This is a genomic window from Enterococcus durans, from assembly GCF_002277935.1.
In the GTDB taxonomy this organism is placed as follows: Bacteria; Bacillota; Bacilli; order Lactobacillales; family Enterococcaceae; genus Enterococcus_B; species Enterococcus_B durans.
Window position 1 is genome coordinate 173,015 of the sequence record NZ_CP022930.1, and the last position, 57,671, is coordinate 230,685.

General features: G+C 37.8%; 45 protein-coding genes (2 of these 45 running past the window's edge). 4 read left to right on the forward strand and 41 right to left on the reverse strand.

All coding sequences use genetic code 11. The annotated features are described in order from the left end of the window. The 8 genes from CJZ72_RS00880 to CJZ72_RS00915 all read right to left on the reverse strand — a co-directional run. Positions 1 to 1,520 carry the 5' portion of a beta-glucoside-specific PTS transporter subunit IIABC gene (locus tag CJZ72_RS00880; protein ID WP_095443552.1) on the reverse strand. Its footprint begins 373 nt before the window's first position, so only the first 1,520 of its 1,893 coding nucleotides appear in the window; its start codon is at positions 1,518 to 1,520; its stop codon lies off the left edge, out of view. A 79-nt stretch (positions 1,521 to 1,599) separates the two neighbouring features. Continuing rightward, positions 1,600 to 2,454: a BglG family transcription antiterminator LicT gene (gene licT, locus CJZ72_RS00885; RefSeq protein ID WP_095443553.1), complete on the reverse strand. Its 855-nt coding sequence runs from the start codon at positions 2,452 to 2,454 to the stop codon at positions 1,600 to 1,602. A gap of 258 nt (positions 2,455 to 2,712) precedes the next feature. Then, positions 2,713 to 3,195, reverse strand: a complete 483-nt coding sequence (locus tag CJZ72_RS00890) for a hypothetical protein (protein ID WP_232509771.1) — start codon at positions 3,193 to 3,195, stop codon at positions 2,713 to 2,715. Between the two features lie 26 nt (positions 3,196 to 3,221). Continuing rightward, a complete protein-coding gene (locus CJZ72_RS00895) occupies positions 3,222 to 3,860 on the reverse strand; it encodes an ATP-binding cassette domain-containing protein (RefSeq protein WP_095443554.1) in 639 nt (212 codons plus the stop codon). Positions 3,861 to 3,864: 4 nt separating this feature from the next. Next, complete coding sequence (locus CJZ72_RS00900) at positions 3,865 to 5,898, reverse strand: DUF1430 domain-containing protein (RefSeq protein WP_095443555.1); 2,034 nt, start codon at positions 5,896 to 5,898, stop codon at positions 3,865 to 3,867. 748 nt (positions 5,899 to 6,646) lie between these two features. Continuing rightward, the gene (locus CJZ72_RS00905) at positions 6,647 to 8,425 is read right to left on the reverse strand and encodes an ABC transporter ATP-binding protein (protein ID WP_005880372.1); all 1,779 of its coding nucleotides are present in this window, start codon (positions 8,423 to 8,425) and stop codon (positions 6,647 to 6,649) included. Next, the gene (locus CJZ72_RS00910; protein WP_095443556.1) at positions 8,415 to 10,175 is read right to left on the reverse strand and encodes an ABC transporter ATP-binding protein; all 1,761 of its coding nucleotides are present in this window, start codon (positions 10,173 to 10,175) and stop codon (positions 8,415 to 8,417) included. The genes CJZ72_RS00905 and CJZ72_RS00910 overlap by 11 nt, the downstream gene beginning before the upstream one ends. 177 nt (positions 10,176 to 10,352) lie before the next feature. After that, positions 10,353 to 10,577: a YneF family protein gene (locus CJZ72_RS00915; RefSeq protein WP_005880376.1), complete on the reverse strand. Its 225-nt coding sequence runs from the start codon at positions 10,575 to 10,577 to the stop codon at positions 10,353 to 10,355. Positions 10,578 to 10,820: 243 nt separating this feature from the next. On the opposite strand from CJZ72_RS00915, the gene CJZ72_RS00920 reads away from it, so the two are divergent. Beyond that, on the forward strand, positions 10,821 to 12,395 hold the full coding sequence (locus CJZ72_RS00920; RefSeq protein ID WP_005880377.1) for an Nramp family divalent metal transporter: 1,575 nt from the start codon (positions 10,821 to 10,823) through the stop codon (positions 12,393 to 12,395). Between the two features lie 229 nt (positions 12,396 to 12,624). Here CJZ72_RS00920 and CJZ72_RS00925 read toward each other — a convergent pair whose 3' ends face one another. Continuing rightward, entirely contained in the window at positions 12,625 to 13,524 is a 900-nt protein-coding gene (locus tag CJZ72_RS00925) for a deoxyribonuclease IV (RefSeq protein ID WP_005880379.1), read from the reverse strand. A gap of 306 nt (positions 13,525 to 13,830) precedes the next feature. Here CJZ72_RS00925 and CJZ72_RS00930 point away from each other — a divergent pair, with 306 nt between their 5' ends. Next, positions 13,831 to 16,176: a transglycosylase domain-containing protein gene (locus CJZ72_RS00930; RefSeq protein WP_095443557.1), complete on the forward strand. Its 2,346-nt coding sequence runs from the start codon at positions 13,831 to 13,833 to the stop codon at positions 16,174 to 16,176. Positions 16,177 to 16,236: 60 nt separating this feature from the next. Here CJZ72_RS00930 and CJZ72_RS00935 read toward each other — a convergent pair whose 3' ends face one another. The 3 genes from CJZ72_RS00935 to ccpA form a co-directional block, all read right to left on the reverse strand. Beyond that, positions 16,237 to 17,532, reverse strand: a complete 1,296-nt coding sequence (locus CJZ72_RS00935) for an ISL3 family transposase (protein ID WP_081135856.1) — start codon at positions 17,530 to 17,532, stop codon at positions 16,237 to 16,239. 458 nt (positions 17,533 to 17,990) lie between these two features. Then, on the reverse strand, positions 17,991 to 19,535 hold the full coding sequence (locus CJZ72_RS00940; protein WP_095443558.1) for a hypothetical protein: 1,545 nt from the start codon (positions 19,533 to 19,535) through the stop codon (positions 17,991 to 17,993). Between the two features lie 710 nt (positions 19,536 to 20,245). Beyond that, complete coding sequence (ccpA, locus tag CJZ72_RS00945; RefSeq protein ID WP_005880387.1) at positions 20,246 to 21,247, reverse strand: catabolite control protein A; 1,002 nt, start codon at positions 21,245 to 21,247, stop codon at positions 20,246 to 20,248. Between the two features lie 209 nt (positions 21,248 to 21,456). Between ccpA and CJZ72_RS00950 the strand changes: the two genes are divergently transcribed. Beyond that, a complete protein-coding gene (locus CJZ72_RS00950; RefSeq protein WP_005880389.1) occupies positions 21,457 to 22,560 on the forward strand; it encodes an aminopeptidase P family protein in 1,104 nt (367 codons plus the stop codon). Between the two features lie 114 nt (positions 22,561 to 22,674). On the opposite strand, the gene CJZ72_RS00955 is transcribed toward CJZ72_RS00950, so the two are convergent. The 27 genes from CJZ72_RS00955 to CJZ72_RS01085 form a co-directional block, all read right to left on the reverse strand. Further along, a complete protein-coding gene (locus CJZ72_RS00955) occupies positions 22,675 to 27,915 on the reverse strand; it encodes a S8 family serine peptidase (protein ID WP_232509772.1) in 5,241 nt (1,746 codons plus the stop codon). 403 nt (positions 27,916 to 28,318) lie between these two features. Next, positions 28,319 to 28,912: a YtxH domain-containing protein gene (locus tag CJZ72_RS00960; RefSeq protein WP_081134254.1), complete on the reverse strand. Its 594-nt coding sequence runs from the start codon at positions 28,910 to 28,912 to the stop codon at positions 28,319 to 28,321. A gap of 2 nt (positions 28,913 to 28,914) precedes the next feature. After that, positions 28,915 to 29,355 (reverse strand): DUF948 domain-containing protein, encoded by a 441-nt coding sequence (locus CJZ72_RS00965; RefSeq protein ID WP_005880392.1) that lies wholly within the window; start codon positions 29,353 to 29,355, stop codon positions 28,915 to 28,917. Positions 29,356 to 29,734: 379 nt separating this feature from the next. Next, a complete protein-coding gene (gene galU / locus CJZ72_RS00970; protein ID WP_005880394.1) occupies positions 29,735 to 30,670 on the reverse strand; it encodes a UTP--glucose-1-phosphate uridylyltransferase GalU in 936 nt (311 codons plus the stop codon). A gap of 14 nt (positions 30,671 to 30,684) precedes the next feature. Next, on the reverse strand, positions 30,685 to 31,710 hold the full coding sequence (locus CJZ72_RS00975; protein WP_053109184.1) for an NAD(P)H-dependent glycerol-3-phosphate dehydrogenase: 1,026 nt from the start codon (positions 31,708 to 31,710) through the stop codon (positions 30,685 to 30,687). A gap of 42 nt (positions 31,711 to 31,752) precedes the next feature. Beyond that, positions 31,753 to 32,583 (reverse strand): prolipoprotein diacylglyceryl transferase, encoded by an 831-nt coding sequence (gene lgt / locus CJZ72_RS00980; RefSeq protein ID WP_005880398.1) that lies wholly within the window; start codon positions 32,581 to 32,583, stop codon positions 31,753 to 31,755. A 14-nt stretch (positions 32,584 to 32,597) separates the two neighbouring features. Next, complete coding sequence (hprK, locus tag CJZ72_RS00985) at positions 32,598 to 33,536, reverse strand: HPr(Ser) kinase/phosphatase (RefSeq protein ID WP_005880400.1); 939 nt, start codon at positions 33,534 to 33,536, stop codon at positions 32,598 to 32,600. 192 nt (positions 33,537 to 33,728) lie between these two features. Further along, entirely contained in the window at positions 33,729 to 34,079 is a 351-nt protein-coding gene (locus CJZ72_RS00990; RefSeq protein ID WP_005880401.1) for a phage holin family protein, read from the reverse strand. Continuing rightward, positions 34,079 to 34,384 (reverse strand): PspC domain-containing protein, encoded by a 306-nt coding sequence (locus CJZ72_RS00995; RefSeq protein WP_016177419.1) that lies wholly within the window; start codon positions 34,382 to 34,384, stop codon positions 34,079 to 34,081. The genes CJZ72_RS00990 and CJZ72_RS00995 overlap by 1 nt, the downstream gene beginning before the upstream one ends. A 129-nt stretch (positions 34,385 to 34,513) precedes the next feature. Beyond that, entirely contained in the window at positions 34,514 to 36,073 is a 1,560-nt protein-coding gene (gene liaX, locus CJZ72_RS01000) for a daptomycin-sensing surface protein LiaX (protein ID WP_095443559.1), read from the reverse strand. 289 nt (positions 36,074 to 36,362) lie between these two features. Continuing rightward, the gene (gene phoU / locus CJZ72_RS01005) at positions 36,363 to 37,040 is read right to left on the reverse strand and encodes a phosphate signaling complex protein PhoU (RefSeq protein WP_005880407.1); all 678 of its coding nucleotides are present in this window, start codon (positions 37,038 to 37,040) and stop codon (positions 36,363 to 36,365) included. Positions 37,041 to 37,052: 12 nt separating this feature from the next. Next, positions 37,053 to 37,811, reverse strand: coding sequence for a phosphate ABC transporter ATP-binding protein PstB (gene pstB, locus CJZ72_RS01010; RefSeq protein WP_005880409.1), 759 nt, complete (start codon positions 37,809 to 37,811; stop codon positions 37,053 to 37,055). Positions 37,812 to 37,826: 15 nt separating this feature from the next. Beyond that, positions 37,827 to 38,633, reverse strand: a complete 807-nt coding sequence (gene pstB / locus CJZ72_RS01015; protein WP_005880411.1) for a phosphate ABC transporter ATP-binding protein PstB — start codon at positions 38,631 to 38,633, stop codon at positions 37,827 to 37,829. A 14-nt stretch (positions 38,634 to 38,647) separates the two neighbouring features. Then, on the reverse strand, positions 38,648 to 39,532 hold the full coding sequence (gene pstA / locus CJZ72_RS01020; RefSeq protein WP_005880413.1) for a phosphate ABC transporter permease PstA: 885 nt from the start codon (positions 39,530 to 39,532) through the stop codon (positions 38,648 to 38,650). After that, the gene (gene pstC / locus CJZ72_RS01025; RefSeq protein WP_005880415.1) at positions 39,532 to 40,452 is read right to left on the reverse strand and encodes a phosphate ABC transporter permease subunit PstC; all 921 of its coding nucleotides are present in this window, start codon (positions 40,450 to 40,452) and stop codon (positions 39,532 to 39,534) included. The genes pstA and pstC overlap by 1 nt, the downstream gene beginning before the upstream one ends. A gap of 117 nt (positions 40,453 to 40,569) precedes the next feature. After that, on the reverse strand, positions 40,570 to 41,424 hold the full coding sequence (locus CJZ72_RS01030) for a phosphate ABC transporter substrate-binding protein PstS (RefSeq protein WP_005880417.1): 855 nt from the start codon (positions 41,422 to 41,424) through the stop codon (positions 40,570 to 40,572). Between the two features lie 342 nt (positions 41,425 to 41,766). Continuing rightward, positions 41,767 to 43,215, reverse strand: a complete 1,449-nt coding sequence (gene cls, locus CJZ72_RS01035) for a cardiolipin synthase (RefSeq protein WP_081134253.1) — start codon at positions 43,213 to 43,215, stop codon at positions 41,767 to 41,769. A gap of 142 nt (positions 43,216 to 43,357) precedes the next feature. Further along, positions 43,358 to 44,383, reverse strand: a complete 1,026-nt coding sequence (locus tag CJZ72_RS01040) for a UDP-N-acetylglucosamine--N-acetylmuramyl-(pentapeptide) pyrophosphoryl-undecaprenol N-acetylglucosamine transferase (protein ID WP_081134252.1) — start codon at positions 44,381 to 44,383, stop codon at positions 43,358 to 43,360. A gap of 409 nt (positions 44,384 to 44,792) precedes the next feature. Continuing rightward, positions 44,793 to 45,677, reverse strand: coding sequence for a permease-like cell division protein FtsX (gene ftsX, locus CJZ72_RS01045; protein WP_279263087.1), 885 nt, complete (start codon positions 45,675 to 45,677; stop codon positions 44,793 to 44,795). Continuing rightward, on the reverse strand, positions 45,670 to 46,356 hold the full coding sequence (gene ftsE, locus CJZ72_RS01050) for a cell division ATP-binding protein FtsE (RefSeq protein ID WP_005880425.1): 687 nt from the start codon (positions 46,354 to 46,356) through the stop codon (positions 45,670 to 45,672). The genes ftsX and ftsE overlap by 8 nt, the downstream gene beginning before the upstream one ends. 110 nt (positions 46,357 to 46,466) lie before the next feature. Further along, a protein-coding gene (gene prfB, locus CJZ72_RS01055) for a peptide chain release factor 2 (RefSeq protein WP_179135138.1) occupies positions 46,467 to 47,565 on the reverse strand; the annotation gives its coding sequence in 2 pieces (ribosomal slippage) (positions 46,467 to 47,492 and positions 47,494 to 47,565; 1,098 coding nt in all). A gap of 132 nt (positions 47,566 to 47,697) precedes the next feature. Then, entirely contained in the window at positions 47,698 to 50,232 is a 2,535-nt protein-coding gene (secA, locus tag CJZ72_RS01060) for a preprotein translocase subunit SecA (protein ID WP_095443560.1), read from the reverse strand. Between the two features lie 220 nt (positions 50,233 to 50,452). Further along, on the reverse strand, positions 50,453 to 51,007 hold the full coding sequence (gene hpf, locus CJZ72_RS01065) for a ribosome hibernation-promoting factor, HPF/YfiA family (protein ID WP_005880431.1): 555 nt from the start codon (positions 51,005 to 51,007) through the stop codon (positions 50,453 to 50,455). Positions 51,008 to 51,142: 135 nt separating this feature from the next. Beyond that, on the reverse strand, positions 51,143 to 51,829 hold the full coding sequence (locus tag CJZ72_RS01070; RefSeq protein ID WP_081134250.1) for a ComF family protein: 687 nt from the start codon (positions 51,827 to 51,829) through the stop codon (positions 51,143 to 51,145). Beyond that, positions 51,826 to 53,100 (reverse strand): helicase-related protein, encoded by a 1,275-nt coding sequence (locus CJZ72_RS01075; RefSeq protein ID WP_095443561.1) that lies wholly within the window; start codon positions 53,098 to 53,100, stop codon positions 51,826 to 51,828. The genes CJZ72_RS01070 and CJZ72_RS01075 overlap by 4 nt, the downstream gene beginning before the upstream one ends. Before the next feature lie 194 nt (positions 53,101 to 53,294). Further along, the gene (locus CJZ72_RS01080) at positions 53,295 to 53,618 is read right to left on the reverse strand and encodes a PTS sugar transporter subunit IIB (protein WP_005880436.1); all 324 of its coding nucleotides are present in this window, start codon (positions 53,616 to 53,618) and stop codon (positions 53,295 to 53,297) included. A gap of 98 nt (positions 53,619 to 53,716) precedes the next feature. After that, positions 53,717 to 54,004: a DUF7662 domain-containing protein gene (locus CJZ72_RS01085; protein ID WP_025479974.1), complete on the reverse strand. Its 288-nt coding sequence runs from the start codon at positions 54,002 to 54,004 to the stop codon at positions 53,717 to 53,719. A 128-nt stretch (positions 54,005 to 54,132) separates the two neighbouring features. Here CJZ72_RS01085 and CJZ72_RS01090 point away from each other — a divergent pair, with 128 nt between their 5' ends. Then, positions 54,133 to 54,771, forward strand: a complete 639-nt coding sequence (locus CJZ72_RS01090) for a YigZ family protein (protein ID WP_005880440.1) — start codon at positions 54,133 to 54,135, stop codon at positions 54,769 to 54,771. Positions 54,772 to 54,997: 226 nt separating this feature from the next. Here CJZ72_RS01090 and CJZ72_RS01095 read toward each other — a convergent pair whose 3' ends face one another. Both CJZ72_RS01095 and CJZ72_RS01105 read right to left on the reverse strand, forming a co-directional pair. Next, positions 54,998 to 55,705: a GntR family transcriptional regulator gene (locus CJZ72_RS01095; RefSeq protein ID WP_005880442.1), complete on the reverse strand. Its 708-nt coding sequence runs from the start codon at positions 55,703 to 55,705 to the stop codon at positions 54,998 to 55,000. 392 nt (positions 55,706 to 56,097) lie between these two features. Beyond that, a protein-coding gene (locus CJZ72_RS01105) for a 2-hydroxyacyl-CoA dehydratase (protein ID WP_095443563.1) crosses the window boundary here: on the reverse strand, positions 56,098 to 57,671 show its final stretch. 2,665 nt of this gene lie beyond the right edge of the window; the window shows 1,574 of its 4,239 coding nt (coding positions 2,666–4,239); its start codon lies beyond the right edge, outside the window; it ends in the stop codon at positions 56,098 to 56,100.

Sequence of the window (57,671 nt, forward strand, 5' to 3'; positions counted from 1 at the left end):
CCTATTACTCCCTTAGCAAATGCTTGATCAATTGCTTGGTCTAACGGTGTGACACGCCCTTCAATCGGTGTCAGCACAATTTCTTTTCTTTTATCCTCAATAGTACTCGTTGTTTCTGGTGTTTGATCTCTCCATAAAAAGAATGTGAGGAAAAAGCCAATGACAGAAGCGATCGCTATACCGATAAATGCGTGATACATCCCACTTGCATCCGTTCCCGTTAGATAGTTTACTACGCCGAAGATACCTAATCCGCCCATCGTATACCCAGTTGCCCCTGAAACCATCAGATAAATCCCTGAGATACTGCCACCGATCATTGAAAAAATAAATGGCTTTTTATTCGGAAGTGTAATCCCATAGATCGCTGGTTCAGTTACACCAAAAATACCGGATATGACTGCCGGCATACACAGTGCCTTCATCTTTTTATCCTTAAACTTGAAATACATCGCAAGCACTACTGCTGTTTGTGCAAAACTAGCACCGAAAACTGCCGTCAATATTTGACTAGATCCATTTTGTGCCATCTGCATGATTGCAAGAGGGATGACACTCCAATGCAATCCGAAAATAACCAAAACTTGCCAAAAGAAACCAAGAACCGCACCATACACAGCAGGAGAAAAAGCCATCAAAGACTGAAAGCTGGTACTTAGTAGTTCCGTCAATAAGCTAACGATCGGTCCAATGACTAAAAATCCGATCGGTAAGGCAATCAGCAGAACCGAAAAAGGAACAACAAAGGTTTGGACAACAACTGGAATCATTTTTTTAGCGATTTTTTGGATATGTCCGGCAAATGCAATGATAAAAATTACCGGTACCACACTACTCGTGTAACTAGCTCCTACCCATGGAATCCCCAAAAAAGTTTCATAAGCGGGCAATCCTAGTAAATGATACGGTGCCCCTACTCCAGGTGTAGCTGCTTCAAATCCACTTTGCAAAGCGGGACCTTGAACAGTCGGGTAACAAAGCGCTGCGCCAATCACGATCCCTACCATTGGGTTCAAATGGAATTTCTTGGCAGCTGTATACCCTAAGATTACTGGCATAAAGTAAAAAATTGCATCGCCGATTCCATTAAGCATCGTATACGTCCCGGAATTATCTGCATAAAACCCTAAAAATAGGAACAAGGCATTTAACCCTTTCACCATCCCTGCAGCAGCCATCGCTCCAAGAAACGGTTGAAAACAGCCACTTAAAATATCGATCAGGCGATTAAATAGATTTCCCTCTTGCGTCAGCTCGCCGCCCTCTTCTCCTATACCTGCCACGGTCACTACTTCGCTATACACATCTGGGACATGATTCCCTATCACCACTTGGTACTGTCCCCCGCTTTTCATGACTGTCACTACACCTGACATCTTTTTCAGCTTTTTATCTAGTGCTTTATTTTCATCTTTCAATTTAAAACGTAACCGTGTAATACAATGAGTCAAACCATGAATATTTTCTTTTCCTCCAATTGCTTGAACAATTTCTTCTGCTAATGCTTGATATTTCCTCATTTTTTTCCCTCCATTGATTTGAAGGTTTAGCCAACTAAATGTCACCATCCTTTTTATATTTGTCTTGCCTGCTCCTTTCTTAATTTTTCAAACGATGCTCATGCCTCAATCGTGCGACATGAATCGTTAAATATACGATTTCATCTTGAGAAACTTGGTAATCCAAACTCTCATCTAAAAAAAATGCAATTTTTTTCACGCATTGAAGCGCAACTGGGTATTTTCGTTGGATCACTTGCAGTAACTCTTCTTCTACATCGCTATCCACTGGTTTAGACGTGTTCATGATACGTGTCAGAAAAAAGCGTAAATGTGTGACAAATCGAAAAAAAGCAACTGATTCTTCATCGAACGTCATTTGATAATAGTAACGAACAATGTTCAAAATATCTTGAAGTGTTTTTGTAAAAAGATACATATTCTCCAATTGGTTGCGATCTGTCTGAGCATTGACCAAATGTAAGGCAATAAAACCTGCTTCATTTTCAGATAACTCAATCCCATGATCATCCAACATTTTTTCGAGCATCCGTTTGCCGATTTGAAACTCTTTTGGAAATAATTGCTTGATGTCATAAAGTAAAACATTCGGGAGCTCGATTCCCTTTTGTTTCCGTTTGATTGCTGTATAAAGATGGTCTGTCAAAGAAATATAAATCGATTCATTTAAGGGTACGCGCAACATTTTTTTCGTATCTTCGATGATTTCATACGACCATTCGATGTACTTCAACGGAATTTCTTGTACTAATTTTTGGAAATATTTCGCTACCCGATCATCTGCCAGCTGAAATTTCTTATCAATACATTTTTCTGCAATTTTGTCCCCCGTCTTTTTCTTATAAGCTAATCCCTTCCCCATCACGATCATTTCCTGATTCAACTCATTTCTTGTGATCACGACATTGTTATTCAATATTTTCTCGATCCGCATGGCTTCTCCTTTCTATGAGACATACTCAATACTGGTTCAGAGCAAAAAGAAAAACCTAAAAAGTCTCCCCTCAAGATACAAGGTGACTCATTAGGTTTAGCTTGCGTGATGCAATCACTATCCAAGTTATTTTGTTTTCTCTATCTTAGCGAAAGCAGAAATAAATGTCAACGCTTTCTTTTGTACGTGCTATAAAATTTCACTGAAAACCAAATAGCTGCCTGAAACGATTTTGCATCAACTCTAGGGCGAAAAATATTAGGCAAAGAAGCGATATCTTTTTATGTAATAACGCATGCAACAAGTTAACTCAAATACTTTGTACCATCTAGTAGGATTGTACCAACAAGAAAAAGTATCGTTTTTTCCACCAGTCGCTTTCGCATAAGCCCACTTTTTATTCGTAGCATTTGCTGACTTCACTACACTTCCTACTTTTGCTTTTGCACCATGACGATTGTACATATGGCTGTAGTGATTCGAATTACCTATTTTTTTATTCCCTGATTTTTCCGAATAATAGACCCATCTTCCAGAACTATGATTAATTGTAGCGCGTGAGTGAATCGTTTTTGGTAGAGATGAATCAATGATATTGCCTGCAGCATCAAAATGAATGTAGCCTGGTTGTGTGGAAGAATAATCCAATTCACCTACTTCATTTGCGGCACTATTTTCAGATACAGTCAAACATCCTATAGTTGCTGAAACGACGACAACGATCTGCATTACTATTTTCATTTTAATCTTCCCTTCTCTCTTTAAAATCAAAGCATCATACACTTTGTTCCCAAAGTTGCTAACTCGGTATCATGTGTTACTACTATAACTAAACGTTCCTCAGCAACTAACTCTTGCAGAATACTGAAAATGATTTTCTTGTTCGAATCATCTAACGAACCTGTGGGCTCATCTGCAAGAATGATCCTTCCGTTCTTCAAAAATGTCCTAGCCAAGGCAATTCGCTGTTTTTCTCCTCCAGATAGTAAATATACAGGTGTTTTCAACCTCTTCTCTAACCCAACTTTCTTCAAGATTTCTATCTTTGCTGTTTTTCTTTCTTTCATAGACATTTTTTTAAATCTCAATCCAATATCTAGGTTAAAATCAATTGTTTCATACTCGATCAAACCAAAATCTTGAAACAAAAAAGAGATTTCCTTTCTTTTAATCTCCATCTTTTCTTTGTTCGTCAGCTTATTTACGGACTTTCCAAATATATGAAATTCTCCAGAAGTAAATTCCTGGTTTAAACCTAATATATTTAACAATGTGCTTTTTCCGGCGCCACTCTTGCCCAAAATAGTAATCAATTCTCCTGTGTTTGCGGAAAAATCATCCAAATGGAAAAGTCGCTGTTTATTGACTATCTTCGTACAATTTTTTATAGAAAAAATTTCTGTCATCCCATCACCATCCTGAAAGTATAACTAAGTTACTTTTCTTTTCGATATAGAGCAAAAAGACAATGGTCGTACCTAAGTCGATCATTAGAAGCGTGAACATATTTATAACGATCCTTAAATCACTCTCCCAAAAGACAAACATCGCGATAGTTGTTAAAATCCATTTAAAGAAGGTTAGTATAAGCAATGTTCGATAGGTAGAAAACATGGAGTATCCACTTAATCTTAGTAATGCAATTGTTCTTTTGTTATAAATGAATAAAATACTTAATACGAAGAAATTCAAAGAAAAAAACGAACTAGCGGTTACAAGGAAAATACTCACAACCTGCCCCAAAGACCTGCTTGTCATCTTCACTACGACTTCTTCTGCTCTAGTATATGGATGCAATAGCTGTAAATTGTCACTCAGCTGATTTGCTTCAACTAAGTTTAAAATTTTCTCTCTATTTTTTTGATTCGTTTTTACCTTCAAAGGTGGTGCACTGTCCCCATCAATGATGTTCCTTTCCCAAAAGGTACTATTCATGAGTGTTAAAACTTCTATAAAGGGATAATCCTTAATCCACCGATCATGTAGAGTGAACGTATATATCGACTGATCCTCCTCAATAAAATAAACTTTTATGTCTCGATTATAAAGTTCCTCATAATAACTGAGTACTTCGTCTAAGACATTCCTTGTTTTCTTTTCTTTGTAACGTTTAGGAATCAGGAGAATCGTTCTCTGCTCTTGTTCATCAATATAAATTCGCTCTCCTCTTTCATCGAGAAGCTGAAATTTTTTGAGATAATTAGGATTAATCTTGATTCCCCTACCAAAGACTTCATTTTCCTTTATACGATAATCAGATAAATTTACAAGTATACTTCCTTGTTCATTTAAAGCTTCATACAAAGAGTCGTCTACATGCTTTTGAAGTTGATCTGAATAGATGAATTCTACATGATTTTTTCCAATTGTCATTGGGTAGAATACCTCATAATTTTCAGAAGCAATTTCGTTAGGTGCTTCATACTTAGGCAACAAATTTGTTGCAGCTAAAATAATCTCTGCCAAATCCATAGTCGTTGTACTGAGAATAAAAGAAAAGACTAGACTGATACCAAATGTTACAAATTGAAGATATTTGAGTCTTTTTTTCATTGTAGGTAACTTGATAATCAGATAAACAAAAACAAGCGAAGCAAAGTATGAACTTACTATTAATACTGTAAGTAAAAAAGTGAACAGTATAAATTGTTCCCGTAATATAATCCACATCATAACCAACTCACATACTACTACACCTAACAAAAATAGGAGCATCTTGTTACCAAGCAACCTATGCACGATATGTTTGACAGAAAAACCATAATTAGATAATAGACCAATTTCTCTGATTGCTATCAAGTAATAGGAACCTAATACAGCGATAAAGAAGAGTAGACCAACTTGAATATAAAAAGAAGACTGATACAGATCAGTATTTCCTATTGGAGAATAGTTCCGTTCATTGTTAAAATCATCAAAACGCTCTATTCCATGAGTGGATTGAAAGATTTCGTTATACTTTTTGCTAAATTCTTTTATGTACCCTTCATACTCTTCTTTATCAGAGGTCAGTATAAAAAATTCTCCTTCGAAGTCCTTTTTCCGGATTGATTGCTGTATATTTTCGATACGAAAATTGGTATTTGAGAATGGCAACTTGAAGTTTGATGGTTCTTTTTGATCTTGATAATAGAAAATAATTTCAAGCTTAGGGCTGATTTTAAAGTTGAAACTTTCATTTATCTCATACGATTCATTTGTCACTTTCTTCATATATGGGATATTCGTTTTTAAAGAAATATCCTCAAACAAAGAAAGGAGTTGACGGTATTCTGATTCCTGAACAAAAATTTTCGGTATACGTAATGGCGAATAACTACTCGTATGATTGAAAATATCTATTGTTTTATTCAGATTTTGGTTATTGATCGTTGAAAAAGCAATACCGATAGTTAACAAACTAAAAAGAAAACATAAAAATACCTTCACTATTTTTTTTGTCATTTTCCTTCAATCCTTTAAGAAACTCAAGATAAAGCTACAGCCTAAAACATTTTCTCTATTCGGATAACTTCTCCTTTCTATTGTTTATGGTCAAAACTGTTTCGAAAACAATGAAAGACTAAAAAGTCCGTCATCAAAATAGTTGCCTTTTCAGTGAAACGATTTGCACCAATCTACCAGAACAGCAATCGTACAAAGCAAATCTGGCAACATAAAAATCAGATCTATGATACATGTAGTATGTATGTGAGACCCTACCCCCTGTTCTCTGATCGTATCTACTGCCAACCTGCACGACGATTGTTTTGTCGCTGATTTAACTTGTTGCCCCTGCTTTCTCGACTACTCTTTCATTTTTTTATGTATTGACTTTGAGCTTCAACCACCTCTACTAAAAACAGAAAATAGAATAAACTGGTGACGAACTTATTATCACATCACTACTTTTATGTATTAAAGCTCTCTATAGACAGTTCTTTTGATATTCATAGAAAAGAGCTATATTTTTTTAAACTGTATTTTATTTGATTATAAATCAATAACAAAAGTAATAATTTTTTTTGCAAAAAATTTTTTCAAAAGAAAAATATAAACATACTTTTTTCGATTTTTACACATTCGCTAGGTCGATGAAAAAACATGAGACCATGAATATTCGCAGGTATCAAAAAAGAAAGAAAAAATGATTTTTGAAAAATCACTTCTTCTTTCTCTGAGTTAAAATACTTCTGTTGTAGTCTCTCGTGAGTTATTCGCTCTGCAGTTTGTACATATCTGCATACAGACCTTCTTGTGCAAGTAGTTCTGCGTGGGTACCTCGTTCAACGATATTCCCCTTATCAAGCACAAGAATCAACTCAGCATCCCGAATCGTTGATAGACGGTGGGCAATAGCAATGGTGGTTCTTCCTTGGCGCATCTTTGCCAAGCCCTCTTGGATCAATCCTTCTGTTTCCGTATCAATATTCGCAGTTGCTTCATCTAACACTAAAATTTTAGGATCGGTAACGATGGTTCTAGCAAAAGTGATCAATTGCCGTTGTCCGCTAGAATAACTTGCGCCCCGTTCAATTACTTTTGCGTGGTAGCCTTTAGGTAGTTCATTGATGAATCGATCTGCTTGAACGAATTCAGCTGCTTCGCGTATTTGTTCATCCGTAATAGTTGGGTCCATCATTCGAATATTGCCAGCGATGTCCCCATAGAATAGAAAGGCATCCTGTAATACCAAGCCCATTTTTTTACGCAGTTCTTCGATCGGATATTCACGGATATCATGATCATCGATCAAGATCTGTCCTTCGTAAAATTCATAAAACCGCATCAATACATTGATGATCGAGCTCTTGCCACTTCCTGTATGACCAACTAAAGCAACCGTTTCTCCAGGATTTGCGACAAAGGAAATATTATTTAAGACATTATTTTCTCCATCATAAGAAAAACTAACATTTTTAAATTCGATTTTTCCATCGGTGATCGTTCTTGCTGCATCGGGCGCTTGTTGCGGCGTGTATTCTTCTGTATCCATGATTTTCAATATTCGGCTTCCTGCAACCATCCCATCGGTAAATACACTTAAAAAGTCCATCATTTGCGACATAGGGTTAAAGAATCCTTGGACATACGTTGTGAACGCATAGATCAAGCCGACTTCAACTGGTGATTTCAATGCATCAATCCCGAATAACGTTAATGCTAATGCAATCGCTAACGCATACAAGAAACTGATTACCGGGCTTAAAAGGATCGAATTTGTTTTGATCATTGCATAACGAGTAGCTAAATAGTCATTATTGACTTCCTCAAACTCTTTTGCTAACCGTTTTTCTTGGCGGAATTGTTGAATGATACGCATTCCAGAAATCGATTCATTCAATTTGGTATTCAATTGACTCAATTTTTCACGCATATTACGGTAGATCCGTGAACTAAACTTTTGATAATACCAAATCACTACCCCTAAAATAGGTAAGAAAATCAACATCCATAAAGCAATCTTACTGTTGATCTGGAACATCGCAAGAAAAGAGGAAATGACTGCAAATATACCTGTCAATACCATCAAAAAGACATACCAGAATTCAAAAAGCGTCTCTGTATCATTTGTTACCCTTGAAACAGTTGACCCTGCAGGCGTTTGGTCAAAGTACCTCATGCCCAATGTGTGAAGCTTTTCAAATAATTTCACCCGAATATACTGGTATGTTTTCAGCGAAGCCATTGAGTACAGATACCACTGAAAGAACCAAATGATACTCTTGATGATCACTCCGAATAAATACAACCCAGCAAAAAATAGGATCACTTGAGTTGTTGCAGATTGTTTCGCTAAATGTTCATCCATGAAAGTCTGGATGATACGAGGTAACAAAATATTGACGACAGACAAAGCTAACGCAAATAAGATTGCCACGATAAATGACGACTTAAACGGTTTGGCAAAATGCATCAATCGCTTGATGATCGTCTTTTGTTCCTTCAGAGGAATCGACTTGGTCCACTCTGATTGATACTTATCTTCCATCCTCTTCACCCCCCTCGATTTTTGCTTCTAATTGCTGTTTCTCCCACATTTGCTCGTACCATCCGCCCAAGGCAAGTAATTCCTGATGCGTACCACGCTCAACGATTCTTCCCTTGTCGATGACGACGATCTCATTTGCATGCATGACACTGCTCAAACGATGGGCAGCAATGATCGTTGTTTTGTTTTTTCGTTCTTCTTTTAGATTATGCAAAATTGCTTCTTCTGTTTTCGCATCGACCGCCGATAATGCATCGTCGAGGATCAATAATTCTGGACTTTGGATCAGTGCGCGTGCAATCGAGATACGCTGCTTTTGTCCACCAGATAGTGATACTCCACGTTCGCCGACCAAGGTATCGTACCCTTTAGGCAGTGCTTTGATTTCTTGATTGATAAAAGCAGATGAAGCTGCTTCTTCTACCTTTTCAGCTGACAATTGCGGATCAGAAAAACGAATATTGTCGCGGATCGTCATGGAGAACAAGAAATGATCTTGGGGAACATAACCGATCGATCGTAAAAGTGCATCTAAAGAATATTCTTTAATTGAACGGCCACCAAACTTGATTTGCCCTTTATAGCTATCATATTCGCGCATCAATAATTTGATGATCGTCGTCTTGCCAGCACCTGTTTTGCCGACAATCCCCAGAGTATCGCCTTCTTTGATTGCAAATTTGATTTGTTCAAGTGCAGGTACTTCTTCCTTAGGATAATGAAACTCTTTGATCTCTACATTGAGTTCACCCTTTGCTGGCGTTTGAATTGCACCTAATTGTTCGACGATATGTGTTTTTTCACGCAGCAATTCGCTAACGCGATCGTATGAAGCATTTCCTCTTTCAAGAACATTGAATAAACGACCAATCGCAAACATCGGCCAAACCAACATACCGATATAACTGATAAATGAAACCATTTGTCCAATGGTGATCGTACCTTCTAATACATATTTTCCACCCAAAATAATGGTTACCACATAAGATAAACCAATGATCAACGTGATAAATGGATCAAATAGAGCATCTAAGAAGTTGACACGTTTATTTTTTGCAATAGCATTTTCGATTTTTTCTTCAAAATCCGCAAGATCTTCTTTATCTTGCCCGAATGTTTTGATTACTTTGATCCCAGTGATACTTTCCTGTGTTTTATCATTGATGCTCGAGAAAGCTTCTTGTGATTCACGAAAAGCATCATGTAATTTTGAACCTAAAATCCTTGAAGTCACAGCTAATAATGGCAACGGGATCAGCGCGATCAAAGTCAGACGCCAATCAATAAAAAATACCATCGCAATGATCGTTGTGCCTCCAGTAATCACAGAATCTGCAAACGTTAAAATACCAGCACCGGCAACATTCTGAATCGCATTTAAATCATTTGTCGCATGGGCCATCAGATCACCCGTACGGTATTTTTGATAAAATAAGCTATCCATTGCAGTGAAATGTGCAAATAAGCGTTGGCGTAATTCTTTTTCTAATCTGGCAGCACTTCCCCAAATGTTGGTACGCCAGATAAAACGAAAGAGATATTGCAGAAAAGCCGCAACAACCAATACGGCAATCCAAGTAAAAATGATTTTCATCGAGATATTCTTATCCGCAATCTCATCAATGATGATCCCAATCACTTTAGGAGGTACTAACTGAACTAGAGCGACGGCAAATAATGAAAAAATACCGATTAAATAGTGCTTCTTTTCTTGTTTAAAAAACCAACCTAATTTCCTAAAAATTGACATCCTTTTCCTCCTTCATACGGAACCGTCTTACCTTTTTCTTCTACTTTTTGAAGAGCGAGTCTTTCATCAGTTAGTCGTTTGCTTACTGCATCATCCCAAATAGAAAAAATTACTAGAAAAATATAAAAAAAAGCAGACTGAAATCAATCAGCCCGCTAAAATGCCAGTTGAAAAAACCTATTTTTTCCCTTGGTTTTTCATTTGTTGCATCATCTGACGAATTTTCTTTTCAGATGGTTTTTGCCCCATTGACATCATCATTGATCGTAACATTTCCTCATTGACGGGAGGATTTTTTTCTAAGTAATCTTTCATATATTTACGCGCAAAAAAGAATCCACCGATTGCGCCGATTAATAAAGCAATAATTGCAATAAGTACGACTATTCCTGTTGATACCATGTAAATCTCTCCTTTCTGTTTCCGAATTGCTCTCAGTGATTTATTTTACTAAAGATTGTCCAAAAAAGAAAGGCGTTTTCTTTAGAAACATTTAAAAAATTTCTTTTTAGTCGAATTTATGGTTTTCTAAGCCAAAATGGGAAACTGTAAACTTTTTTTAGGCGCACCGAATTTTTTCCTTTCATTTTTTTGGGGACAGGTGTAGAATAAACTCGATAAGAAAAGAGGAAAGGTGGTTTTTTCTTGGATAAACAATCGCAAAAGCATAAATTAATCGAACATACCAATGGACTTTCTTTATCTGAAATCAATGGTACTGTGAAAGTTCCTAAAAATAAGAGCTTTTTCAAAACTTTACTTGCTTATTCTGGTCCTGGCGCGTTAGTCGCTGTAGGATATATGGACCCAGGAAACTGGTCGACTTCCATCACAGGAGGGCAAAACTTTCAATATTTACTGATGTCAGTTATTTTGATGTCTAGTTTGATCGCCATGTTGCTCCAATACATGGCTGCTAAATTAGGGATCGTCAGTCAAATGGACCTTGCACAGGCTATCAGAGCACGAACAAGCAAATCGCTTGGTATCGTCTTATGGATCCTGACTGAATTAGCGATCATGGCAACAGATATTGCTGAAGTAATCGGTGCAGCAATTGCACTTTATCTCCTATTCAATATTCCCTTAGTGATTGCCGTTTTTATCACCGTCTTAGATGTCTTCATTTTGTTGATGTTGACAAAGATCGGTTTTCGTAAAATCGAAGCAATCGTCGTTTGTTTGATCTTTGTCATTTTATTTGTCTTTGTTTACCAAGTGGCACTATCTAATCCAGACTGGAAAAATTTATTTGCGGGTTTTGTTCCTAATGGAAAGACATTTGCAGATTCGCCAGTTATTGGTGGTGAAACACCATTGACCGGGGCGTTAGGAATCATCGGAGCTACAGTGATGCCTCACAATCTATACTTGCATTCTGCAGTTTCTCAAACACGAGAAATCGACCGAGAAGACTCCTCCGATATTGCTAGAGCAGTTCGTTTTTCGACTTGGGATTCAAACATCCAATTATCGATGGCCTTTTTAGTCAACGCACTCTTGTTGATCATGGGGGTTGCCGTTTTTAAAAACGGTTCTGTTCAAGATCCATCATTCTTCGGACTATATGAAGCATTGTCTGATCCTTCAGCAATGAGTAATGGCGTATTGATTACTGTAGCAAAATCAGGGATCTTATCCACACTCTTTGCAGTTGCTCTTCTTGCTTCTGGACAAAACTCAACGATCACAGGTACCTTGACTGGGCAAGTAATCATGGAAGGATTCATCCACATGCGTATGCCAATCTGGTTGCGACGTCTAGTCACACGTTTGTTATCGGTCATTCCGGTCTTGATTTGTGTACTGTATACAAGTACGAAAGGCCCAATCGAAGAACACATTGCTTTAAATAATCTGATGAATGAGTCACAAGTATTCTTAGCCTTTGCCTTACCATTTTCAATGATTCCATTATTGATGATGACGAATAGCGAAGCAGAGATGGGCAAACAATTCAAAAACAACTTGCTTGTCAAGATACTCGGTTGGTTCTCCGTTCTCAGCCTGACGTATTTGAACCTCCGCGGCTTGCCTGGGCAAATTGAAAGTTTCTTTGGGGATCAAGCCTCTGCTAGTGAATTAGCCCTAGCAGATCAGATTGCCTACGTCCTCATTTTCGTTGTCTTAGCGTTATTATGTTGGACGGTCGTTGACTTATATAAAGGAAATAAAAAACATCAACAGCGATTACAGCAGGTGACAGAAGAACTCGATTAAAAATCAACCACAAAGGAGTGGCATGAGCTAGTCATTTCAGGCTCACACACCCAAGATATTGATTCACTTTACTATCCAAAAAAATACGCCTTCGATCACTAAAAATTTGAAGTTCAAATTTTAGGATTGACGGCGTATTTTTTTACAAATCAGGATGGTAGATTAGGACAACGAGCCAACGAGAGAAGTACTATACTACCTTTCTCACTAGCCATGCCGACTATTTCTTTTATTTGCTTTCTTCAAGCAACAATTCTGGAAATGCTTCTGGATCGAATACTTGCGTCTTGAACATCGTGATTTCTTTTCCATATGGCGCATATGCCGTTTTCTTTTCTTTTCCAACATATGGCGTTTCTAAAATCTTAGGAATAGCAGCAAATCTTGGTTCATGGACAATTTCATTCAATGTTTCAAAACCAATCGTACCAAAACCAATATTGGCATGTCGATCTTTATGGGCTCCTTGCGGATTTTTTGAATCATTGATGTGTAAAACTTTCAATCGATCCAAGCCGATCACTTTATCAAACTCGGTCATCACACCAGAAAAGTCATTGCGAACATCATACCCAGCATCATTGGTATGACAAGTGTCAAACGTAACAGACAGCTTTTCATTCAATACGACTCCATCAATGATCTGTGCTAGTTCTTCAAATGTACGTCCTACTTCTGTTCCTTTCCCCGCCATCGTTTCTAAAGCGATTTGCGCAGTCTGTTCTTTTGTTAATACTTCATTTAGACCTTCAATGATTTTATTGATCCCTGCTTCTGCCCCTGCACCAACATGGGCACCAGGATGCAAAGTGATCTGTTTCGCACCTAGGGCTTCCGCTCGTACGATTTCTTCTCTTAAAAACTGCACGGCAAAAGGAAACATCTCTGGCTTGATCGTATTCCCTAAATTAATGATATATGGCGCATGAACGACAATATCAGATAATCCATGTTCCTCCATATATTGCTTTCCAGCCTCAATATTCATTTCTTCGATAGCTTTACGTCTTGTGTTCTGGGGAGCGCCAGTGTAGATCATGAAAGTGGAAGCCCCATAACTAGCAGCCTCTTCTGCTGCGCCTAAAAGCATTTTTTTCCCACTCATACTTACATGTGAACCTAATAACATAAAAAGATTTCCTCCTCGAACAGCCCTACCTCAACTTTCTAGCGGAAAACCGTTCTATCTATTTAAAATCAGCGATTCGCTTTTTTCATCCTCTCTATCTTAACTGAAACACGGAACAAAGAAAAGTTTGAAAACTCAACGTAAAAGGAAAAATCCCTTTTGGTTCATGCATCACCTACCAGCTAAATCGGTGATGTTCTTTTGATCAGAAATAAATAAATCCTTACAAAAACTCCCCCATCTGTTTTTTTGATTCATTATTTGCTATAATTAGCGAAATAAAACCATTAGTTGAGGTGAACCCTTTTGCCACGTAAAGATACTCGGAAAAAGCGAAATCAAAAGAAAAAGCAAAAATGGTTTGTACCCAAAATTATTTTTGGTGTCTTCCAGTCTCTAACAGCTTTTATTATCGTTCTTCTTTTGCTTCTCGCAGCACTAGGAGTCGGCATTGGTGCTGGCTACTTTGCATATCTAGTTGAAGATACAGAAATGCCGACCAAAGAAATACTACAAACAGAACTTGGCAATATTACAGAAACATCGAAACTTGTCTACGCGGATAATTCAGAGATCTCAAAGATCCAAACTGATTTAATGCGTACGACCGTTCCATCTGATCAAATTTCACCGTTGTTGAAAACAGCGATCATCAGCACAGAGGATGAATATTTTGAAGAACACAAAGGATACGTTCCTAAAGCAGTACTACGTGCCCTATTCTCTGAAGCTACAGGAATCGGTTCTTCTGGTGGATCAACCTTGACGCAGCAATTAGTCAAACAACAGATACTAACAGATGAAACAACCTTCAAACGTAAAGCAAACGAAATTTTACTTGCGGCACAGGTTGAAAAGTATTTCTCAAAAAATGAGATCATATCGACCTACTTGAATGTTTCACCATTTGGTAGAAACAACAAAGGACAAAATATTGCAGGAGTCCAAGAAGCAGCGAAAGGTATTTTTGGTGTCAATGCCAAAGATGTGACCTTACCACAAGCAGCATTTATTGCTGGTTTACCGCAAAGCCCGATCACCTATAGTCCTTACACAAATACAGGCGCCTTGAAAGAAGATCTTTCTGCCGGGCTGAATCGTAAAGATATTGTACTGTTCAGTATGTACCGTGAAAATAAAATCACCAAAGCACAATATGACGAGGCAAAAGCCTATGATCTTACTAAAGATTTTCTACCGCAACAAGTAGCAGAACAAAATGATCGTGAGTATTTGTATTATACAGTCATGAATGAAGCTACAAAGATCGTGACGAAACAACTGGCAGACAAAGATAAAGCTGATCTGACAGATGGTGACACCTATGATGCCTATTACCAAAAGGCACAACAAACGATCCAGAACAAAGGATATACGATCCATTCAACGATCGATAAAAATATTTACGCCGCAATGCAGGCAGGTGTTCAAAATTACGGCTATCTGTTAGATGACGGCACTGCAACTCAAGTCGAGACTGGGAACGTATTGATGGATAATAAAACTGGACGAATCTATGGATTTGTTGGTGGACGTAACTATTTACAAAATCAAAATAATCATGCCTTTGATACCGAAAGACAAGCAGGTTCATCGATCAAGCCAGTCCTTGTTTATGGCCCAGCCATCGATATGGGGTTAGTTGGCTCCGAATCTCGTGTGTCTGACTATGCCACAACTTGGCAAGAAGGCGCAAATGCTGGTGAAAAAATCGTCAATGCAACCAATGAGGGATCAAACACATTCCAAACGATCCGTGAATCTCTGGAATGGTCAAACAACATTCCCGCTTATCATTTATACCAAGATGTCTTGAATAATGGCGGATCGAAACAGTATGCCTATGACAGTTACCTAGCTAAGATGAACTATCCGGCAAATGCCAATTGGGGTGTTGAGTCTGCACCATTAGGAACGATCGATGTGACCACCCTCCAACAAACCAATGGCTTCCAAGCATTGGCGAATGGCGGTGTCTATCAAGAAGGTTATCTGATCGATTCCATTACGGATAATGCTGGCAATGTCATCTACAAGCATGAAGAAAAACCAGTCCGTATCTATTCTGAAGCAGCCGCTTCGATCATGAACGATATGATGCGTAGTGTTCTGACAACCAAAATCACCACTTCTTTCAAAGACGATATCGCTAGTTTGAATAGCGACTTGGGTCAAGCCGATTGGGTGGGGAAAACAGGTACTACCAATGAATATCGTGACTCTTGGTTGATTGTTTCAACTCCAGCAATCACTATCAGTAGTTGGACAGGTCATGATGACAATACAGCAATGAACTCCAGAGCACGAATACGTTCTTCTCAATATTTAGCAAATTTGATCAATCAAGTTTATCAAGCAGATCCAACGATTTTTGGTACACGCGATAAATTTGAACTATCATCCGATGTCATGAAGAAAAAAGTTGCTGCCTTTACCGGTCAAACTGCGGGTAAAGTAACTGTAGATAAGAAAACAATTGAAACACCAAATAAAACAGTTGAATCATTATGGGCAAAAAATGGTCCTGAAAAATCAACCTTTAAGTTCGGTGTTGGTGGTACAGATAAAGACTACGAAGACTATTGGAAAAAAGTGAATGCTTATAACCAAGCAAATCCAGCAAAAAAAGGGCTCTTTGTCAATAAGGACTGATGAGTTTTGTAAAGTGAAATCTGGGATAGAAGGACTGACCTTCTGTCTCAGATTTTTTTGTTATTTCACTTGAATCAATTGATTGATCAAAAAAATCCTGATTTTCATGTTCTCAAATGATTTAAATCCATAAGATAATCGTTTCAGTGTCTTGATATGGGTATTTTTGGCCTCTATTTTGCCATTAGAATACGGGTAAATCATAGCATTGTAAATCCCTTCTTCGTAAGTTAAAAGGTTTTGAAGTTTCGTGCGAAATTGGACATCAAGTGTTTCAGGAAGATTTTTTAATAAGGTAAAAAATAAGTCAGGTTCTTTGTCTCGAAAGGCTTCGGTCAGCTCATGGAAAAAAGTATAGGCTTCCTTTAAAGGCGTTGAAAACGCCAGTAATCGATCGATCATCATTGCTTCAGTGAGTAGCGGGTATTTAGGTGCACGAAAACTGCGCCATGTTTTGTAGTCATAGTAATTGATTTTTTGACGGTTTTTTAGAAGAAAGCGCCAGTTCTTTTTCACTTTCTCGGCTTCTCTTCGTTGCCCTAACTGGTGTAATCTTTTCATTTCTTGTACACGAAAATCATTGAATGCCTGATTCAGATGTTTGGTGATATGAAAACGATCAATGACGACTTTCGCATTCGGTAAGACACGTTTTGTCAATTGGAAGTAGGCGGCATTCATATCTGTCACTAAGTATTCCACCGCTTCAGGATTCGTACAGCGACTAAAATAGTGTGTCAAACGCGATAATTTACGTGTAGGCAAAATATCAATGAGTTTTCCTGTCTCGCCATCCGCACAAATAAAGCTCATTTTATCCTCAATCGAAGCGTGCGAACGAAATTCATCCACCATCAATACTTTTGGCAGGGTCCTTTTTGACGGCTTCGGAAGATAGTTTTTCAACTCTTTCAATGTACGAATCACAGTCGTCAAAGATACCTGACAAAGCTTGGCAATCAATGATAAAGACATCTTTTCGGCGAGTAAAGCAGTGATTTTCCATTTGACATGATTGGCAATCGAATGTCTAGGACGGACAAAGTAGCTTTGGGCTGTCCAATGACGCAAACAGTTTTTACAGGTGTAGCGTTGCTTTTTCAAACGCATGATCAGTGGCATGTGGTTGTATTCTTCAAAGCGGACAATAGTTTTCTTCTTGCCATTCTTCACAATGGTCGTTTGACCGTGAGCATCGATTACAGAGGAACCGCAATGTGCACAAGCACAAGGAGCAGGAGAGAGAACCGCATCGATGACCATCGTTTTTTTGTTTTGAAACAGCTCGTAAGAAACTTCAGTGATTACTAAATTTTGGTCTATTAATCGCAACATTTTTTTGATAGAATCATTCATAGAACATATCGTCCTCTCGTAGTTTATTTTGTGGTGATTTAATCATACTAGAGAACGATATGTTTTTTAATACCTAAAATGAAAAATGGGGCTGAAGAATCAATTTTGATTCATCAGTCCCATAAATTATAGAGCCAAAAAAAGAAGAGAATAAAGAAGAGTAAGAAATAAATAGTAGCCCTTTATCAAATAGACCTGATAGAATATTTAAGAACATCTAAGGTAGAAGAAAAATTCTACTTTAGATGTTTTTTTAATAATCAACAAAATTTCTCAAACCTAAACGACTTTTGTCTCGACCTCGTCCTATAAATTATTTAGAGTTAAAACTATTCTTAGGATTTTCTTGTTTTATTGAGTTATTATTTGTGCTGTCCACTTCTGCTAAAACCTCTGAAAGTCGTGCCCACAAATAGAGTACTATCCCCCATTTCTAATAATTAGTTTGCATTCCAAACCTAATTCCTATTTCTTCTATCTGCTCTTTGAGCGTTACTCGTAACCTTTTTACCAGTTTCATTTTGTTTCTCAGATTGGCTCACCACAATTCCGATTTTCTCTTTCAAGAGATTTTTATTTTGTTCTCTATTCCCACCGTTTTGGTTACTCCCCTTTAGGTTATCCTGTTGTTCATTCTTTTGTGTCTTCGTCACCCTATCTATCGGTGAGGTTGTTTTTTCTTGCTTTATTAATTTTTCCATACTTATCTCAAAACTACGATTTATTTTTTTCACATCACTTATAATATCTGATAGAAAAGAATCAACCTTTTCGGGAGACCAATTCTGTTCTTTCATGGTAGAAAGAAAATCAAATGAGTAGCAATCTGTAGCTAGGCCAATCCGTTTAGCCATTATGTATCCATAAATTTCTGATTTCAAATCATCAACATCTTTTTGAGGAGCATCTGGGGTTGTATTTCTTTTCTCATGTATCACTAAACGAGTAAGTATGCTTAAGATTTTTTTTTGATCTATGCCTTTTTTGATAATTATTTGGGATTTTCTTTTGAAAGGAGTCCGTGTAGCAAAAATGAAATCTTTATTGATATCCTCAAATTTAATTGTAACCATTCCTAATTCACTTAAACTTTTGAAGATTACCTTGTAATGAAAATCATCAACAGTATGCTCTTTTAGATAGTAACTAGGTTTGGGTACTTCTTGGTTCCCGGCTAATTCGCTTACGTCAAAGACTTCAAGTAAACAATAATCTGTTTTTTGCTGATTTTCTTCTTTTTTTAGAAGCAACTCCTTTTTATAATAAAGTGCCTCCGGATTTGCTTTGACTTCTCTTCCCATTTTTTCCCAAGCATCAAGTGAATAAATACATTGAGCAGTTGGTTTTTGTGCCAGAATGAAATTGATATTTTTGAAATATAGCATTGAAAAAGAAGCCAAAAAATTTAAATAATTGAAAAAATTTTCTTTTTCTAAAAAACTTATTGTATGCTTATTACAATAAGCATCGATTCCCTTCATATTTGCACTATTGATTAAATCCTTTATAGATAAATCGGCTTGTGTCACTTTCTGATTTTCATTTCTGATACTCTCTACTCCTTCAGGAAACAAGTCAATCGACCCTAATCTATCCCAATTTTTTTTTAGATAATCATACGCTCTGATAATATAATAAAATTTTTCAACAATTTTCTCCCAATTTTTTTCCATATAAATAATTTGCTTATTCCAGTCTTCTCTACGAATATCTTTTGGACGTGCTTCCACTGTCTTGCTCCGAGGAACATAAAGTGCATGATTAAAATCTAATCCTGTAGAAACAAGATGCGTGTTCTTTAAATTGGCTTCAATTGGGTATACAAAATCTCGGCGTAATTCCTTTATATTGGCCCTCATAGGAATGTACCAATTTTTTTCTTGAGTACCTATCTCTACATAAAAACGTGTATTTTTGTCTAATATTCTTTTTTTATGATCCGATTTTATTCTCAATTCTTCTAAAACATTAGGATCAATAGTTACTATGCGAAGCTTTCCCATCACTCATCACTCCTTCTTATTTAAAATTCTGTTCATTATTTAGTTTATGTGATTCATAAAAAAAAATAGTTCTTTATTTTTTTCTTTTATAAAAAAAGGTTCTATACTACGTTGGTATTGGTAGAAAATAGTCTACAGTTTTCCACTAACACGTTTTCTTATTTTTTAAATCATAAGAGACTCTCATTTGGTAAAATTCAGTCGACTAAAACCTACCCTATCAAAGGAGTCTCCTTATGGATAATCACAGTCTAAAATTGCTAGTTCTATACTTCTTGATGTTGATGAAATTCGTCAACATCTTTTTTATGATTCAAAAGAAAAAACACCCTGAAATCCTTGAGAATTAATTTGACGAACCAATTCATAGGAAAAATTCAAGATGTCTTATACTCAGTTTATCAAAGATACCTAAATATTCTAGAACTAGATATCTATTTAGAGGGAATTTATTTAACTAAAACTACGGATCATGATTCGTCATGGCAAAACATTTTTAACCAAATAAACAGAACAGAAAGAGGGTTTCTTCTTTCTGTTCTGTCCAAATTATTCTAAGATTTCTCTTTACCAACATCATTTGACAATGAATCTTAACTTGGACATTCGTCCAAATCAGAGGTACTACATGCAAAGTTTAACTTTTTTGAGTCCCTACAACTAGCACTCTTTTTTCTCACAGATATTGAAGTATCTGCTGTATAGTGTCTTTATTTTGTTGAGCCTTTTTCTTCGATCCCGTATGGTAAAATGATCGTTTTTTCTTCTACTTCTTCTTTGTTCATCATTTTTGTAAGTAAGCGCATTGATACCGCACCAAGATCATACAAAGGTTGAGTGATACTTGTTAGACGTGGGCGAGCAACTTCTGTTAATAATGAGTTGTTACTTGTGATGATTTCAAATTCTTCTGGTACTTTTACGCCTCTATCTAAAAGTCCATCTAAAATACCGATTGCTAATTCATCATCTGAAACATAGACAGCTGTTGCACCACTGTTGTGGATACGTTCTACTAATGACAATCCATCTTTGAAGTTGTATTCTGCTTCAAAGATCAAGCCTTCACTGTAAGGCAAATTGTTTTCTTTCAATGCTTCTTTGTAGCCCTTCAAGCGGTTTTGACCATTGATTGGATCAATCAATGCACCACTGACAAACGCGATTTTCTTATTGCCGCTTTTAGCTAATTTGTTTACAGCATCTTTTGTAGCAGTTGTATAGTCGATATTGACACTACCAACTTGTTCATCTGGATCGATCGAACCTGCTAAAACAACAGGTGTTTTTGAGCGAGAGAATTCCCCGCGGATCTCATCAGTAATATGATGCCCCATAAAGATCACACCATCTACTTGTTTCGCTAATAGATTGTTTAGCACATTTACTTCTTTTTGGTCATTTCCATCAGAGTTTGCTAAAATGATATTGTATTTGTACATTGTGGCAACATCATCGATTCCGCGTGCTAATGAAGCAAAGAACATATTGCTGACATCAGGAATGATCACACCGACAGTAGTTGTTTTTTTACTTGCCAATCCACGTGCTACAGCATTTGGACGATAATCTAAACGATCAATGACTTCCAGTACTTTTTTTCTTGTGGCAGGTTTTACATTGGGATTGCCATTGACAACACGTGAAACAGTAGCCATCGAAACATTTGCCTCTCTCGCTACATCGTAAATAGTAATTGTTTGCTTTTCCATTGTTGTTCTCCTATTCATTTTTATATGTTTTCTGAAAATACGCTTTACATTTCTTAGATAGAATATCAAATTATACTCGAAATTGCAACCGTTTTACCACTGTTTTCATGAAAATTTTTACTTTTTTCACTTTTTTAGACATTGGTCTTTTAATCAATAAGTGGTACAATTATCTAATAATTCAATAAATTAGAAAGAAGGATGCCAAAATGAATAACGTAAAAATCAACGAATTACGTAAATGGATGGCTCAAAAACAAGTGGATCTGGCTTATATCAGTGATCCTGGACACATTGCTTATTTTTCAGGATATGAAAGTGAACCACATGAACGTGTCTTGGCGCTCTTTATTCCACTTGAACAAGATCCTTTTTTATTCACCCCTGCTTTAGAAGTTGAAGATGCACAAAATAGTAGCTGGACTTTTGATGTACGTGGATATTTGGACAGCGAAAACCCTTGGGAAATTATCGGGAAAGAATTACGTACCCGTTATGGACAACCCGGAAAAATCGGGATCGAAAAAAATGCTTTAACTGTTGATCGCTTTGATGCTATCTCTGATCAACTAGTTGGTACAGATGATTTCATTGACTTGACTTCTATCATCCAACGATTGCAATTGATCAAAACAGTTGAAGAAAAAGATAAATTGATTGCCGCAGGTAAATGGGCAGATGTTGCGTTTGAAGTTGGCTTCAAGGCAGTCAAAGAAGGCATCACTGAACAAGCAATCATCGCAGAAATCGAATATCAATTGAAGAAACAAGGTGTCTCACAAATGTCATTTGACACAATTGTTCTTGCTGGTATGAATGCTGCTAGTCCTCATGGCACACCTGGTAGTACCAAAGTGACACCAAATGAACTTGTCTTATTCGATCTTGGTGTTGTTTGGGATGGTTATTGCAGTGATGCTACACGTACTGTCGCTTACAAGAAACCAACAGAATTCCAAGAAAAAATCTACAATATCACCCTTGAAGCGCAATTAACTGCACAAGCAGCTGTGCGACCTGGTGTTACAGCCGCTGAACTAGATCAGATTGCCCGTAATGTTATCAATAGCTACGGCTATGGAGAATACTTCAATCACCGCTTAGGTCATGGAATTGGTACAACTGTTCATGAATTTCCTTCTCTAGTTGAAGGAAACGATTTGGTCATTGAAGAAGGCATGTGCTTCTCACTTGAACCAGGGATCTATATTCCTGGAAAAGTCGGCGTACGAATCGAAGACTGTGTCTACGTAACAAAAGATGGTTGTGTACCTTTTACTACCACATCAAAAGAGTTACGAATCTTAGATTAATCTCTTGATCCATTTCAATAGTTAAAAGAATCCTCCAAAAGAAGCAGAAACCATTGCTTCTTTTGGAGGATTCGTTCTTGCACAACATTCAGTTTCAGTAGCCTGAAGGATTACCTAGTTTTTCCTTTTTTTAACTCTCATGAAAATAATCCCTACTCCACTAGCACAGATCAAGAGACCGATGATCAACAGTGCTATTTCAGAACGATCATTTGTGGTGGGAAATACCTTGTTCTCTTTTGACAATAGCTGATCTCCTACTTTATTGGCGAGTTGCAGTTGTTTTTTTGGAGAACCAGAGAGATTTTCTGTTAGTAGATCTGCGGCTTCTAAATTGGAAACACGCTCCTGATTCTTTTGTTTTTGCTCAATTGGGCTTGTCTCTACCGTTAGAGGCTGATTTGCTGCCATGGTTTTAACCGCCTCGACTTGAGGCTTACTTTCATTTTCTGGCGTATTTTTAGTAGCTGTCTTAACGACTGTTTCCGCTACTTTATTTTCGGTTAAACTAAGCTGTTCTTTTACGACATCACTTGTATTTCCTGCTTGATCTTCCGTACGCACATAGAGTTCTGTGTCTTTAGTTACCTCAAATGGTTGAGTATATTTTTGCCATGTTTTCCCTTTATCCATACTATAGGATAGTTGGTGCACTGTAGCTTCTTCCTTAGAAAGCTGTTTTTCATAACCTAGTGTCGCTTTGATTGCTTTTTGACCTCTTTCTAATTGTATAGAAGGTCCACTAGCAACCTCTTTTCGAATCGCTTTTACTTCATATTTGGCTACAGCTGATTCATTCCCATATTTATCTTTATACTTATAATAAACAGTTTTATTTTCCGCAATTGCCACGTCATCTTTGACCTTGGACCATGTATTTCCATCAATAGAATAGTATAGTTCTGCATCTGTTCTCTCATCTACATGTAAAGTAACTACTTGATTGGCAACCGTTTGATTACTTTGGATAACAGGAGTTGCTAACATTACATGATGATAATCGACAGTCACGATCGTACTGACATGATTATTTAGGGTATCTACTAAATCAAACTCGACTTGGTTCAACCCATCTTCGATATCAATAGGATAATCGACGGTTGTCGCATGACGTCCGGCATAGTATTTTTCATTATACACACCATGATTTCCATCACTATAGGCATTATTCAAATTGATATATAACCTGTACCCAGCTAAATTATCGTTGACTTCAGCTCTAACCGCATAAGGATTTTGATTCGTATAGGCAAAATAATTTCCCTGACTATCCGCTGTTAGATTTGGTAAGATCAAACTAGGCAAAGTTGAATCGATCACGATAGGATAACTATAATTCATGACTGGTCGCCCATCGTTCAGACGATTGTCTTGCGCATAGATTTTCAATGCATGTTTCCCATTGTCCACATTTTTCATGACGTAGCTGAATGCAAGTGTATCAGGATCGTAATTGATTTTCTCGTCATTCAAGCGGAAATCTGTAACTGGATATTTTAATTTCCCATTGATCTGCAATTCTTTTGTTTGAACATTGTAATAATTACTCATTTTGTTTGCTATAATCGCCCCGCCATCTAGTTGCTCAAATTCAACTAGATTCCCAGTATAACTGGTTGTATCTACAGTCGTTATAACAACGGTTGACTCCGTCACCTCATCATTTGAATTATAAGAAGACACAAGCAATTTATTTTCTCCAAACACTAATGGAATATCCCCTTCAAATTCACCATTACTAGTTAAACTACTTGTCAAATCGACACTTTTTTTAGCGGATTGGTTTTCGACACTCACTTTCACTCCATTTGTTTTTCCTTTCAAATGATAATTTTCTGAATGGGCGATCGCTTTTCCAGATGCATCCACTCCTTCTATCTCAAGAGTTGGTGCTTGATCAACAAAAGTAAAGTGGTAAGTGCCCAGTATATTTTTTCCAGTTGCGTCCTCTGAAAAGACAACCGTATTTTGTGCTACTGCTGGGATAGCCACAGAAAAGGCTCCGGTAGTGCCAGTTACTGTCTTTATACCATTCGCAAATAATTCTGTATTTGGTAAATACGTTCCTTTGATCTTATACGACTTATTCACTTTATCATAACTATAAGAATCCGAAGTAATAACAGAGTTATCTGTAAGGTTGAGCAACTTCAACACTCCAACTGCTCCATTGATTACTTGACCTGTTTGCCCATCATAATACTTTCCTGGATCTATCGTCGTATTCAACGCATTATCCGAAACCTCTATACGTATAAAATTTTTCCCATTTAACAGTAATTGCCCCACCCCTGGCAATACATAAACATTTTGCTGTCCACTTACAGGAGAGAGCGTTCCCCTATACCTTTTTCCATTAATTTCAAAATAGAGCAGATTATTTACACCTGAACCATTATCCTCGAATTCTACTAAGAGGTCCTGCCCGCCAGTAATGCTCACTCCGTGTATTATTGGTGGGAGCGTGTCTACTTTCAGTGGATAATACGTGAGTTGTTCTCCCTGACCACTTGCAGTTTCAGTTGTTATTTTATATCTGTATTGTCCATCTGGTACTGTATTCATCTTTCCTGTTTTAGTGTCATATATTTTCCCATCCCATTCTCCATTTTTTACTTCATGGACACTCCATTTTCCATTATCCAGGTTAAAGAAATCCTTACGCTGATTTCTTTCTTCATAGACTTTTTGGATCACATGGTCATTTGCGTCAACGATTTCGTATTTTGCATAGGCATAGTTTCGATAAAAGTACAAGTATGGAAATGCAGAGTCGTAATGTCCATCCCCATTAGGAGAAATAGCTACACTATCAGGATCGACATCTGAATTTTTAACACCTAATATATTTCGACTATTAACATCCACTAAAAAACCAGCGCGTGTCGGGATATTTTTTCCTCCCGGTTGATTATACGGAGGAGAAGTGATCAGTTCCGCATCATAATCGCCATAATAGCCCATATATGGAAGCACTAAATCAGGCGTGTTATCTCCGCTAAATCCAACATACCCTTCAACGAATTGCTGTCTGTCAAATGTAGCTGGCAACTGCAACGTGACAGTGACTTCGATACTAGCTTTAGCAGGCACTTCGATTTTTTGATTGGCCGTTGTTAGACTTGCTCCATTGATCTTACTATCATAAAGTTCTAAAGATATCTTTTCTATATCTTGTGTGTATACGCCACCGTAATCATTGAATACATAACTTTTTGTGTCATTTCCATAATTTGTTAAAGTCACTTTAAAGTTGGTTTGTTCTGTAATTTCTTTCAAAGCGAATGCGGCATCATGATCACTTGCGTCAGTTGCACTCACTGTGTTTTCCAAAGCAGCGCCGACATTAAGCAACCCTGCCCCCTGTTGACGAGGCGAATAAATCAAATTTACATGGTCGTGGTCAATTAAAGGGGTAGACGTATTCATAAGCGTATTTTTAGCAAATTGCGGCAAATCTTTTCTCGGGATATTCAACTGACTATTTTTAGCCGATTGATAGATCAATGCCTCTGCTCCTGCTACAAATGGTGACGCCATCGAAGTTCCGTTCATTGATTGGTACGAATTGTCATTTGCCAATGAGTAAATATTTCCACCTGGCGCAGTGATTTCTGGTTTGAATTCTAAAGTTGGTGTGGGTCCCCAAGATGAAAAAGTGGACATTTTTCCCGCCTGATTGTTTGGTATGACCTCCTCTCGAAAATCAAAAGTGAATTGTTTCTGCTGTTGCATTGCAGAAATCAATTGGGTCCCTTCTCTAGTAAAAACACATATGGTTGGATAAGAAAGATCCGTCAAATTTGGTGCATATTGAGCATCTTCATAGATCACAGCTGCTACTGCTCCCGCTTTTTTCACATTTGCTACTTTTTCGGAATGATTCGTTGTATCTCCATGAATCAATGCAATCTTGTTTTTAGCATCAAGTCGGGAAATTTCTTCCTTACTAGCGCTTCCCACATCAATTAGCTCATGCTTATTTTTAAGGTCTGAATAATCAGCAGTTGGTGCTATCATATACGGCTGTAAGTCTCCATTATAAGAAGCATAACCATTGAACTGAATCCCCTCTACATGAAAAAGAGGAAGTGTAGTCATTGTATTTTCCGCAGAAGCGACACTCAAGGCAGAAGAAACAACTGCGGGAGAAGAAATCATCGACTGATCATCTGTCCCTAGTATATCCGTTGCAGCTCCAGATATAGTGCCACTAGTTGCTGCATTTCCTGCAGCAATCACACATAAGACCCCTGCATCCGAAGCTGCTTGGATCGCTAATTGTTCTGGGTCGGACGCATCACTATTTCCAGCATCACTTCCTAAACTCATATTGATGACATCGGCTCCTAGAACGACAGAGTCTTCGATAGCTGCGATGATATCATCAGACATACAGCTTTGGCTATCATTATTGGAAAAAACTTTCATCGCTAATAATTGTGCTTCTGGTGCGACACCCTTTACTACGCCGTTAGCTGCCGCAATTCCAGCCACATGATGTCCATGCATCACTGAACTTTGATCAACGACATCTTCCGATTCATCCGCATAATTATGTCCAAAAGGAACTTTAGCTGAAAAGTACTTTCCATAACCTAGATTTTTTATTTTTTGATCCGCTTCTTGCTTTTCAAGTTGCACTCCTGTGTTCTTACTCAATTTGAGATCCTGATGACTAGGGTCCATCCCTGAATCGATAATCGAAATAACTGTATTTTCACCTTTTAAATTATAGTCATTCCAAGCTTTTTCAATATCTGCCATCTTGTTTGCCGATGCGTCTTGAGGAGTATATGCTTTGATAACACTGACTGATTCGACGCCTTCGATCCCTTCTAGTTTCTCGATATCTCCATAGTTAACATCCATGGAAAAACCGTTGATCAATAGGCCAAACTCCCTGATCACCTTCGTTTTAGCAATCTTTTCCACTTTTTCTTGGATTGTCTCTTGTTTTGCGATTACTTTTTCAGAAGCTTCTTGCACTTTTTCGATTGATTCAGGTGTATCGATCGATTTCTTCGATTTTTCGACAGCCGCTTTCTCTTTTAAGCGAATCATCACTCGTACTTTATCAGTTGCTTTGACATCTTTCTCGTTTTCTTCATAATATCCTTGCGCTTTTAGCTGAGCTAGTGCAGCTTTTTTGATCAACTCGGAATCGATCGCTTTTTTCTTAGAAATATAGTCCTTAAGATCCTGTTTATCTTCTACTAAATTTGTCGTTCCCGCGGGAATCTCAGTAGCATCCGCTACGCTAGAATAAACACTTAAAAACAAAGGCGACAATAAAATAGTTGTACCAATCGTTCCTATCCAGTAAGCTTTCCCCCTCCAATTTCTTTTTTTCATTTTTTTCCTCCCATCTTATGTGTACTTTCATTTATTTACAACCAATGTCTGAAGCAAATCAATTGGTTCGTTGAAATTAAAATAACATACAGAAAAAGAACTAGCAATATATTTTTTAAATTTTCTAAAAATTCAGCGAATATTTTAAGAGGTAGACCATTTAATTATTAAAAAAATAAAACAACGCATTATATTTAATTAGCACCGTTAAAAAAGCAATTTAAATCATTATATAAATAAATCCAATTTTATATATTAAATAAAATATGTAATTTTATGAATATAAAAATCCATTTACATAGAGAAAAAATAACAAAATTGATAAATATATAAAAAAAACAGTGAATACCGAACGAATCGCTCAGTATTCACTGCTCTTTTATTTATTCCTTATCATGAAGTCTTATTTTTGTTCTTTAAATGTATCTTTCAAATCTTCTTTTGTTGAATGAACGTCTTCTTTTGCCATATCTTTCAACGTTTTCGCATCTTCTGCCACAGGTTTTGCTTCTTCAATACCCTCTTGGATTGTTTCTCCAGCAGCAGATGCAGTATCTTTTGCTTCGATCAGGATATCTTCTGTTGTATCTTTTGCAACTTCACCCATTTTGTTTACTGGTTTTTTCAAGTCATCTGCTGATTTTTTGAAACGATCAGATAGGTCTGCCGATTGTTCCTTTAGATTCAACAAAATATCTTCTGATTCATCTTCAACTACGTCAGCTGAATCATTGACTTTATTTTTCACATTTCCAGCAAGATCTCCTGCTTGTTGTGATAGATCTTGTGCTTTTTCTTTTGCGATGTCTGTCAATGTACTTGTTTTTTCTTTCACCATATCTGTGTAATCTGAAGCCATGTCTAGAAAATCATCTGCTTGTGCTGCTAATTCATCTCTTAGTTCTTTTCCTGATTTAGGTGCTAACAATAATGCTGCTACCGCTGCGGCTGTTCCACCGATTACTGCACCTAATAAAAATCCACCTTTTTTTGCCATGATTATTTTCCTCCTGTCGTTTCAGTATGTTTTTTATTTTTGAAAAATTTTAAAGCAGTCCCGCCAACTTTTCCAGCCACCGTTGCTTTGGCTGTCGTTTTGCCGATACCACCAACTTTCGTCACAATATTTTTGCTTGATACATTCAATTCTGAGACGCTTTCACTTAAATCTGCTACTGCAGTGAACAATGGATCGATAGTTGCTACCTTACCATTGATATCTAAAAGAAGTTCATTGCTTTTCACTAATAAACCTTCCACTTGTCTTGATAAAACATCGACATCTTTCGTTACAACTTCAATCGTTGTATTTGCTTCCGCGACTGTTTGATCAACTTTTTCTAATGTTTTTGATAATTGTAGTAAAACTTTTACGATGAAAACAACTAGCACTGCAAATGCAATCGCTGCAATCAATCCTGCAATTTCTCCGCCTGTCATAATTAAACTCCCTTCTGATACTCTTTCTATTAGAATAGCATTTTCACGTTTTTTAAACAAATAAAAAATAGTGAATGAGTGTGGGACAAATCTAAAAATCAGTTTTGCTACAGACTTTCGAATAAACGGCGGGAGCAGAAGCAACTCCTTCGGAAATAAGCCGAGATTCACAAAAATTTGAAAAGCAATTTTCGTTCATTTCTTCTTATTTCTCGGAGTTAAACACTTCTGTCCCAACCTCTCTCAAATAAACGGCGTTTAAAAGTCAGATTTTCGGGAATTTAAAAAAAACGAGCAATACAAAAGCGTATTGTTCGTTTTTTTCTCCAATTTCTCAAACCTAAACGACTTTCATCTCAACCTCTTTCTTTAATAAAGATTATTTATCTTCTTTTTTTGATTCAATCGTTTTTTTCATATTTGTAGATACGGAATGATCTTCCGCTTCTAATTCTTTCCCCAATGCTTTGATATATTCTCTCAAAGGTTCACCAACCTCTGGATGTGTCAAACCATATTCAATACTCGTTTTCATAAAACCAAATTTATCTCCGACATCATAACGTTTACCTGTAAATTTACGAGCAAAAACGCGTTGTGTTCGGTTTAAAGTATCAATGGCATCAGTTAATTGTATCTCGTTACCTGCACCTGGTTTTTGTTCTGCTAATACATCAAAAATCTCTGGCGTCAACAAGTAACGCCCAATAATTGCTAAATCACTTGGTGCTTTACTTGGTTCAGGTTTTTCAACGAAATTCTTAACATTGTATAAGCCGTCTTCTAACTCTTCTCCAGGATTGATGATCCCATATTTCGATGTATCTTTTTGTGGTACTTGCATAACCGCGATGGTTGAAGCATGTGTACGTTCATAATCATCGATCAACTGTTGTGTCAACGGCACTTCATCTTCCATGATGTCGTCACCTAACATCACGACAAAAGGTTCATTTCCGATAAATGCACGAGCTTGTAAAACGGCATGACCTAACCCTTTTGGATGAGATTGACGGATGAAATGAAGATTGACATCAGTCGTTTCTTCCACTAATTTCAATAATTCAGTTTTTCCTTTTTCACTAAGGTTTGTTTCTAATTCGATATTTGAATCAAAATGGTCTTCAATCGGTCTTTTAGCTTTTCCTGTGACGATCAAAATATCTTCGATTCCTGATTTCAATGCTTCTTCAACAATAAACTGAATCGTTGGTTTGTCAACAATCGGAAGCATCTCCTTAGCCATTGCTTTTGTGGCAGGTAAAAATCTAGTCCCTAATCCTGCTGCTGGAATTACTGCTTTTTTTACTTTCATGTGTCAACTCTCCTCTAAAATATTTTTAATGAAAACTCATTTTCTTGTTTTCCATCTCGCAACATGATTTCTTTTGCTGCGGTTTTTACGTCTTTATGTTCATAAAGCACTTCGTAAATCGTTTGAGTGATGGGCATCTCTACGCCCATGATTTGAGCAAGCTCTTTTGCGGCTTGTGTGGTATTGACTCCTTCAACGACCATACCCATATCTTCGAGAACCGATGGCAAGTCTTTCCCTTGACCTAACAAATTCCCAGCACGCCAATTTCTCGAATGAACACTAGTGCAAGTAACAATCAAGTCGCCTACACCACTTAGACCAATAAAAGTCAGTGGATTAGCTCCCATCGCTACACCCAGTCGACTGATCTCTGCCAAACCTCTTGTCATGATCGCAGCCTTAGCATCGTCGCCAAACCCTAGCCCATGGATCGCACCAGCACCGATCGCAATGATGTTCTTCAATGCCGCACCCATCTCGACCCCGATGACATCAGGGTTTGTATAGATTCGGAAATAATGATTCATAAAGAGTTCCTGGACGAATTTTGCCGCCTTTTGATCCGTACTAGCAGCGGTGATCGTTGTGATATCATGGTTCGCCACTTCTTCTGCATGACTTGGCCCAGATAAGACTGTCACAGCCTGTCTTTTTTCAACTGGCAATTCTTCCAAAAGAATCTCAGAAATCCGTTTATGGGTGTGTTGTTCTAGTCCCTTACTTGCATGAATGATTATCGGTCTAGTCGTTAATTTATCTGCCAGTTCTTGGGCTACCGAGCGGATTGCTTTGGTTGGAATAACAAATAGGACAGCATCAACATCAGCAACTGCTTTTTCCATGTCTGTGAACGCACGGATCGTCTCCGCCATTTTAAGGTCTGGCAAATAACGGTGATTTGTATGTTGCTGGTTGATTTCATTCGCCTGTTCTTCACGATGTCCCCAAAGACGAACATCGTGTCCATTTTCTGCAAGTACTTGTGCCAAGGCCGTTCCCCAAGAACCAGAACCTAAGACCGCCACTCTATATTTCATTTTACCACTCCTGCTAATTTTTTCATTTTATTCGCTCACAAATCAGATCAAAAACTGGTCTTTTCCTAATGAACGATCATAATCAGGAAGATTTTCTTTCTTTCTCCGCCAAATAAATAGAATGATCGTACCGATGAATAACACGGCAGATAGTAATTGAGAAATACGGATCACTCCAAGGAAGTACAAGCTATCTGTTCGTAATCCTTCGATAAAAAATCGACCAAAGCTATACCACATCAAATAGACGAGCAACACTTCCCCTTTTTTCAGAAGATGTTTTTTGTTTCTTAAAATCAACAACAAAACAAAACCGATCAAGCTCCACATCGATTCATATAAAAAAGTCGGCTGACGGTAAATTCCTTCAATATACATGTTATCAATAATAAATTGTGGAATATGCAAGCTTTCTAAAAAAGCTCTTGTTGTGTTCGGTCCATAAGCCTCGTGGTTCATGAAGTTTCCCCATCGACCAATTGCTTGAGCGAGTAGAACACTTGGTGCTGCAATATCTAAAAATGTCCACATGGAAATAAAATGATATTTTGTAAAAAAGTATAAAGTGATCGCCCCGGCAATCAAGCCACCATAAATCGCTAATCCGCCTGAACGGATATTGAAAATTTGGATCGGATCAGCAAGGTATTGAGGAAGATCAAATAAGATATAGTACAAACGTGCACCAATAATCGATAAGGGTAAGCCCCATAACATAAAATCAGTCACATCATCAGCTTTCAGCCCTACTCGAACTGCTTCACGGCTGCTAAGCCACATGGCAATGATGATCCCTGAAATAATGATCAGTGCATACCAATAGATAGGTATCCCTAGAAAATCAAAAGCCACTCTGTTTATTTGTGCCAACATGTTTCCACTCCTTGCTACTGTCCACTAGAATTTTCTTCGATCAAGCGGCTCAATCTTTCTTCAAACGTCTTCGTTGCGTCAAATCCCATTGTTTTTGCACGGAAATTCATAGCAGCTACTTCAATGATGATCGCTACATTTCGCCCAGTTTTCACAGGGATCTTGATTTGTGGAATCCCCACTTCAGCAATTTCTACTGAAGTATCTTCTGATCCTAAACGATCATATTTTTTATCTTTTGCCCATGCTTCTAAATAAACCGCTAATTGGACTTGCATCGATCCACGTACAGCACTGGCACCAAATAGATTCATGACATCGATGATCCCGATTCCTCGGATCTCAATCAGATGTTCCAAAATTTTTGGTGGTTCTCCGATCACAGTCAATTCATCTTGCTGGTAGACATCCACTCGATCATCTGCTATCAAACGATGTCCCCGTTTGATCAATTCTAACGCTGTTTCACTTTTACCGATTCCGCTATCCCCTTGGATCAATACGCCTAAACCATAAACATCGACTAGTACACCATGGACGCTCGTCCGAGGCGCTAACCTTCCGTCTAAGTAGCTGGATAATTCTCCAAGTAGACGGGATGTCGAGATTGGTGAACGTAATACTGCCATCCCATGTTCATTCGCTGCTTGGATCATTTCTTCGGATGCTGGTAAACCTCTTGAAATAATAAATGCCGGCATATCCTCACTGCACAGCCGTCTCATGATCATCAATCTTTCTTCAGGCATCATTCGTTCAGCAAACGTGATTTCTTTACTGCCGAACAACTGTAGGCGATCATGTGAATAATAATTAAAATAACCGGTTAATTCTAAGCCTGGTCTTGAAATATCGCCAGTTACGATAACACGCTCCAAACTCTTCTCGTCACCAGTTACGATTTCTAATGATAATTTTTCTACCAATTGGCTTACTTTTACAACTTCTGCCATTCGTGTTACCTCATTTCTATTAGAGTGTTCCCCTTCATTTTATCATTGTATAGCAAAAAGTACTACCAAATAAAAAAAACGTTTTATTTTACGATCGTTTCGTACTTTTCGAATGAAAAAAGCAAAAAAAATCGACATGAACGGGGGGAATCAGTTCATGTCGACTCTTTAGCCATAAGGCGTATATTGTCGTTATTTTCTACTATTATGTTCACTAACGATCACATTGACGAGCGCCATCAAGATAGCGACAAACAGTGCCGCTCCGAATGAAGCAAACCCGAAATTACCCTCTCCTATAAAGAAAGAGGTCAATTTCAAAATTGCTGCATTGATGACGAATGTAAACAAGCCAAGAGTTATCAGCGTAAACGGCAATGATAATATCGTTAAGATCGGTTTAACGAACATATTCAATAGTGATAACACAAAACTTGCCAAAACTGCAGTCCAAATACTATTTACATAGACTACATTTGGAAAAAGAACTGCTAATGAGATAAAAGTCAGCGAATTGACGATGATCCGTTGAAGGTAGGACATTAAAAGTCACTCCACTCATCGTCATCGACTTTTTCTGCCTCTTTACGTTTTTTTGTTTGTTCACGATAGTTGTTGTTTTCATAATATTGGTTATCATGTCCATAACTTGTACGATTTTTTCGTGCTGATGGAATGATCAGTGCCAATAGGATATATAAAATAATCGGACTGCCAAAAGCAACCAAACTCAAGATCACATAGATCACTCGAACAACTGTAGGGTCGATTCCAAGATATTCTGCAATCCCAGCTAATGTACCTGTTAAGACGATATTATTATTTGACTTTGTCAACTTTTTTTTCATTTTTGATTCACCTCTGTCCTACCATTGTAATTGAAGAAAAAGGTTGTGACAATAGTACCTTTTTCACTATTTTTTTAAACTACTGTTCACAGCATGACAATTATAAGAATCCTGCTGTGAACAGCTGGCTTACATCTCTGCGTCTTTTAGATAGATGCTGCCTGTTGTTGTTGTTAATTGAACTGTAGCTACACCATCTTCTGATAAACGGCGGAATTGTAGCATTTGGTTTGTCCGTTCTTTTTTCTCGCGGACTACTTCATAATCGGATAACCGACTATTGATACTTCCTAAACTAGTTTTCGCATTTCCTTCTAATCCGATCGTACTTGGTAATGCTACTTTGACATTTCCATTCACAGAGCTTGCCTCGATTTTTTTCAAACGATCCTCTTTGATCGTTAACCGCACATCTCCATTGACTAAAGAAACAGATAGATTTTCAGGTGTAGCTCCAACCGTAACAGTGCCGTTCACTGTTTCAATGATAGAATCTAAAATCGCACCATCACGTATATCGATATTTCCATTTACACCTTCTACTTCAAGCATGGTAGCTGTAAGATGGTTGACTGTGATATTTCCATTTGTTGATTTCGTATAGATATCTTTTCCTTCTAACTCATCAATCGTGATATTTCCATTCAACAATTTGATTGCTGTATGGTCATATACTCTTTTCGGAAGGTAAAAGACTAGATCTGCACGAACACGCTTATTTGGGATCTGGAATGAAAGATGGTCATCATTCACTTCGATCTGGCTACGTTCTAAAAATGCTTCAAATGGTTCTGCATTCATTTTTCCATATAATTTGATTTTCGCTTCAACTTTAACATCTTCGCTATCCCATGTCTTCAATACCACATTCCCATTGGCTGCTTTGATATCGATGATGCTTGCTTCTGGAGCTTCATAATAAAATTCATGTTCAAATTTCGTCGTAGCAATACCTGGTACACGAAGATTGACATCTTTCCATTCCATATTGTCATTGACAGTTTCAGAAACAGATTGGAAAGTCTTACGCAAGAATTTACCTAGATACGTTCCTGCTTCAGACATTTTTTCGCCTACTTGGTTCAGTGTATCATTGGCCTGTTCTTTCCAATCATCAGGAATCTCAAATTTTTCTGAGAATGTTTCTTTCTTTTCTGACCACTGGTTTTTACGGATATCTTTTAGTTCTGCTTCTAATTTTATACGTTCTTCTGTTAAAATATCTCCTGCAGCTTCTAATTCTTTGATTTCATCTTCTAACGTTTTTCGTTGTGTTAATTCTTCCTCAGAAAGCTGATCTAATTCTTCTTTTGTATTCAGCTGCATCAATGTTTCCTGTTTTTCATTACGTACAGCTTTGTTTTCAGCCAATTTCTCATTGACTTCATCCAAATGAGCAGAAGTCTTATTTGCTTCCGTTGCCAGTTCATCTAAGATTTTTTCTAGATTTTCTTGGTCTTCTTTTTCTTTTTGTTTTGGATCGATTTCTGGCTGTTCTTCTGTTACACCATTTTCTAATTCATCGATCACTTGATTTTTTTCTTTATGACTGGCAGTTACTCTATCCGCTTCTTTTGCAATTTGTTTTTCATCTTTTTCTGTTGCCATACTTTCTAATAGGTCCAGTCCTTCTTCAGTTGAAAGGACTCCTTTTTTAACTAGATCTAAAATACGTTCTCTTTCTTTCATGGAAATTGCCTCCTTAAGCAAAAATGGTTTGCAAGCTTTTCCTTACATACATATTATGCACCGAATGCGTTAAAAAGTCATAGGACTTAAGTTGTAACTTTTTCTCCATCTCTAGTTGCTATTGGTTTTATGAAGAATAAGGTGGAAAGTTTATTGCGCATTTCCACTTGATTTGATTCAATCCCATCGGTCCATATCCTTATCCTATATACTGATTATCTAAAAAAAGATGAAAGACCACAAAAATCCGGATTTGGATTTTATGGCTTTCATCTTTTTTGATTCATTTTTAAAAAATCTCATTGTGGTTCGTATTCAATTCCGTGATTTTTCCAGTAGCCAAGTAGACGATCCATTCACAGATATTCGTGACATAATCACCGATACGTTCTAAGTAGCTAGCAACATTTAAATAATCGGTTCCGCTGATGACTGTTTCAGGGTTTGCTTGCATATTTTTTATTGTAGCATTATAAATACGATTGAAGTAATCATTGACGCGCTGATCCATGTTTGCGATCGTACGTGCATCTTTTTCGTCTGTTTTCACGTAAGCGACTAACACATTGTCCACCATTTTTTTTACGTAATCTGACATATCTGAAATTTCTTTCTCAATGTCTGGTATCCGCGTTTGTCCCTTCACACGGATTGTAGACTTAGCAACAGATACAGCGTGATCGGCCATCCGCTCTAAATCAGAACTAGCCTTCATCACAGTAATGATCATCCGCAAGTCCGTAGTAACCGGTTGTTGTAAAGCAATCATCTCAAAACTTTTTTTCTCTAGACGTGTTTCCATATCATTGATTTTGATATCATTTTCAATGACTTCTTGCGCAAGTGCTTTATCGTGTTTGATATAAGAACGAACGGATTTATGCACTGCACTACTTACCATCATCCCCATCTCATAAAATTGATTATGAAGATTCAGTAATTCTTCTTCAAATTGTGTCCGTAACATTTCATTTCCTCCCTATCCAAATCTTCCTGAGATATAGTCTTCTGTTTCTTTTTTTTCTGGATTCATGAAAATCTTTTTCGTGTCATTGAATTCGATCAAATGTCCATCTAAGAAAAAGGCTGTTTTATCCGAAATACGTGAAGCTTGAGACAGATTATGCGTAACTATAATCATAGTATATCTTTCTTTTAATTCCAAGAGCATACTTTCGATTTTCCCAGTCGATACTGGATCTAGCGCACTTGTGGGTTCATCAAGCAAGATGATTTCTGGGTTGACTGCTAATACTCGGGCGATACAAACCCGTTGTTGTTGCCCACCTGATAAAGATAACGCACTTTTATGCAATTTGTCTTTGACATCTTCCCACACTGATGCAGCTTTTAAACTTTCTTCGACTACTTGGTCGAGAACTTTTTTGTCTTTTTCACCTTTTAACTTTAGTCCATAGATCACATTTTCATAGATTGAGAATGGAAACGGATTTGGTTGTTGGAATACCATGCCGATTTCTTTTCGCAATTCAACGATATCTGTCTTTGGTCCATAGATATCTTTTCCTTTATAAAGCACACTACCGGTGATCGTGACACCAGGAATCAGGTCGTTCATCCGATTCAAAGAACGCAGATAAGTTGATTTCCCACAACCGGAAGGACCGATCATTGCTGTGATCTCACCCTGATTGAAACTTAAATCGACCCCCTTCAATGCTTCTTTTTTGCCATAATATAAGTGAAGATCTTTTGATGAAATTATTTCTTTTGCCATAACGAGTCCTCCGTCTTAACCAAAGTGACCGGACACATAATCTTCGGTTGCTTGAATTTTTGGTCTGGTAAATATCTTGTTCGTCTTATCGTATTCGATTGCTTTGCCTAGATAGAAGAAAGCAGTGTAATCACTGATACGTGCAGCTTGTTGCATATTATGCGTCACGATGATGATCGTGTAGTCTTCTTTTAAGTTAACTAATGTTTCTTCGACTGTTCCTGTAGAAATCGGATCTAGAGCACTTGCTGGTTCATCTAACAACAGAATATCTGGTTTCATTGCGATCGCACGGGCGATGCATAATCGTTGTTGCTGTCCTCCAGATAGAGCAAGTGCACTTTTATCCAAGCTATCCTTTACTTGATCCCATAGAGCAGCTTGTTTCAAACTTGTTTCTACAATTTCGTCTAATTTCTTTTTATTTTTTTCACCATGTTGTTTCAGTGCAAACGTGATATTTTCATAAATGGATTTACTAAACGGATTTGGCCGTTGAAAAACCATCCCGATCCGCTTACGCATCTCATATACATCGATTTGTGGCGCATTGATATCTACCTCTTTGTACATGATCTTTCCAGTGACTTTTGTATTCGCGATCCCATCGTTCATCCGATTCAATGAACGTAAGTAAGTTGATTTTCCGCATCCAGAAGGACCGATCAACGCAGTGATTTTATTTTTCTCAAAGGCTAAGTCTACTCCTTTGATTGCTTCGTTATCGCCATACCAGACATGAAGATCATCCGTGTACAAAGCGACTTCTTTTTCTTGTCCCATTGTGATGATATTTGTTTCATTCCAATTATATTCTTTCATCTTACTTCTTCTCCTTAAGCTGAAGTCATTTTACGGTATAAACGTTTACCGATCGCACGTGCAGCAAAGTTGAACAACAGTACAGCGATGATCAAAACCGCTGATGCTCCTGCCGACACAGCAGCGCCATCTGGCATCGTTCCTTCCGTATTGATTTTCCAAATGTGAACAGCTAATGTTTCAGCTTGACGGAAAATGCTGATCGGACTGGAAACACTTAGTGGATTCCAGTTTGAAAAATCAAGTGCAGGTGCACTTTGTCCAGCTGTATAGATCAATGCAGCTGCTTCACCAAAGATTCTTCCTGAACTTAAGATGACACCAGTCAATATCCCAGGTGTTGCTTCTGGTACCACGACCCGGATAACTGTTTCCCAGCGAGATAAGCCTAATGCTAATCCTGCTTCTCTTTGTGTGTAATGAACAGCTTGTAATGATTCTTCGACTGTTCTTGTCAGCAAAGGTAGATTGAATACTGTTAATGCCAGTGCCCCAGAGATGATCGAAAAGCCATATTGGAATTGAATAACAAATACTAAAAATCCAAATAGACCGACAACTACTGATGGTAAAGAACTCAAGATTTCGATTGAAGTGCGGATGATATCTGTTACCCAATTTTTCCCAGCATATTCAGAAAGATAAATACCTGCTCCTAATGAGAGCGGGAAACTGATGATCATTGTAATGATAAGTAAGTAAATCGAGTTGAATAACTGGATGCCGATCCCACCGCCTGCTTGGTAAGCTTTAGATGGTTCAGTCAGAAATGCCCAAGAAATATGAGGTACCCCTCGAACGAGAATATATAAGAGTAAAGCCGCTAAGATCAACACAATGATTCCTGAAATCACGTAGAGGATGCCTGTGGCGATTTTGTCAGAGCGTTTTGCGTTCATTATTTCAGTGCCCCTTTCTTACCGATCATTCGAATCACGATATTAAAGAATAATGACATCAATAGTAAGATCAATGCCAATGACCATAAAACATTGTTCTCAGTCGTTCCCATGATCGTATTACCGATCCCCATTGTTAAAATAGATGTCAACGTTGAAGCTGGTGTCGTCAATCCTGTCGGCATCAACGCAGCGTTACCGATAACCATTTGAATTGCTAATGCTTCACCAAATGCACGAGCCATACCAAAAACGATGGCAGTCAATATCCCTGGTATAGCGGCACGTAAAACTACTTTATAGATTGTTTGCCATCTTGTCGCTCCCAACGCTAAAGATGCTTCACGATAATGTCTTGGTACTGACTTTAGCGCATCGACCGTCATTGTCGTTACTGTTGGTAAGATCATGACGAAAAGGACAAATGTCCCTGCTAGGATACCAAATCCTGTTCCGCCAAAAATACTACGGATGAATGGAACAACGACAGATAAACCGATGAACCCATAAACAACAGATGGAATACCGACCAATAATTCAATGACCGGTTGCAGAATTTTCGTTCCATTCTTTGGAGAGATCTCCGTCATGAATACTGCTGCACCGATGGCAAAAGGAGTAGCGATGATCGCTGATAGGAATGTGACGATGAACGAACCTGCGATCATCGGCAATGCACCTACCATCGGTTTGCCATTTGCCCCTACTTGTCCTGGATTCCAGTTTGTGCCAAACAAGAAATCAAACACATTGATTTTATCGACAAAGAAGGTTGCTAAACCTTTACTGGCAACAAAATAAAAAATTGCTAACACTACGACAACGATCAGCGCGATACAGAGAAAACTGATAAATTTGCCGCGTTGTTCCATTTTTGAACGTTTGGATTTTGTTAATAATGCTTTTTTCACATCTTCCACAGATGATTCCCCCCTAATCAGGTCTAACATACTTATTCAGTGTACAAAGTGAACATCAATTTGAGTTTAATAACATGTAAAATTTATGCTAAGTTTGTAAATTTTTTGTAAAGGCAGTTATTTTACAACGTTTCCTTCCCAATCTCGCTCCACTTCCATCTTTGAAACAGGGATATAACCTAATTCTCCAACAATATTATTTTGTACATCGTCAGAAAGAATGTATTCTAGAAATTCTTTTGTTAACTCTTTAGGCTGGCTCTTTGTATACATATGTTCATACGCCCAAATCGTCCATTTATTCGTTGTGACGTTCTCATCTTTAGGTTCGACACCGTCAATACTCAGTGTTGCTACATCATCTGTTACATACGAGAAAGCGACATAACTGATTGCTCCCGGCGTATCTGCCACGATCTGCCGTACCATCCCGCTTGAGTCTTGTTCCTGTGCGCGGATAGCTGTTTCACCATCTAATACCCATTTCTCAAAGGTACTGCGTGTACCGCTTCCAGAAGCGCGATTTAAAATAACCACTGGTTGGTCTTTTCCACCAACTTCTTTCCAATTCGTGATCTCGCCGGTAAATATCTTTCTTAAATTCTCCATAGAAATGTCTTTGACACCGACACCTTTATTCACAATCGGTGTTATTCCCACGACAGCTACACGATGATCCACTAAAGCAGAAGCATCGATCCCTGATTTTTCTTCTGCAAACAAATCTGAATTTCCAATATCAACTGCGCCTGATTGGACTTGTGACAAGCCTGTACCGCTTCCTCCCCCTTGTACATTGATGAATTTTCCGGGGTTTTCTGTTTGATAACTTTCTGCTACCGTTTCAACTAAAGGTTGTAGTGCAGATGAACCGACAGCGGTGATCGACTCGCCACGATCAATCCATTTGGAACAACCAGATAAAAGAATCGTTAATCCTATTATGGGTAAGAGTAATTTTGATTTTTTCATTAGAAATCTCCTTCAATCCTAAATTAAGTTCATTTTAACATTTTAGCGAATACTTGAAAACGAATCGAATTCATTAAATAACAAAAAATAATTATATAAATAAAAAAAATACTATCTCATTGAGTGTTTCTATGCTATACTGGCTTTGAAATGTGTCTCTTTAAAAAGCATATATTGATTTATTTCTTGCTTTCCCCAAAAAACAAGAGATACCCCAAAGTCAATCCGCTCATGCGAGACGCTTTCTCCATTTCTGACAGACTACAGAAATGGCCCCGACAAAAAAGGACATAAGACGACGTCCCTGACGTGCGTTTTATGTCCTTTTTGAATTGATCCTTATTATAGTAATGGCGAGATCAAGCGTGCTAATCCCTCTTTGAATTTGATGATCGTTCCACGTTGTTCATATTTTTCTTTCGTTAATGGTTGCGAGACTTTTGAATCATCAAAAAAGGCTTTTCGCACTTGTGAAGCCATCCGTTCATCATAGATCAAAGCATTTACTTCGAAGTCGAGCCTAAACGATCGAACATCGATATTCGCTGATCCAACTGAAACGACCCCATTATCAATAATCATTGTTTTCGCATGGATAAATCCATTTTCATATGTTTCGATCACCGCACCGTATTCAAGTAGTTCCGCCGCAAAAGAGTATGTCGCCCAATAAACAAGAAGATGATCTGGTTTATTAGGAATTTGCATATGGACCTTCACACCTGAAAGCAAAGCCAATTTTAAGGCTTCATGAATTGATTCATCCGGTATGTAGTACGGTGTCTGTATCAATATCTCTTTTTTGGCTAAAGAAATCATCTTTAGATAGGTCATCTTGATTTGTTCATGCTCCGTATCTGGGCCGCTCGTTACAATTTGCAGTGCCATATCTCCACTCGTTTTTATTTGTGGAAAGAACTTTGGATCATAACTGACTTCTTTCGTATGTTGTGAATTCCAATCCATCAAAAAGCGGTTTTGTAACGTATATACGGCTTCACCATGAATCCGTAAATGGTTGTCACGCCAATAACCAAACTTCTGCACTTGTCCCAAGTATTCATTCCCTACATTGAATCCACCAGTGTAACCAATCTGCCCATCGATCACAACAATTTTACGATGATTTCGATAGTTGATCCGTGGATTGATATAAGGCACAAACAACGGGAAAAAGAAAGCGACCTCACCGCCAGCTGCTTTCAAGCCATCAAAAAAACTTGCCGTTACTTGCGTTGATCCCCATGCATCTAAAAGGACCCTTACTTTAACGCCTCGCTTTGCCGCATCAATCAATGCGTCTCGAACCTCAACTCCCAGTGTGTCGCTTCGATAGATATAGTATTGTAAATGGATATGATCTGTTGCCTGTTTGATATCTTCCAGCAACGCATCAAACTTCTCTCGTCCATCCGTAAACAAAGTAACTTTATTTCTTGTCGTATACAGCGTACTTTCAAAAACAGTCAACATGTAGATCAACTGCTTTACATCTACCAGTCCTGTTGGCGGGTGAGGATACAATCCCCGCATCAGTGCTTGTTTATCTTCCTCGATCTCAAGGTTTTTCCCGATCTTACCTTGGAGTTTCAAATCGAAAATCTTGTCTTTAGAAATCCCTCTTCCTAAGAAAATATACAGAATGAAGCCAACGATCGGAATAAACATCAACACTAACAACCATGCCCATGTTTGAGCTGTTTCTTTTCTCTCACGAAATACGATAACAAAGGATAATAAAATATTTAGAATCAAGATAAAGGTAAAAAAATTATCAACAATCAATCCCATAGTTTCACCTCTTTACTTTTTCACCTACTTAAGAATAACTAAGTTGTTTTTTAAAGTAAAGCGAAAGTATAAAAATGATAGGAAACAGGAGATGCTTTTTTCAGGTTATTGAATTAGCGCTATATCTTTATTTATTAATTTTTCAAATTTTATTTTTTAATATAGTTGTATAAAAATCTTCAATTTCCATGAATTCGTTGGAAGAATCTATAGGCTCAATTCTTGCGTCCAATTCATCTATTTTTTTATCAAGCTGTTCTTTTGTCAAATCACTCTCTGACAAAGTTACGCTATATCCTTGGTCTTCAAAATATTTAGCATTCTCAATTTGATCGCCTCTACTGCTTTCAGCATTCAAAGGAACTATTATCATTTTCTTACCCTTAGCCAGTAACTCAAATATAGTATTCGATCCCCCTCTAGTTACAACATAATCAGCCAATTCAAATAATTCACCTAAACCTTTTTTTACATAGGGAATGCATATCAAACTATCCTCATAACATTCAGTATTCCCAGGGCCTGAAATAAGTACTACATTGTATTTTATCCTAAGTGAAGATTGATTTTCTAATACAAAACGATTGAAGATAGCTGCTCCCTGACTACCTCCTATGAATAGGACTGTTTTTTTATTTTTATCCAATGTAAGGCGTGTACCTAATTTATCTTTTTTAGAGTCTGAAGAACTAATCAAAGATCCAACTCTAGTCGATTTTTTAAGATTTAATGGAAAAGTTGAAAATGCTTCATCACAACATTGGTAACCAATTTTATTTGCCATCCCTAACGAAAGATCCGATTCGTGAATTAAAACCCTAATTTTTAGCGTTTTTGCTGCTAAAACAACTGGCACACTAACAAATCCACCTTTAGAAAATACTAGATTTGGTCTTAATTCCCTAAGAATTTTTCTTGCTTGAAAAAAACCTTTTACAACTTTAAAAATATCTTTGAAATTTTTTAAAGTAAGATATCTTCTATATTTTCCTGTTTCAATTCCAAAATACTGAACATTGATATTCTCACTAATGATTTCTTTTTCAATCCCATCAATCGAACCAATATAAAAAACTGAATATTTTTCTTTTAGAAAATGAGGGATAAGCAGTGTGTTCAATGTGACATGACCAGCTGTTCCGCCTCCTGTAAATACTATTTTTTTCATAGCAATCTCCTACATCCATATAATTTTATGTATAAATCATTAAATTACATTATCTCTAGTACTATGTCAATTTCATTTTGCAAAATTATTGTTTCCAACTAGTTGTATAAGTTGATGCTTTTGACTACTTTAGACTGTTCTCCTATTTTGATTGATTGCTTATTTTGATACCTATATTTCCATGATTTTTTTCAGGAATCTTAACTTGTTTTCCTCACACCCTTTTTGACCTGAATCGACTAAGATGATTCCATTGAAAAAGCACCTCTTATTGAATTCATTATAACGTGAATTTAACAAGAGATGCTTTTTTGTTTTAAATTATTGGGTCAGTTTCTTTATTCTATTTTGTGTATATTGGATTGACTTTGATCGCTCCTTGCTAAATGAGGGGGCGAACAAAAGTCTTTTAGAATTTCAAGAAACGTCTCATTGAAATAATTGAACCTAATGAACCGATGATCACACCGATACCAACCATCAATAGATTGATTTTCCATACAATATCTTGAGGATGGATCATTGAATAATGTGAACGTAAAAGTGTTGGGTTCAATGCTTGGAATGCTTGATCATAACCAAATGTGATGATCAATACAGGAATGATTGCACCAATCAAACCGATCCAGCCACCTTCTAAAAAGAATGGCCAACGAATATAGCCGTTTTTAGCACCAACCAGTCGCATGATTTGGATTTCTCTTTGACGTGAAAGGATGGTGATTCGGATCGTATTGGAGATCAAGAACATAGCAATGAATAATAACAACGCAGCAGCAGCTAATCCCCAAGTACGAACGGCGCTGGCAATCTTAAGTATCCGATCGGAAGAGGTTCCACCATAATCTGCTCGCGAAACATTTGCTAGCTTAGCAGCAGCTTCTGATACCTCTTTGGTATGGGATGGATCAGTAGTACTAACAACATATACGTCATATAAAGGATTATTGTCTCCTTCAAAAAGGCTCCATGAATCACCCATCGCATTTTGGATTTTTTTCAGTTCTTGTGCTTTACTTGAAAATGTCACATTTTTTACGTGATCGATTTCTTTTAAATCACTTTCGAGTTTTTTCATATCTTTCTCATTTGTACCAATATCGATGAAAACTGAAACTTCTACATTTCCTTCGATGTCTTCAGCAATTTTGGTTGCATTCATGATGACTGCCATAAATAAACCAACTAAAGTCAACGTGATCGTTACAGCACTGACTGAAGCAACTGTCATCCAGCCATTACGCTTCAAACTTTTGATACTTTCTAATATGTGACGGAAAAAGGTTCTAATCATCGTATCCATATTCCCCTTCCGCTTGGTCACGAATGATCCGACCATTTTCAATGGCGATTACCCGGTGACGAATTGTATTAACGATCGTACTGTTATGGGTTGCCATAACGACCGTCGTTCCTTGAGCATTGATCCGATCCAGTAATTTCATGATTTCCCATGAGTTTTCGGGATCCAGATTTCCAGTAGGTTCATCTGCAATCAGTACTTTAGGCGTATTGACGATTGCTCGAGCAATCGAAACCCGTTGCTGTTCCCCACCAGATAGTTCACTTGGAAATACACGGACCTTGTGTTTCAATCCCACTAAATCTAATACTTCCATGACACGCTTTTTGATATCTCGAGGCTTACGTCCGATAACTTGCATCGCATAAGCAACATTTTCATATACTGTTTTTCTTGGGAGTAACTTATAATCTTGGAATACTACGCCGATCTCTCTGCGCAGATAAGGAACCTCACGATTTTTGATTTCTAACAAATCATGTCCAGCAACATTTAGTGTTCCTTTTGTAGCTTTTTCTTCTCGATACATCAATTTGATGAATGTAGATTTACCAGCCCCCGATGGACCAACTACATAGACGAATTCTCCCTGATCGATAACAACCGAAAGATTTCGGATTGCAGTCGTACCATTTGAGTACTTCTTCATTACATCCTTCATTTCAATCATGGCGTTCTCTCCATATCTTTTTCAGTCTTTTACCATTATAGCATGGTAATGTTTCATCTTGCTTTCAAAATCTTACAATTTTATGTCATTTATCATTTATCTTCAACTAATCAAAGATGCATCTTTAAATAACCATCGATAAAGATATCTAGGTCACCATCCATTACCGCTTGGACATTCCCAGTTTCAACATTCGTACGATGATCCTTGACCATTGAATATGGATGGAAAACATAAGAACGTATCTGTGATCCCCAGCCGATTTCTTTTTGTTCTCCTCGCAAAGCGGCAGCTTCTTGTTCTTTCTTTTCCACTTCAAGTTGGTAAAGTTTCGCTTTCAGCATGCCCATTGCTTGTTCCCTATTCTTCAATTGTGACCGTTGCGCTTGACTGGCAACTACCGTACCTGTAGGAAGATGGGTGATCCGTACAGCTGATTCTGTTTTATTGATATGCTGTCCGCCCGCACCACTTGCTCGATACGTGTCGATTTTCAAATCATCGGGATTGATTGCAACATCGATCGTTTCGTCTAGTTCTGGCATGACATCTACTGAACAAAAGGACGTGTGACGACGCTTCGCCGAATCAAATGGCGAGATCCGTACAAGTCGGTGCACACCCTTTTCTGATTTTAGATATCCGTAAGCATTATGACCTTTGATCAGCAAGGTGACACTTTTGATCCCTGCTTCATCTCCTGCTTGATAATCAAGAGTTTCCACCTGATAGCCATGTTGTTCCGACCATCTAGTATACATACGTAAGAGCATGCTTCCCCAGTCTTGCGATTCTGTACCACCTGCCCCTGGATGCAACTCGATAATTGCGTTATTCCGATCATACGGTCCATCTAACAGCATCGCTAATTCATAGGTTTTCATTTTTTCGTCTAATGTTTGCAGTCTTTCTTCTGTTTCTTGCTGCATTTGTGCATCTGGTTCTTCTTGCAGCATTTCCACCATCAACTCTAATTCTTCCAATTCTTCTGCTAATGCGTTGAATTGGTCATAGGTTTCTTTGTTCGCGTTATTTTCGTTGATTACTTTCTGAGCGGCTTCACTATCATCCCAGAATCCAGGTTCCGCCATTTTAGCTTCTGCTTCAGCGATATCTTCTTCTAATTGGTCTAAGTCAAAGAGACCTCCTGAAACTTGTGACCTTTTCTCGCATTTCAGATAATAGGTTGCGAATCTCTGAAATTTCCATATTTATCCCTCTTTCTTTTGACTACAATTTATTTTAAGTATCTTTAGTTTACCAGAATCGTTTCTTAACAGAAAGAAGGTGAGTCAATTCTTAATCAAAAAGAACCGATCTCACCAACTTTACTGTCAAAAATTAGTTTTCATCTTTTCCATGACAGTTTTTATATTTTTTTCCGCTTCCACAAGGACATGGATCGTTTCTGCCTACTTTGTTCACATGCACTGGTTGTTTTTTCGCATTTGTATTGCTATTTTCTTTTGCGTCACCAGTTGTCGGTTGAACTGCTTCGCCTTGTGATACTTGTTCACGTTGCACCTTTTGACGAATTTCTGCCTTCATAAAGATACGTGTCACTTCATATTCGATGGCTCCGACCATGTCTTCAAACATTTTGTAGCCTTCTGTTTGATATTCAACTAATGGATTATTTTGTCCATAGGCGCGCAGACCGATTGATTGACGTAACTGGTCCATCGCATCGATGTGATCTGTCCATTTTGAATCGACCACTCGCAGAATCACTACTTTTTCAAATTCAAGCAATTGTTCAGGACCGTTCAGTTGAGCGGCTTTCGTATTGAAGATCTCCTGTGCTAATTCATTCAAGTACTCTTTGATTTGTTGTGGTTCTTTTCCTTTTAGATCGTCAACAGAGATGCTGTCTTCATGGACAAGTGTACTACCAGCGAAATCAGCGATCCCTTCCAGATTCCAATTTTCTTTTTCTAATTGTGTATGCGCATCGACGACACGACTGATCGTGCGTTTGACCATGTTCATCAATGGTTTAGAAAGGCTCTTTTCTTCCATGATGACTTCTTGACGTTGTTTATAGATCACTTCACGTTGTTCACGCATAACATCGTCGTATTGCAAGACGTTTTTACGTGTATCGTAGTTATTTCCTTCTACGCGTTTTTGAGCAGATTCAACTTGCTTAGATAGCATTTTGCTTTGGATCACAGCATCTTCTTCACCGATCTTCATACGGTCCAAGAATGCTTTGATACGTTCAGAACCAAATCGTTTCATCAAATCATCTTCCAATGAAAGATAAAATTGAGACATCCCTGGGTCCCCTTGACGACCAGCACGTCCACGCAACTGATTATCGATACGTCGTGATTCATGACGTTCTGTCCCGATAACGGCTAAACCACCTAATTCGCGAACACCAAGACCAAGCTTGATATCTGTTCCTCGTCCAGCCATATTGGTTGCGATCGTAACTGCGCCTTTTTGACCGGCGTTCATGATGATTTCTGCTTCTTTAAAGTGATTTTTCGCATTCAAGACTTCATGAGGAATCCGTTCACGATTCAATAGATCAGAAAGCAGTTCAGAGGTTTCGACTGCAACAGTACCTACTAGTACAGGCTGCCCTTTACGGTAACGATCTTTGATATCTTGGACAACTGCATGAAACTTACTTGTCAATGTAGGATACAATAGATCTGCTCGGTCATCACGAATAACTGGGCGGTTGGTTGGTATTTGGAAAACCTGGATGTTATAGATTTCTCTAAATTCTTCTTCTTCCGTTTTTGCTGTACCTGTCATCCCTGAAAGTTTTTTATACATACGGAAGTAATTTTGGAAGGTGATCGTAGCCATTGTTTTGGTTTCGTCTTCGATCTCTACGCCTTCTTTTGCTTCGATCGCTTGATGCAATCCATCTGAATAACGACGTCCATCCATGATACGTCCTGTAAATTGGTCAACGATCAATACTTTTCCTTCTTGAACAACATAATCGATGTCCAAGAGCATGATATAGTTTGCCCGTAACGCTTGGTCAAGATGGTGCGTCAATGCTGTATTTTCAATGTCATATAGGTTTTTTAAGCCGAAAGTTTCTTCTGCTTTTTCGATTCCTGCTTCTGTTAAACTGATTGTCTTAGACTGAACATCGATTTTATAATCTTCTTCTTCCTTCAATCGTTTGACGAAATTGTCAGCTCTTGTATACAAAGCAGTTGATTTTTCTGCTTGTCCTGAAATGATCAACGGTGTTCTTGCTTCATCAATCAAAATGGAGTCTACTTCATCGACGATCGCATAGTTCAATGGACGTTGAACCATTTGATGACGATAAACGACCATATTGTCCCGCAAATAATCGAACCCTAATTCGTTATTCGTACTGTATGTGATGTCACAAAGATAAGCTTCACGTTTTTCATCTGCTGATTTTGAATTGATGTTCAATCCTACCGTCAAGCCTAAGAAATTGTATAGTTCTCCCATTTCTGTGGAGTCACGAGTTGCCAAATATTCATTGACTGTAACAACGTGTACCCCTTCTCCAGTCAATGCATTCAAATAAACTGGCATAGTGGCAGTCAGTGTCTTCCCTTCACCAGTACGCATTTCAGGAATGTTCCCATCATGAAGGACGATCCCACCCATTAATTGGACGTGGTATGGGTATAAACCTAAAACACGTTTTGCCGCTTCACGAACGACCGCAAATGCTTCAGGTAATAATTGATCTAATGTTTCACCTTTTTGGTAACGAGCTTTGAATTCAGCTGTTTTTGCTTGTAATTGTTCATCTGTTAATGCTGCCATTTCGTCAGCGTGGGCTTCGACTTTTTTGGCAATGCTATCTAAACGTTTTAGTTCTTTTTTATCATTTTCGATAATCGAACGAATAAAATTGGCCATACGTTGTGTAATCTCCTTTTTTACATATATTATCCAGACTATGTAGACTATACCTTCCATTTTAGCATTAGTCACTAATAATTGAAATATCTTAAGACGATTAAAGTGAGAACTTCATAATTAATTCATATTTCCTCATCTTAGAAAAAGTGAAAAAAGACTCGCAACACCCCTTTTAAGAGTGCTGCAAGTCAATTTTTACTGATTTAGTTGTTATTTATCAATCTGTTTCGATTAAACCGTATTTTCCATCTTTACGACGGTAAACGATACTTGTACCGTTTGTGTCCGCATCTTCAAAAATGAAGAAATTATGACCCAACATGTTCATTTGTAAAACAGCTTCTTCACTATCCATTGGTTTCAATGACAAGCGTTTCGTACGAACGATATCTAATTCAGAATCACTTTCATTTCCATCAGCTTCATTATTGAATAAAACCGCCGCATCTGCTGCATTTATTCCTTTTTCGCGAGATTTACGGTTGATTTTTGTCTTGAATTTGCGGATTTGACGTTCCAATTTATCAACGACCAAATCGATACTTGCATATAGATCTGGTGAAGTTTCTTCGGCGCGTAATACAAGATAAGGTAATGGAATGGTTACTTCCACTTTCGCTGTTTTTTCAGTATAAACTTTTAAATTTACATGGGCTGTAGCATCTGGTGCGTCACTGAAGTAACGTTCTAATTTTCCTACTTTTTTCTCAACGTAGTCCCGAATCGCTTCAGTCACTTCGATATTTTCACCGCGTACATTATATCTAAACATAAAAATTACCCCTTTCGTCTACCACAATCAAGAAGGAGAAGGACCACTCTTTCCCTCTTCTTAATACTATTATATCGAACTCTAATGTATTTGCAAACTAAATCGCTATCAATTCCATCAGTTTCTAATATTTATTTATCGCGCTAAAGAATACGTCCGGATTTTCTTTGGTTGATGAGGCAAAAGACAACTGGCTACATGAAATAACGTCTGCCCAGTCGTATAAACATCATCGATCACAAAAATAGTTTTCCCCTTTATTCCAGACGGATCGACCGTAATACCAAATGGTTGGATGCTGGCTAATCGCTCATTTCTTGTTTTTTTTGCTTGTGGGTTAGAGTGATGGATACGAGTCACTAACATCTGATAATCAACCTCCGCTGCTACTAGCATTTCACTCACTTGATTGAAGCCTCTCTCAGCTAATCGTTCGTTTGATAGAGGAACTGGACAAAAAATGGCTTCTGGGTGTTGCTTTTGTAAATTTTTCCAGTAAGTAGCGAATGTTCCTGAAAGGCGGATATCTCCCATGAATTTATACTGATTCAACCATTCTTGAAAGGCAGGATCGTACACAAAAAAAGCGTGATGGACAAAATCATAATCAGAAAACTTGTTTTGCCATGTGAAACAATCCTGACAGATCTTATTCTTCTCCGTGATCTGCTTTGCGCAACGCGGACATCTTCCTTGTTTAGGAATTTGCTGAAACAACGCAGTACAATCACTGCATAACTGTGGAACTTTTTTTACTCGCCAAAAAATTTCTTTGATGCTTAAGTCGTGTATCAAACGGCAATGACAATAGCAACATTTCATTTTTGACCTCGCAATCTTTTGCCTTGCTTATTCATCTCTTTAATTTCGCGACAAGCTTGGATAATAGCTATTGTTTTTTCTTCATAGAAAAAGTACACTTCACTATTTGAAAAAGCGCCTTTTCTGTCTGCTCTCCCAGCGATCTGTACCAATGAAGATTTTGTAAATACACGATGATCCGCCCCTAAAACGACCACTGAGACTTTTTCAAAAGTCACTCCTCGTTCAAGAATCATCGTTGTCAGTAGGATATCATACTTTTTTTCTCGCATTTTCGCCACTTTCGCTATGCGATCTGGATCGCGAGCAGAAGCATTTGCTATTCTATAATCTGGCATTTTTTCCATCAAAAGTCGTGTCAAGCGTTCCATGATCTCGATGCTTGGACAAAAAATCAATACATGATTTCGTGTCAATAACTGTTCAAGTTTGCGTATCAAAGGGCGGACCTTCTTCTCTGACAGACATTTTTTCTGCCAAGCATTCCAAAAAAATAGCTTTGGTTCAGGAAGTAATCGCTGGTGGAAACGCAAAGGCAAACGGTGTATTTGAAACGCCATACGGATTTCTTTTAATAAACGTTCAGCCGGCGTAGCACTTAAATAGATAAATCTACCTGTTGGCTTGATCGCAGTCTGCACAGCAAAGGAAAGTCCTTGATCGTCTGCGTAAGGAAATGCATCCACTTCATCGATCACAACCAAATCAAAGGCTTGATAAAAACGGTAAAGTTGATGTGTCGTGCAGATCACAAATGGGCTAAATCGGTAAGGTAGCTTTGTTTTTCCATGAAGTAGCAAAATATTTTCTTCTGGAAATACTTTATCAAAGCGGAGAAATAATTCATTGCAGACATCCACTCTTGGCGAAGACAAGACGACTCTGCCACCCATCTTTAAGGTTTTCATCACTATTTCATAGAGCATTTCCGTTTTTCCTGCCCCAGTGACTGCCCAGATCAAATGATGCTGTTTCGCTGGGCTGTTGACGATAGCATCTGAAATCGTTTTTTGCAAAAAGGTTAGTTGGCCAGTCCAAGCAAATGCAACGGGACGTTTTGTTAATGACGGCTGACAAAACAAAAATAACTGCTGGCTACTGTCACATCGTCCCAAGAATAGACAATGGGTACAAGAATACAAGTTCTCAGTTAATCGACAGTTCTTTTTTCGGTTTCTTGTCCCACAGCGACCGCAGATGAGCCAATTTTTTTCCAAAACAACTGCTGGGACTTTTTTATAGGGAATCGTTTGAAAAGACGGTTCTTCCATTTCGTTCAGTTCTCTTGTGAGTAATCGCCTCCCGTAAAGCTTAGTGTTTACTTGAATCACCTCCCGTAACTAAATATGCCAAAACGAGAGGATTATAAAAAAAGTCTAGGACAAAAGTAAGAAATACTTTTGTCTTAGACTTTCGAATAAGCAGTGGAGCAGAAGTAAGCCCTTCTGTTCCAGCTTCCGATTTATTATTTAGATTCGATCAAACGAAGCGCTTGTTGCAATACTTTTTCGCCATTCATCAGACCGTAATCAGCCATATTGATGATATCTAACGGAATTCCCTTTGGTTCTAACCGCTTTTCAAAGTCAGCTTTCATAAAACGAACTTGTGGCCCTAATAATAGAACATCTACCTCTTTTGAGGCTAAATGATTATCTGCATCAGAAGCGGATACTGCAAAAATATCTGTGTCGATCCCTTCTTCTTCGGCAGCCTTTTGCATTTTTGTTACAAGTAAGCTGGTACTCATCCCAGCTGAACATACGAGCATGATTGTTTTCTTTGTCATTTTACTCTCTCCTTTTTACAAAGCAAGCGTTTTCTTTTCGCCTGTGTGCCTATTATACAAAATAGGAAGAGAATGTCAACGGTTTCTTAAAATTTCATTCAATCAAATAACCAACTTGATTTAACTAGCTGATTAAAAACAACATATTCCTTTTTTAGATTGATTACAACTACTTCGTAACCAGCATTTATCCAACCATATGCACCTTTTTCAGGATGCTTATAATCATTCGCCCACCAATCAGTACTTTGTCTGGCAGATTTAGGGAGGCCATAACTGGGAAAGAGCAGTTCATCGATTTGAGTAAATGTCAGAGTAATTTGCGAGCCGCCATTGTTTTTTAAATATTGCGTAATGGCATCATATTTTTTTGTACGTTCTTTCATCCCCATCTCACCTCTCTCCTTTTATTATCGCACACTCTTCCGATTTCGCAAGCGTTATAAATGTTGAAACAATGGACTGAATTCATTATACTTTTACTATTGACTGTAATGTGAAAGAGGTGAGTACCATGCTTCATAGTTATCAAACGATCAAAGAAGACGGACAAAGTGAAATCGAAATCAAAAAATCACGTTTCATCTGCTCTCTCAAACGAGTCACAAGTGAAGAGGAAGCAAAAGATTTTATTCAAGCAATAAAAAAAGAACATTGGAAAGCAAATCATCATTGTAGCGCATTCGTGATCGGAGAAAAAAATGAGATCCAAAGAAGCAGTGACGATGGCGAGCCAAGTGGAACGGCTGGTGTACCGATGTTGGAAGTGCTGAAAAAAAATGAACTGATCAATGTTATAGCGGTCGTTACCCGCTATTTCGGTGGTACAAAACTTGGTACTGGGGGGCTGATCAGAGCGTATACGCATGCCGTTTCACATGCTTTAGAAGAGATTGGGATCGTAAAAGGGACCTTGCAACAAGAGATTTCCGTTCATATCACCTATCCTCAATTAGGCAAATTAGAAAACTATCTTACACTCAATCAGCTAACGATCAAAGAAACGAATTATACAGATAAAGTGACTGTAGTTTGTTTGGTCACAGAAGATAGCGTGGCTTCTTTCAAAGAATCCATCATTGAGTTGATGAACGGTCAAGTCTCATTTACCGATGGTGCTGTTTCTTATCATGAACAACTGGTCAACAAATAAGTCAAGTGACCTTTTGTTGTTTGTCGACACTCAAAAAATGAATAGCGTAGGCCAAATCTAAAAACCAGTTTTGTTATAGACTCCAATTCCCAATAAACGATGTCCAAAAGTCATTTTTTTCGGAAATTTCAAAAAAGAGGCTGGGACAGAGGTATTTAACTCCTTCAACTTGATCCTTGAAGTTAAATACCTCTGTTCTAGCCTCTATCCAATAGATGTCCTGCTACTATTTTTCTAAATAAAATTCAAAACGATTGCCTACATACTGCGTACGTACATACTCGAATGGCGTGCCGTCTTCAAAATAAGAGATTTGTCTCAAACGCAACACCGCATCACCTCTTTTAATCTCCAAATACTCAGCGATCTTTTCAGATGCTAACACAGCCGTGATGGTTTGATTTGCTGCCCCGATCTTATTTCCGCTTTTTTCTTCAAGCGTTCGATAAAGCGATTCGGTTATTTCAGCTTTGCTGTATGCATCGATGATTTTTTGAGGAACACTTGCTACTTCAAAACAGATTGGAATATCATCTGCGTAACGAATACGTTCCATACGTAAGATCGTGTCTTCTTTTTGCAGATTCAATTTTTCCATCTCACTAGAGCTAGGAGATGTCAAAAAATAAGAAATCGTTCGACTGGAAGGTACTCGGTTCTGTGATTCCATGATTTCAGTGAAACTTGTCGCACCTGTCATCTTTTCTTGTACTTTTTTACGCGCGACATATGTACCCGAACCGATTTTTCTTTCTAAGATCCCTTCATCAGCTAGATTCTGAATCGCTTGTCTCAAAGTCATTCGACTGACATTGAATTTTACAGCTAATTCTCTTTCAGAAGGAAGACGATCACCGATTTTCCAGATGCCCTGTTCGATTTCACTTTTGATCTGATCATGAATTTGTATATATACTGGTAATTGATTCGACATATCGTATACCCGTCCTTTCGTTTCTTCTATTATAACTGGTATATACCTGATTCACAACCGAAAAGAGTACCACTTCTAGCTAAATCCCCTCTTTTTTGCAATCTTTCGATGATCTTGGCTTTTCCCAAAAAAAGGAACAATACAAAAAACGTATTGTTCCTTTTTCTCTCCAATTTCTCAAACCTAAACGACTTTTTTCTCGATCTCTTCTCGAAACGGTGGGAGCAGAAGCAACTCCTTTTGAAATAAGTCGAAACCCATCTAAAGCTAAAAAGCAATTTTCATGAATCCCTACTTATTTCTCTGGGTTGAACGCTTCTGTCTTAGCCTCATCGTCACAATAGAACTGTTTCAAAAAATATTTTTTACTATTCAGAAGTGGAAATGTACGCTCATGCTTTCTGTTTCTCCAACGTTTTATTTGCTGTTGCCATCATCAAACGGATACGATTCAACTGGTTGACGATGGATACACCTGGATCATAATCGATGGCTGCGATATTCGCATTAGGGTAGCGGTGACGTAATTCTTTGATCACTCCTTTGCCCACGACATGATTTGGTAAACAGCCAAAAGGTTGCATGCAGACGATATTATGCACATCATTTTTTAGCAATTCGATCATTTCACCAGTCAAGAACCACCCTTCACCTGTATGGTTCCCGATTGAAAGAATCTGGCTAGCATCTTTCGCCAAGTCATCGATCGATTGGATTCCGTCAAAACGTTCAGATTTGCGCAATGCTTTATCCATTGGTTTTTCGATCCATTCGATCATTTTGATTGCAAATTGAGCAAGCATTTTGCTTTGTTTTGACATTCCAAGTTGTTCATACTTCCAAATTTGGTTATACAACGAATAGTTCATAAAGCCGATGATGTCTGGAACGACTGCTTCAGCACCTTCTGCTTCTAATAGTCGAACGATATCATTGTTCGCTGTAGGTGAGTATTTCACTAAAATTTCGCCAACTACACCAACTTTGGGTTTCTTTTCAGAAGAAATCGGAACGGTATCGAACGCTTGGATGATTTTTTTCATGTTGCTGTTGAATAAAGTGATTGAACCGTTACGCACATTCTTTTCTACTTTTTTCAGCCACTCTTGATGCAATCGATCGATACTGCCTTCTTCCAATTCATAAGGGCGCGTACGATAAACGACTCTTTCGAAGAGATCCCCATATAAAAAGGCAATAGCTACACGTTTAAGCATAGGCAAAGTAAACTTAAATCCTGGATTAGACTCTACCCCTTGATTTCCCATTGAGATAGAAACAACGGGGATTTGTCCAAAGCCAGCATCATTCAATGCTTTACGTAAAAGTGGGATATAGTTCGTTGCTCGGCAGCCTCCGCCAGTTTGTGTCATCATGACGCTTGTATTTTCCAAATCATACTTGCCACTTTCAAGTGCTTCAACTATCTGACCAATCGAAATGATTGCAGGGTAACAAGCATCATTGTTGACGTACTTCAAGCCAACATTGATTGCTTCATTGTCTTCTGCTGGTAGACAAACTACATGATACCCAGAAGCATTTAGTGCGACATCCACTAAACCTGATTGATGGATCGGACTAAGCATCGGTAATAACAATGTGTGTTTTTCCTTCATTTCTTTCGTAAAAGTGATTTTTTCAGGTTCTTCAAACCGTTTTACAGGTTCAAATTGTCGTTTTTCTCGTTCATTTACTGCGGCTTTTAGTGAACGTAACCGGATCCTGATGGCACCTAGATTCGATCCTTCATCAATTTTAAGCACCGTGTAGATCTTGCCATATTGATCCATGATCTCTTCCACTTGGTCTGTTGTGACCGCATCGATCCCACAACCAAATGAGTTTAGTTGAACCAATTCAAGATTTTTCGATTTTGCGACTACCCTTGCAGCTGCATATAAACGTGAATGATAGACCCATTGATTTACCACACGAAGATTTCCTACATCTCCTAAATGAGAAA

Bases quoted from the DNA above. Each gene is read 5' to 3' on its own strand.
- licT (WP_095443553.1), bottom strand. From the start codon at position 2,454: ATGCGGATCGAGAAAATATTGAATAACAATGTCGTGATCACAAGAAAT.
- CJZ72_RS00890 (WP_232509771.1), bottom strand. From the start codon at position 3,195: ATGAAAATAGTAATGCAGATCGTTGTCGTCGTTTCAGCAACTATAGGA.
- CJZ72_RS00895 (WP_095443554.1), bottom strand. From the start codon at position 3,860: ATGACAGAAATTTTTTCTATAAAAAATTGTACGAAGATAGTCAATAAA.
- CJZ72_RS00900 (WP_095443555.1), bottom strand. From the start codon at position 5,898: ATGACAAAAAAAATAGTGAAGGTATTTTTATGTTTTCTTTTTAGTTTG.
- CJZ72_RS00905 (WP_005880372.1), bottom strand. From the start codon at position 8,425: ATGGAAGATAAGTATCAATCAGAGTGGACCAAGTCGATTCCTCTGAAG.
- CJZ72_RS00910 (WP_095443556.1), bottom strand. From the start codon at position 10,175: ATGTCAATTTTTAGGAAATTAGGTTGGTTTTTTAAACAAGAAAAGAAG.
- CJZ72_RS00915 (WP_005880376.1), bottom strand. From the start codon at position 10,577: ATGGTATCAACAGGAATAGTCGTACTTATTGCAATTATTGCTTTATTA.
- CJZ72_RS00925 (WP_005880379.1), bottom strand. From the start codon at position 13,524: ATGTTATTAGGTTCACATGTAAGTATGAGTGGGAAAAAAATGCTTTTA.
- CJZ72_RS00935 (WP_081135856.1), bottom strand. From the start codon at position 17,532: ATGAATGATTCTATCAAAAAAATGTTGCGATTAATAGACCAAAATTTA.
- CJZ72_RS00940 (WP_095443558.1), bottom strand. From the start codon at position 19,535: ATGGGAAAGCTTCGCATAGTAACTATTGATCCTAATGTTTTAGAAGAA.
- ccpA (WP_005880387.1), bottom strand. From the start codon at position 21,247: ATGGAAAAGCAAACAATTACTATTTACGATGTAGCGAGAGAGGCAAAT.
- CJZ72_RS00950 (WP_005880389.1), top strand. From the start codon at position 21,457: ATGAATAACGTAAAAATCAACGAATTACGTAAATGGATGGCTCAAAAA.
- CJZ72_RS00955 (WP_232509772.1), bottom strand. From the start codon at position 27,915: ATGAAAAAAAGAAATTGGAGGGGGAAAGCTTACTGGATAGGAACGATT.
- CJZ72_RS00960 (WP_081134254.1), bottom strand. From the start codon at position 28,912: ATGGCAAAAAAAGGTGGATTTTTATTAGGTGCAGTAATCGGTGGAACA.
- CJZ72_RS00965 (WP_005880392.1), bottom strand. From the start codon at position 29,355: ATGACAGGCGGAGAAATTGCAGGATTGATTGCAGCGATTGCATTTGCA.
- galU (WP_005880394.1), bottom strand. From the start codon at position 30,670: ATGAAAGTAAAAAAAGCAGTAATTCCAGCAGCAGGATTAGGGACTAGA.
- CJZ72_RS00975 (WP_053109184.1), bottom strand. From the start codon at position 31,710: ATGAAATATAGAGTGGCGGTCTTAGGTTCTGGTTCTTGGGGAACGGCC.
- lgt (WP_005880398.1), bottom strand. From the start codon at position 32,583: ATGTTGGCACAAATAAACAGAGTGGCTTTTGATTTTCTAGGGATACCT.
- hprK (WP_005880400.1), bottom strand. From the start codon at position 33,536: ATGGCAGAAGTTGTAAAAGTAAGCCAATTGGTAGAAAAATTATCATTA.
- CJZ72_RS00990 (WP_005880401.1), bottom strand. From the start codon at position 34,079: ATGTCCTACCTTCAACGGATCATCGTCAATTCGCTGACTTTTATCTCA.
- CJZ72_RS00995 (WP_016177419.1), bottom strand. From the start codon at position 34,384: ATGAAAAAAAAGTTGACAAAGTCAAATAATAATATCGTCTTAACAGGT.
- liaX (WP_095443559.1), bottom strand. From the start codon at position 36,073: ATGAAAGAAAGAGAACGTATTTTAGATCTAGTTAAAAAAGGAGTCCTT.
- phoU (WP_005880407.1), bottom strand. From the start codon at position 37,040: ATGTTACGGACACAATTTGAAGAAGAATTACTGAATCTTCATAATCAA.
- pstB (WP_005880409.1), bottom strand. From the start codon at position 37,811: ATGGCAAAAGAAATAATTTCATCAAAAGATCTTCACTTATATTATGGC.
- pstB (WP_005880411.1), bottom strand. From the start codon at position 38,633: ATGAAAGAATATAATTGGAATGAAACAAATATCATCACAATGGGACAA.
- pstA (WP_005880413.1), bottom strand. From the start codon at position 39,532: ATGAACGCAAAACGCTCTGACAAAATCGCCACAGGCATCCTCTACGTG.
- CJZ72_RS01030 (WP_005880417.1), bottom strand. From the start codon at position 41,424: ATGAAAAAATCAAAATTACTCTTACCCATAATAGGATTAACGATTCTT.
- cls (WP_081134253.1), bottom strand. From the start codon at position 43,215: ATGGGATTGATTGTTGATAATTTTTTTACCTTTATCTTGATTCTAAAT.
- CJZ72_RS01040 (WP_081134252.1), bottom strand. From the start codon at position 44,383: ATGAAAAAAATAGTATTTACAGGAGGCGGAACAGCTGGTCATGTCACA.
- ftsX (WP_279263087.1), bottom strand. From the start codon at position 45,677: ATGATTAGAACCTTTTTCCGTCACATATTAGAAAGTATCAAAAGTTTG.
- ftsE (WP_005880425.1), bottom strand. From the start codon at position 46,356: ATGATTGAAATGAAGGATGTAATGAAGAAGTACTCAAATGGTACGACT.
- secA (WP_095443560.1), bottom strand. From the start codon at position 50,232: ATGGCCAATTTTATTCGTTCGATTATCGAAAATGATAAAAAAGAACTA.
- hpf (WP_005880431.1), bottom strand. From the start codon at position 51,007: ATGTTTAGATATAATGTACGCGGTGAAAATATCGAAGTGACTGAAGCG.
- CJZ72_RS01070 (WP_081134250.1), bottom strand. From the start codon at position 51,829: ATGAAATGTTGCTATTGTCATTGCCGTTTGATACACGACTTAAGCATC.
- CJZ72_RS01075 (WP_095443561.1), bottom strand. From the start codon at position 53,100: ATGGAAGAACCGTCTTTTCAAACGATTCCCTATAAAAAAGTCCCAGCA.
- CJZ72_RS01080 (WP_005880436.1), bottom strand. From the start codon at position 53,618: ATGACAAAGAAAACAATCATGCTCGTATGTTCAGCTGGGATGAGTACC.
- CJZ72_RS01085 (WP_025479974.1), bottom strand. From the start codon at position 54,004: ATGAAAGAACGTACAAAAAAATATGATGCCATTACGCAATATTTAAAA.
- CJZ72_RS01090 (WP_005880440.1), top strand. From the start codon at position 54,133: ATGCTTCATAGTTATCAAACGATCAAAGAAGACGGACAAAGTGAAATC.
- CJZ72_RS01095 (WP_005880442.1), bottom strand. From the start codon at position 55,705: ATGTCGAATCAATTACCAGTATATATACAAATTCATGATCAGATCAAA.